Below are 55503 nucleotides of genomic sequence, written 5' to 3'. Positions count from 1 at the left end.
ATGCCGCCCCGGTGTCCGGCCAGCTCCTCCAGCAACGCCCGGGGCACCTGAGCGGGCGGCAGCAACCGGGTGTTCATGATCGCCCGGGCCAGAGCGTGCCGGCTGTAGGGATCGCCGGCCGGGGACAGCACGTCGTAGACGCCGTCGCTCAGGAAGAACAGCCGGTCCCCCGGCAGTACCTGGAAGCGCTGGACGGTGTAGACGGTGTCCTCGAACATGCCGAGCGGCAGCTGGGCTTCGAGTCCGATCTGCTGCACCCCTCCCTCGCGCAGACGCCACAGACGCGGTGAGCCGGCGTCGATGACCTCGACCTCGCCGGTGTCCAGGCTGAAGCGGAGCAGCAGCATCGCCAGGTGCAGCCGTCCCTGGTACTGGCCGTACAGGGCCTGGTCGGCCAGTGACGCCTGGTCGGCGAGGTCGAGGCCGGCCCGCCGGGCGTTGCGCAGGGCGCTGACGGCGAGGCTGGTCAGCAGGGCGGCGTCGATGCCGTCGCCCATGCCGTTGTTGACGGTGAGCGTGAGGTGGTCGGCGGAGGCCGACCAGTCGAAGCTGTCGCCGAAGATGGCGTACGCGGGCTCCAACTGAGCGCCGAGGTCGTACTCGGGTCGGGAGCAGGCGCGTCCCGGCAGCAGCTGCCACTGCATCTCGGCCGCCAGGGTGAGCCGTCTGGCCCGCCGGGCCATGAGGAAGACGTCGGTATCCCGGTCGGCGACGAGGATCTCGTGGGCCAGGGCGTCCGCCACGTCCTGCAACGCGCCGAGGAGTCCGGGGTCGTACGCGCCCGCCGCGTAGTCGACGCTCAGGACGCCCAGGCGGTCACCGCGCACGCTCACCGGAAGGTGGACGGTGATCCCGTCCGCCTCGGAGACCACGAACGGCTCCTGCGAACCGAAGGCCCGGCCCTCGGGACTGTTGTACGCCGACACGGACTCCACGGTGAAGGGCTGCGCCGTGACGGGTTGGAGCCGGGCCGAGGCGTAGTCCGCCATCAGCAGCTCGGTGCTCCGTGCCCCGTGCTCCCGGGACAGCACCTCGCGGACCGTCTCGAACAGTCCGTGCGGGGCCGCGTCCCGCAGTGCGCGCTCCACTGCGTTGCCTTCACTCACCGGTCCGGTACCTGCCTCTTTCGTCGACTGCCAAAATAGGGGCCCAGAAGCCGGCGGTTCGCCGGGGAAGGGCAGCCCGTGGGCCCGGTAGGGAGTGTCACATGAGCGAGCGGGACATCGGCTCCAGGCGGCCCGTACGGTCGGCGGTGGCGGAAATGAGTGAGCTGATCGAGCTGTTGGAAGTGGTCTGGGAGCGGGGCCGCGACACGGTCAGCACCCCTCCCGTCTCCTCGGCCCAGGCCAGGGTGCTGTTCCTGGTCGACGGCAACGGGGGGATGAACCTGCGGGAACTCGGCAGGCTGCTGGAGGCGGCCCCGCCGTCGGTCACCCGGCTCTGCGACCGTCTGCAGGCCGTCGGCTTCCTGGAACGGCACCCCGGCTCCGACGACCGGCGCGAGGTGCTGCTCCAGCTGACGCCGGCCGGGCGGACGTACCTCGAACGACTGCGTGCGCGCAGGCAGGAGGCTCTGGCCGTGGCGATGGCCGCGATGCAGCCGGCCTCCCGCGCCGCCCTGGCGGCGGGGCTGGCCGACTTCTGCTCGGCCGTCGCCACCCCCCTCAGGCTGCCGGCCCAGCAGTCCGCCGCACCCCGGAGCGCCTGACGCCGGGCGGATCCGGCCGCGGCCGGGGGGGCGTCCCGGGCCTCGTCACCACGAGCGTGATCAAGCCATGATTCCGTCACCCGACCGGCCCATCAGGACCTAGAGTGTGCGCGTGACCGAGCAGAATCCCGAACTCATCGCCGGCCGCTACCAGCTGGTCGAACGCATCGGCCAGGGCGGCATGGGCCGGGTCTGGCGCGGCCTTGACCAGCAGCTCTTCGGACGCGAGGTCGCGGTCAAGGAGATCCTCTTCCCGCCCGGCACAGAAGACGACGACCGCGCCGCGCTGCTCCGGCGGTTCACGGGCGAGGCCCGCGCGGCAGTCACTCTCAGCCACCCGGGGATCATCACCATCCATGATGTGGTGGAGCATCACGGAGCCCCCGTCATCGTCATGGAGTTGGTCCGCGGGGAGTCCCTCGCCGCAGCCATCCGCAGCCGGGGCCGGTTGCCCGTGCAGCGGGTGGCCGAGATCGGCGCGGCCATGCTCGACGCGCTGGCCGAGGCACACGCGGCCCGGATCATCCATCGGGACATCAAGCCGGACAACGTGCTCCTGACCAAGGACCGCGTCGTCATCACCGACTTCGGCATCGCGCACCTGGCGGACGCCACGACCAAGCTGAGCCGCAGCGGGATCGTCATCGGCACGCCGCACTACATGCCGCCGGAGCAGCTCGAAGGCAAGCGCCCGACCCCCGCCAACGACCTGTGGGCGCTCGGCGCCACCCTCTACCACGCCGTCGAGGGACAGCCGCCGTTCGACGTGGAGGGCCTGCACGCCCTCGCCGTGGCCGTCTTCACCCGCCCGCACCGGCCGCCGGTCCACGCGGGACCGCTGGCGCCCGTACTGGACGCGCTCCTCGCGAAGGATCCGGCGCAGCGCGTGGACGCGGCGGAGGCGGCCCGCATGCTGGCCGCGGTGCTGCGCCCCTCGGCGCCGACACCGACGCCGGCACCGGAGGCGCCGGCACCGGAGGCGTCGGCGGAGCGGGCGCCCGAGCAGGAACCCCCGACGAGGCCGACTCCCCACTCCCCCACGGTCCTGGACTCCGGTGTCGGCGCCGGTGTCGACACCGGCGCCGACACCGAGCGGCGTCCCGTTCCGGACCGCCCGACGGACCCGCCCGTACCCGTACCCGTACCCGTACCCGCGCCCGTGCCCGCGCCCGGGGAGAGCGGCACGCTCGGAACTCCGGCCACGACGGAGCACGGCGAGCGCGTGTCCACCCGTCCGCGCACCCTCCCCCGGCGAGCCGTGGTGCTGAGCGCGGCACTGGCCGTACTGGTCACGGGCTCCGTCCTGACCTGGAGCCTCGCCCATGACGACGACACGCCCCGGGGCGGTGGGACGGCCGGCAACGGCTCGGCGGGGGCCTCCGTCACGGTGGTGATCGGCGTGGACGCACCGCTCAGCGGCGGATTGTCCTCGATGGGCGTCGGTATCAAGAACTCCGCCGACCTGGCGGCCAGGACCGCCAACGAAAGCGGACACGTACCCGGCGTGCACTTCGAGATCAAGGCCCTGGACGACGGGGCCGATCCCGCCAAGGGCGAGGCCAACGCCGCCCGGTTCGTGTCCGACGAGAAGGTGCTGGGGGTCGTCGGCCCCCTCAACTCCGGTGTCGCCAAGACCCTGGTGGCACCGCTCGCGCGGGCGAACCTGGCCGTCGTGTCCCCGAGCAACACCGACCCCGTGCTGACGTTGGGCCCGGACTGGGCGGCGGGTACCAAGTCCCGCCCCTACTCCACCTACTTCCGCACCATCGCCACGGACGTCGTCCAAGGGCCGTTCGGCGCGCGATACCTGCACGACAGCGCGAAGAAGACCAAGGTCTACGTGGTCGACGACGCGAGCGCCCACGGCACCGCCGTCACCTCCGGCTTCACGCCCGAGTTCGCGAAGCTCGGCGGAACCGTCGTCGGTACCGAGCAGGTCGATCCCGCGGAACGCGCTTTCGCGGGCCTCGCCACGAGGGTGCGGTCCTCGGGAGCCGACGCCGTCTACTTCGGTGGCTACTACGACACCGCGGCCACCCTCTCCCAGCAGCTGAAGCAGGCCGGGGTCGGCGTCCCCCTGATGGGCGGCGACGGCATCTTCGACGAGCAGTACCTCACGACGAACCCGAAGGCCGAGGGTGACCTCGCGACCAACATCGGCGTCGCCGCGGCGGAGTCGGCGGCCGGCCAGGACTTCCTCGACCGGTATCAGAAGGCGGGCTACCCGGAGGCCGCCGGCTGGTACGGCCCTTACGCCTACGACGCGACGTGGAGCCTGATCGAAGCGGTGAAGGCCGTCGTGAAAGCCAACGGCGGCGCCCTTCCCCCCGCCCCCGACACCCGGGCGAAGGTTCCGCAGGCCCTGGCAGGGACCACCTTCGACGGTGTCACGGGCCGCGTCGCGTTCGACGGGGCCGGCGACACGGTCGACCGCCGGCTCACGGTGTACACGGTGAAGGACGGCAAGTGGGCCATGGTGACGAGCGGCCCCGCCGCACGCTGACGCCGGTCGGCCGCGAATCTCGGCGACGAGACACCGCGACGAGACACCGCCGCGCCCGGGGGCGGTCAGGAAAGCCGGCACGTGTGGAACCGGTTGGAGTGGATGTTTCCGAACGACGCGGGGATGTGGGCGATGCCCTCGCCCGGGCGGACGGTTCGGCTCCGCCCCTGGTACTCGGTGCTGTTGTACACGGTGACGCATCGGCCCCATACCTGGCCGTTCCGGCGCCACGTCCCGGCACCGTTCCGGACCGACCCGCCGTCGTTGAATCCGACGTACGCGGTCGTTTCCGGGTAGCGCGGCATGTCCTGCGAGACGAAACTCGCCACGCCCGTGTAGTCGGGGCCCGTCCAGCCGCACACCCAGCCGGGCGTGCAGACCTCGGACGGGGCCGGGAGGGCCGCTTGCGCCGGCATGGTGACAGGGGCGAGGGCGAAGGCGGCGCAGGCCGCACCGCCCGCGAGTACCGCGGCCAAGGCGTGGACGGTCACGGAGATCACCACCGCTCCCGAAGGGCGGCAGGCCGCGCGACGGCCTGCGGGGCTTCTTCCATCGCACCCCCGTTCCGCCGTGATCGCACCCGGTGCTTCGGCCGTCAGGGCCGCCCGTGGAGTGCGTGGGGTGCCTGGGCGGGGTACCGGGTGACCTCCTCCAGGACCACGCGTCCGCCCTGACGCCGCCCCCCTCCCGGATCGTCATGGAGGTGGGCTTCGCCGGGCAAAGTCCGCGAGCCGTTCGGCGAAGGCCGCGACGAGGCCGCGTAGTTCCTCGGGGCGTTCGATGACGAAAGGTCGGTCCATCGAGGCGAGTACGGCAGGCAGCCAGTCGAGCCGCTCCGCCCGCAGTTCGACTCGGCACCAGCCCTCCGTCGCCGGATCCGGGCCGTCGGGCGAGGGCAGTTCCGCCACGATCGCGATGCCGGCGGGCAGTCGGGTGTGGATCTGCTCGGCGGTCCCCCGGATCCGCAGCGTCACCTCGTGCCGGTACGGCGCCGTGGCGAGCCCGGTCAGGACCCGACTCGCCGCATCGATGCCCGGTGGTGGTTCGAACGATCCGGACAGGGTCCGCACAGCGGTGATGCGGTCCAGTCTGAAGTTCCGATCCTCGCCCGTCGAAAGATCCGCCGCCGTCACGTACCACTTGCCCGAGTGGGCGACGACCCCGTACGGGTGCAGGGTTCGCTCGCTGCGTCGACCGTCGCCGGCGGTGTACCGGATCGAGATCGGCCGGTGATGGTGCACCGCGTCGGCGATCGGGAGGAGGATCGCGGGTTCCGGGGCGACGGCCGCCGTACCGGGGGGATCCGTGAAGGCGAGGGAGCCGAGCACGGCTTCGAGCCGTCGGCGCAGCCGCTCGGGCAGCACGCGCCGGATCTTGGCCGCCGCCGTCTCGCTCGCCGTGTCCGTGGCCACCGTCAGGCCCGATCGCCGGCCGGCCAGCAGGCCGAGCAGTACGGCCAGTGCTTCGTCGTCGCTCAGCATGAGTGGGGGCATACGGAAACCGGGGGCGAGCCGGTAGCCACCGTAGCGACCGCGCACCGACTCGACGGGCACGTCGAGATCGAGGAGCTGCTGTGCGTAGCGCCGTACGGTGCGTTCGTCGACGTTCAGCCGATCGGCGAGTTCGGACACGGTCCGGATGCCACCCGACTGCAGAAGCTCCAGCAGGGTGAGGACGCGAGCGAGGGGGCGGGGCATGACCGGAAGTCTCCCGCACATACCGGGCGGGTTCCGCCCGGTATTGGTCGTAGCGTGCGGGAACAAGCACCGATCGACCTTGGAGAAGACCCATGCAGTTCGTATCCACCCGCGTCATCACGGGCGATGTCGCCCGCCTCGTCGACTTCTACGAGCGTGCCACCGCAGTGTCCGCCACCTGGGCCAACGAGGACTTCGCCGAGCTCAGGACCGGCTCGGCCACCCTCGCGATCGGCAGCACCCGCACCGTCCCCCTGTTCGCGCCCGGCTCCGCCCGCCCGGCCGACAACCACAGCGTCATCCTCGAATTCCTCGTCGACGACGTGGACGGCGTTTACGAGAACCTGAGCGGCTTCGTCGAGGACTTCGTCAACGAACCGACCACCATGCCCTGGGGGAACCGCACGCTCCTGCTCCGCGACCCCGACGGCAACCTCGTCAATTTCTTCACCCCGGTCACACCGGCCGCCATCGCGAGGTCCGCTCGCCCGACCGGCCCGGCTCGCTAGTGCCGTGGCCGGAAAGGTTTGCCGGGTTGCGCGTCCGGTGCGGTGCATCGCAAGGCGGAGGGCCGCGACTCGTACCGGACGTACTTGCGTGGTCCGACAACGCGGCGAGGTGCCGTGCCGGGCGTCGCGACCCGGTGAACCTTGCCGGTCACGGCACTAGCATGCGAGGCATGGCCATCAAACTTGAGAACGTCGGCATCGCCGTCCGTGACCTCGAAGCAACGGTCTCCTTCTTCACCGACCTCGGCCTCACGGTCATCGGCCGTGACACGGTCAGTGGCGAGTGGACCGACACCGCCGTCGGCCTTGATGGCAATCACGCCAAGATCGCGATGCTCCAGACCCCGGACGGTCAGGGTCGCCTCGAGCTCTTCGAGTACATCCACCCCGAGGCGATCGAGACGCAGCCCACCCTGCCCCACGAGATCGGCATGCATCGCGTCGCCTTCTCGGTCGACGACATCGACAAAGCCCTCGAAACGGCCGCACGGCACGGATGTCATCCGCTGCGTGGTGTGGCGACCTATCAGGACGTCTACAAGCTGACGTACCTCCGTGGCCCCAGCGGCATCCTCGTGATGCTCGCCCAGGAGCTGAAGAAGAACACCTCCTCGGGCCGGACTTCCGCCGACGAGGACTGAACGGGTGCGCCGGCGCGATCGGCGGATCGGCGCGGGGGTCGGCCGGGCCGCCGAGCGGCCCGGCCCCTCGGCGGATCAGGCGTGGACCGAGACCCAGCCGGTGCACTTGCGCTCGCTGCCCTTCGCGATGCACCCGCGCAGCTTGTACGGGTGTCCCTCGGGCAGGTTGCCGGGCACGACCTTCATGTAGATCGCCTTGTGGCCGCGCGTGGAGGCGATGCGGCCGGTGCTCAATTCGGCCTCGACGGCCCAGCCGTCGGGGCTGATGTCTTTGGCGATCAGGGAGTCGCCCGGAATGTCGGGCGCGGGCTGCGGGTCGGCGTTCCAACGCGCGAAGCCCATGTCGTGGCCGTCCGTGGGGCTGACCAGGTTCATCGTGAACGACCCGTCCGGCTCCATCGCGGCAACGCCCGAGACGCCGGTCCTGGAGACGGAGAAGTCGATGTCGGACGAGAGGTCGCCCACCTCGTCCGCGCCGGCCGTCGCGGCCCCGGCCGTGAAGGCCACGCCGACGAAAAGGGCGGCCGAACCGAGCACCGCGCCGACGCGCTTGTGTATCGAACCCATGATTTCCTTATGTTCCCGCGCACGACGGCGCACCGCCGCGCGCACGCTCTCCCGCCGGCCTCGTACATCGCCGACGGTCGGTCAACACCACTGTAAACAGGCCCTGTTGAAGGGCTACTGGCGGGTATCGATCGAACCGCCACGCCTGCCGGGCGAGTTCGGCGGTTTCCCGGAGCGGCGAGGTCGGTGCGCCTGACGGTGCGCGGGGTGAACGGTTCGGGGAACATCGGCCGGCGCTCGACGCCGGCCCCGACAGGGGGCGGCCCCACGACGCCGAGGCGCCGGGGGCCGGTCCTGCTCCACCCATGAGCCACCGGATGGCTCGTGGGGGCTGGGTCAGGTCTTGTCGCGCTTGTCGCGCAGCGAGTCCTGGATTCCGCGAGCGCGCTCCTCGGCCTCGCTCATGGCTTCCTTCGTCTTGCCCTTGGCCTGGTCCATCTTGCCCTCGGTCTTCATCCGGTCGTTGCCGGTGACCTTGCCGACGGCCTCCTTGGCCTTGCCCTTGGCCTGATCCATCTTGCCCTTGTCCGCCATGGTGAACTCCTTGAGGTAGGAAATCCCGACGGGGCCCAAACTAGGCTGAAACAGACAAACGTGCGCGGCGAGACCATCTCTCGCCGTAGGTATGCGCGCCTCGGGCTCTGGGCCGTAGGCGTGAACATCGACGGGTGCCGTCACAGCGGTGCCTGGGCCACGGATCGGGCTGTTCGCCCCCGGTCCGCGACACCATCGGTTCCGACAGGGCGTCTGCCCCGTCGTCCTTCCGGCATGCGCCGGAGTTCACCGGATGGCCCGTGCCTCCTACAGGAACTGCCTCTCCTCGGGGTCCTCGATGAGATGCATGGCGGCTTCCTCCGCCGAGGCCGCCCCCGCGTCGATCCCCACGTCGCGCGCGAGGACGGAGTTCTGGTGGGGTGAGGCGGTGGCCGCGGCCAGCCGTCCGGCGCGTGGGCCGCCCGCCTGCGCGTCCATGGGCTCGCCCTCGCCGTCCACCAGGTCCCCGATACCGTCTCCCCCCGTGGGTTCCCGATCGGGCTCTTCCCGGGCGAGGCGTTCGTCGAGGGTCTCCCCCCGCCGCTGCGCCTCGCCCGTGGTGTCGTCCCGCTGCCTCGTATAGGGCCGCTCGGGCGGCGAGTAGCCCTGGTCGAGCAGGGCGTCCATGCCGAGCTCACCGAGGCTGTCGTCCATGTCGGGCTGCAGCTCGGAGGGCTCGTCCTCCGGCTGGGGCTGGTAGACGTCGTCGCCGCGGGCACTGGTCTCGCTCATGATCCGTCCTCCTGCTCGTCCCTCTCGTGGCGGTGGCCGGTGAAAGCACCGTCTGAACTCCTCCCCCACCCCAAAGTACGACGATCACGCGGATCGGTGGGATTCCGTCCTCGGAAACCCTCCAGCGTCAGGCCGGCTGCGCCAAGGCGCGGATCAGTCGGCTTCGCTCGCGAGTCGCAGGGCGAGGTCCTGCAGGATCTCCTGCGCGGACGCCTCCGCCCCCGTTCGGTCGAACGCGTCCGCGACCGCCTCGAAGGCCAGCACGAATCCGCTGATCAGGGCGCTGAGCGGACCGGACAGCTGATCCAGCATGGCGGACCCGACCTCCGCCGCATCGGCGTCGGCGGGCACGAGGAACTCCGCTGGCGTCACCTCACCGAGCAGCGACGAGACGTAGTCCGCGTCGATCCCGCTCCGCACACCCGTCAGTGCCCCGATGGCCTTCAGCTTGATCTCGTTGTCGGTCATCCCGCGAGCGTACGGCGGAGCTCCCCGCGGGGGCCGCCGGCATACCGCGCGCCCGAGGTGACTCGACTGTGCGTGGCCGGGTAGGCGTACGGGAGAGGGGGAGCGGGCACGGAGGAGGTGCGTACATGAGCGCGGCGGGCGAGAACGGGGAGCGGCCGCTGGCCCGACGACCTCGGATGCAGCACGAAGGCGGCACCGCGGACGAGCACGGGCGACGGCCGGGAGCCCCTACCCGTACGGGCACCGGGGCACAGCCGGCGGCGGACGCCGAGCGGGTCGGCCGGGCGAACGAAAGCAGGACGAGGACCGCGCGGGTACTCCACCGGAAGAAGGGCGAGCGACCCGACGAGGAGGACGACCGGCCGAGGTAGCCGACGACGCTCCGCCGGCCGGCCCGGCGGGCGGCTTTCACACGGTCGGCAGGAGGCCGGCACCAGGTCGGCACCAGGTCGGCTTTCACATGATCGGTCGTTCGCGCGCATGCAACCGTCCGGTCAGGGCACGTGGCCGGTACACAAACAGTTGCGGCTTGCCCAGCGAAGGAGTGTCCGTGCTGCCCATCAAGGTGACCGACAGCGGAGTACTGATAGTCCGGCTGCAAGCCGACCTCGACATCGGCCGTCGGGCAGCGACGACGTCGACGATCGATGGGCTGTTGACCGCCCACCGGTCCACGCCCGTCGTGCTCGAACTGTCCGACGCCGTGCTCAGTCCCGCGGCCGTGAGCATCGTCGTCAGGGCCGACCGCATGTGCCGCGAGGCGGGCACGGCGGCCGCAGTGGTCACCTCCAGCGCGGAGGCACGTCGCACCCTCGGGGTGGGTGCCGGAGCGCAGGCACCGGACGTCCACGCCACCGTCCCCTCGGCCGTCGCCGCCCTCGCCGCCGGGGTCGGTTCGGTGGCGTAGCCGTGGAAGTCGCCGTCCGGACGGCGCCCCCTACCCCGTCACGCCGACGCCGACGCCGGCAACGACCCGCGCAGCGCGCTGCGGCCGTGGTCCCGGCTCTCGCGGATGTGGGGTGCGAGGCGGTCCTCCAGGACGAGACCGCCCGCACAGGCGAAGCGCCTCCTCGACCGACCGTGGCAACCGTGGTGGGCCCGCAGGCCTCCTCCAGGTTCGAAAGCGGCTCACGTCGGCGGGCCGCGCCGTGCTCGAAACGGTGCGGCTGCCCCCGGCGGAGCGCGGCATACGGCGCGCGACAGCGCTCTTCGGAGGAACGAAACGGAAGGTGTTTTCCCGCGGCCAGTGGTCGTCGGGCTCAGCTGCGCGAGACGGTGATCTACGACGGTACCGACCGGGCCGCTCGTCATGAGTGACGGCGATCTCCATCAGGCCGACTGTGAGGGGCGAGGGGAGTCCCTCCCGCCACTCTCAAGCTATAGCGCACCGGGGGGCTTGCCACAAGACCCGGGGTACGGCGGAGAATCCTCGACCGAGGCCACAACCTGCGGAAACGGGGCTACGACGTGCGTGTCGAACCAAGGATGAATACGTGCTCGACGAGAGGTTCGACGAAGCGAGAGGGGCCGGTGGTGCGATCGGCCGCCACAGGACGACGGAACACGGCCGCCTCGGAGGTGGCGCAGTGATCGAGCAGTACGTGAGGGGTCTACGGCAGGTCGACCCGGCGCAGGTCGCGCTCGTCGGTGGGAAGGGTGCGCACCTAGGCGGACTGTCGCGGATCGAAGACGTCCATGTGCCGGATGGCTTCTGCGTGACCACGGACGCCTTCCGCCGGATCATGGCGCAGGCACCGTCGATCGACGATCAGCTCGATGCGTTGTCGCGCGTGAACCCCGACGACCGGGAGGCGGTCCGGACGCTCAGCGCGCGGATCCGTCGAACCATCGAGGAGGTCGTCGTCCCGGACGATCTCGCCGCGGCGATCACCGGCGCGCTCGCCCGGTTCGGCGAGCAGGCCGCCTACGCCGTCCGATCCAGCGCGACGGCCGAGGACCTGCCGACGGCCTCCTTCGCCGGTCAGCAGGACACGTACCTGAACATCGTGGGGCCGGCGGCGATCCTTCGGCACGTCAGCCGGTGTTGGGCATCGCTGTTCACCGAGCGGGCCGTGACCTATCGCCGGCGCGGCGGCATCGACCACCGTACGGTTCTCATGGCCGTGGTCGTGCAGCGGATGGTGGTCCCGCACGCGTCCGGCATCCTGTTCACGGCCGACCCGGTCACGGGCAACCGGAAGGTCGCCACCGTGGACGCGGGCTTCGGCCTCGGCGAGGCCTTGGTCTCCGGCCTGGTGAACCCGGACGTCTTCAGGGTGTGCGACGGCGAGGTCGTCGCCAAGTCGATCTCTGTCAAGGAGCGTGCCGTTCACGCGCTGCCCGCCGGCGGCACGCGGGAAGTGACGGTCGACGCCCGGCGGCAGGAGCAGCCGGCGCTGACGGACGCTCAGGCCGTGAGCCTCGTGCAGCTCGGGCGACGGATCGAAGCGCGTTTCGGCCGCCCGCAGGACATCGAGTGGTGTCTGGTCGACGACGGCTTCCGGATCGTCCAGAGCCGGCCGATCACGACGCTGTTCCCTGTCCCGGAGGCCGGCGACGAGGAGAACCACGTCTACGTCTCCGTCGGCCATGGGCAGATGATGACCGATCCCATGAGGCCCCTGGGGTACTCCATGTGGCAGCTGACGGCCATGGTGGCGATGCACGAGGCCGGCGGGAGGCTGTTCGTCGACGTCACCGGGCGCCTTGCCTCGCCGGCGAGCCGCGCCGGTCTCCTCGACGCCCTGGGTAAGGGTGATCCGCTGGTCAGGGACGCGTTGGAGACCGTTCTCGAGCGCGACGGCTTCGTCCCTTCGCTCCCGGACGCGGGTCCCGGCGGGCCGCCGGCCGGCGGCGCGCCCGCCCCGATCCGGACCGATCCGGCCGTCGTCACCGAACTGATCGAGCGCAGCCGGGCGTCCATCGCCGCCCTGGAGCGCGACATCCGGACGAAGACCGGGCCGGAGCTCTTCGACTTCCTGCTGGAGGCCTTCGAGGAGCACAAGCGGGTGCTCAGCGATCCGCTGAGCATTCAGGCGATCATGGCGGGGATGGAGGCCACGTGGTGGCTCAACGACAAGCTGCAGGAGTGGCTGGGCGAGAAGAACGCGGCTGACACGCTGACGCTGTCCGCTCCTGACAACGTCACGTCGGAGATGGGGCTGGCACTGCTCGACGTCGCGGACGTCGTCCGGCCGCTGCCGGAGGTGGTGGCGTTCCTGCGGGAGGTCGAGGACGAGGACTTCCTGGACGCGTTGGCGAAGCTCGCGGGCGGGGCCGAGGCGCGCGCCGCCATCGAGGCCTACCTGGACCTGTACGGCATGCGCTGCGTCGGGGAGATCGACATCACGAGGCCGCGTTGGCGGGAACGCCCCACCACGCTGGTGCCCGTACTCCTGGACAACGTGCGGAACTTCGAGCCGGGCGCTGCCGAGCGGCGCTTCGAGCAGGGGCGGCAGAAGGCACGGCTTAAGGAACAGGACGTACTGGCCCGCTTGCGGGCCCAGCCGGACGGGGACCGGAAGGCGGACGAGGTCCGGCGGATGATCGAGCGGGTCAGAACCTTCATCGGGTACCGGGAGTACCCGAAGTACGGGATCATCAGCCGCTACTTCGTCTACAAGCAGGCCCTGTTGCGGGAGGCCGAACGCCTCGTGCAGGCGGGTGTGCTTCCTGAGCGGGAGGACGCCTTCTACCTGACGTTCCAGGAACTCCATGACGTCGTGCGCTCGAACGGGGTCGACGACCGGCTGATCCAGGAACGCAAGGAGGCGTTCCGCTCGTACCACGAGCTCTCGCCGCCGCGGGTGCTCACCTCCGACGGTGAGGCCCTCAACGGAGCGTACCGCCGCGAGGACGCGCCGGTCGGAGCCCTGATCGGCCTGCCGGTCTCCGCCGGGACCGTGGAGGGGAGGGCCCGCGTCGTCCTCGACATGGCGGAGGCCGATCTCGAAGCGGGCGACATCCTGGTCACGACCTTCACGGACCCCAGTTGGTCCCCGCTGTTCGTCGGGATCGCCGGCCTGGTCACGGAGGTGGGCGGCCTGATGACCCATGGCGCGGTGATCGCCCGGGAGTACGGCTTGCCGGCCGTGGTGGGCGTGGAGCGGGCCACCTCGCTGATCCGCGACGGGCAGCGGATCCGGGTGCACGGAACCGACGGGTACATCGAGATCCTGTCCTGAGCACGCAGGTCGCGTAGGCGCTGACCGGGGTTCCGTCGCCGTCGGCGCCCTGTGCCATGATGCGAACGCGCGTCCAAGGGGTGGGCCGCTGACGGACGATGGCCAGGGGGTTGGGGATGGGAGCGGGTACGGAGCCGGACGGTTCGTCCAGGTCCGACGAGGAGTGGGAGCGGTTTCTGCGCGAGTCGGTGGCGGGTGCCGCCGACGCTCCCACGGAGCCGTCGGCACGAGCCCGCGAAGTGACAGGCCGGCTGCGTACCGAACCGCCCAACGGCTCGGAGGCCTGGCGCGGTTACACGCCCGCGCGGCCCGCGCGGCGCACCGGCTGGTACCTGGTCGGACTGCTGGTCTCGTTGGCGCTGCTGGTGGTGGCGTTCGTGCCCGGGCGTGTGGTGGACCTGTTCGCCGGTGACGACCACGCCGCCCCGGCGAAAGCGGGCCGAAACCCCACCATGGACGAGCCGTTCCGCGGCTCTCCGGCGGCCGACTGGGCGAGCGGGGCGGCGGGGATCACCGTGCCGGAGGCCCGGGCGGTCGGCTGGATGAGCGCGGCCCAGGTCGAGCAGGCCCTCGCCCGTAGCCGGGACTTCATCGTCACGTCCGGCCTGGACCGAGGGGTGCTGCGGGGCGAGCGCCCCGAGCAGGCCATCGCACTGATCAACCCGCACCAGAAGGACGTCCAGGACCTTCTGAAGACCGCTTTCCAGACCCCGACCGAGAAGAACGACCCGCTTCTCCTCTTCAGTCGCTTCCAGCCCTCCCGCAGCCAGTTGGTCGGCGACGTCGTGAAGACCAAGGGCCAACTCACCTACCGGGAGGGCGAGCGCGGCGCGCTGCAGGTGACGGCCGACGTCACCTTCGTCTACCCGGTCACCCGCGCGGACGCGGGCGCGGGCGGGGACGGCGAGATCGTCCGCACGATCGTCCGGCGTGAGCTGGTCCTGAGCTGGGACGACCCCGACAAGGTGACCACGCAGCCGGGCACGTTCTCGATCGTCTCGTACAAGTACGACATGACCAACGGCGGTTGCGGCGCCCCGACGGGCTATCTCACGCCGCCGTTCGGTGACGAGCGCCGGGCGGACGAAGCCGGCGAGGAGGTCGACCCGTACGACCGCGACGCACCGGTCGCGCAGGGCGGCTTCGGCGCGGACGAGTGCGGGAGGGCCACGCGGTCCTAGAGATGCCCTGGGCGTGCCGATCGGGCCGGATCATCCGTGGTCGCGCAGGAAGGCAGCTATCTCGTCCCGGGTCGGATGGTTCGGCAGGGGCGCCGGCCGGTCCTGAAGGAACGCGGTGATGACGGCGGCGGCCCGGTCGTTGTTGTCGTCCAGGCCGTTCCACATGTGGTGTCCGACGCCGGGCATGTACTGCGTGCGCCGGACGGCTGGGTCGTCGGCGAGGACGGCGGTCGCCCATTGACGGACCTGGGAGGAGCACTCGGCGATCATCAGCATCGCGGGGGTCCGGGACTGCCGTAGCAGCGGTGCGATGGCGGGCGAGTCCTTGACCGTCTGCTGGACGCGGAGACTGGCAGCGGCGCTGAAGGTGAAGTTGTGTGCGGTGTCCTCGGCGGGGATGCGGTGCGCGTCGCGCGCGCAGTAGGCGGATGCGGTGTCGCTGCCTAGGTCGGCGGCCGTGAACGCGTTGGCCCCCTCGGCCTGTCCGATCAGGCCGGTGTCGGGGGTGAGGAGTCCGAGCCGCATGAGGCCGAACGCCACTGCGTACCGGGGAACGTGCGTGGATCGCGGTCCGCTCATGGCCGGCGCCAGGCCCCGTGCGGATTCTCGGCCCTTGTGCCCGGCGATGTGCGCGGTGGGACCGTCCATGGGGCCGGGCTCGGCGATGATCGCCCGGTGCACGCGTGCGGCGACGCTCGGGGCGGCCAGGGCCCGGGTGAGCACGACGCCGCCTGAGGAGAACCCGAGGACGTCCACCGCGCCCCGGTCCAGGTGGTCGACGAAGGCGGCCAGGTCGCGGACCGACCTGTCGATCGTGTACCGGCCCATGGGGAGCAGGTCACTCCGTCCGCCGCCGGCCTGTTCGTAGGCGTAGACGTCATGTCCCTGGCCTGCCAGGAGTTGCAGGAAGCGGTGGTCGAGCACCGAGATGCCGCGGACCGGGCCGCCGGCGAGGTACACGAGCGGGACGGGGTGCGGGGCGCCCTGGTTCGCGGGCGGGTAGTGGTACACCGCGACCCGACTGCCCGTGGCCAGGCTCCAGTGCTGGGTGGCCACGAACGGCAGGGCGGGCGGGAACCGTCGGTCCGTCGGCACGGTCGGGATGCAGACCGTCGCCGTCAACGCCGCCGCGACGACCACCGGCAGGAACGGCACGAGCCGCGCCGGCCCCGTGCGGCGCCGCCCCCGCCCTATCGCGAGGACGGCCCCGATCCCCAGGGTCGTCAGCCATGCGGCGAGCCCGGAGCCCGCCCCATCCGTGAGCGCGATCAGTGCGATGAAGACGACGACCAGCGCCCCGACGGCGGCCAGGGCGAGCAGTGAGCGTCCGATCGAGCGGACGAGGCGTACGGCGGATGTGGGCACGGCGATCCTCCAGCAATTTCAGAACGCTGTTTCAAAACGACGTTATCAAAGGCCGGTAGGCTGCTGGTCGTGGGTAGGCCGAGAACGAACGACGAAGCCGTCAGAGAGCGACTCGTGTTGTGCGCAACGGAGATGCTCGCCACCCGTCCGCGGGAGTCGGTGACGCTCCGCGCCGTGGCCGCGGCCGCCGAGGCGTCGACGACGGCGGTGTACTCGCTGTTCGGCGGCAAGGACGGCCTGTTCGGCGCGGTGCGCGACAGGGCCGTCACCGGCCTGTTCGAGGGCCTGTCGGCGGTGTCGACCTCCGCGGAGCCTCTCGCGGACCTCTACGCGCTGGCCGTCGCCTATCGCGGTTGGGCGCGCGGACACAGCCACCTGTACGCGGTGCTGTTCGGCGGTGTGCAGTCCTTCGACCCGTCAGGACCGGTCGGTGCCGGTGACCCGATCCGCCCGCTCCTCGCGGCGATCGATCGCGGCTTGGCGGCGTCCGTCCTGGCCGGCGAGGCACGGTCGATCGCCCTGTCGATCTGGGGGACGCTGCACGGGCTCGTGACGCTCGAACTGGCCGGGGCCCTCGACACCGACACGGCCGAAGCGGCGTTCCGCTCGACGATCCACGCCACGTTGCGCGGCTGGACGACCCCTGAGGTGTTCCGCAGCCTCCGGCAAGCCGAACCCGCTCCTTGACGGATCGGGGAACGGGATCAGAGGACGGGATCAGGGGACGGCTTCCGGGGGCCGCGGTCCCGACCGGGGGTGATGCGCGGTCGGTCGGCCCCGGCCCGCCGCCGACGGGCAAGGGGCCGGGGCCGGTCGGGCGCGCGGGCTCCTGCCGCAGTCGGGGCGGCGACGCTCAGGTCGAGGGCGGCGTCTCCCCCACGGCTGCCGGTGGCGTCGGGTCCGTGACGGTGACCCGGTCCGGGCCGAAGTCGCTCGCCGTGGCGGGCAACGGAGCGGCGGCGCGGATACCTTGCCGCCGGAACGCCGGGACAGCCAGCAACCCGAAGCCGAGCAGCGCCGCCAGGACATGGCCGATCGTGGTGAAGTCCGGCAGTGGCGCGGACCAGTCGGCGCCGCCGAGCGGCCATGCGAGGACGAAGACGGCCCAAGGGAGCCGGCCACGGCGCGGCAGGGCGAGCGTACCGATCGCCAGCACGGTCTGGGCGCCGTAACTGACCCCGTAGTCCAAGGACTGCCGCACGGCCGTCGGATACCAACCCTGCCGCAGCGCGACGACGATGACGACAGCGGTGAGCAGGGTGGCCACGACATGCCCGCCGAGGAAGACGGCTATAGCGCGCCGCTTCCCCCATCGGTGCTCCACCCAGGCCAGGAAGCAGCAGACGCCGAGGCCCAAGGTGATGAAGGTACCCACGAAGTCGGTCGACGCGATGTCCGTGAGCGTGCCGTCGAAGAACAGCACGCTGCCGAGCAGTGCGGACAGTGGGTGGTCCTGCAGGTTGTCCAGGTTGGTGCTGAGGTGGTCCAGTACGCCGGCCGCCCGATCGGCGGACAGCCCCTGGCCGATCCAGACATGGCCGACCAGGAGCAGGCAGACATAGGCGAGGGTCAACGGCGCGCGGCGCGGGTACGCCCGCACGGCGCGGAGCGATCTGCCCCAAGGACCCGACGGTGACGGAGAGTTCATACCGTGGCATTCTCCAGGTCGAGCCGGGGGCCGAGATCGGCGGGTACCGGGGGGGGGCCGGCCGTGCTCCCCCGCCTCAGTCCTCCAGCCGGGAGAGCCAGGCGGTGAGCAGCGTTTCCAGTGCCGCGGCCTCCTCGGGCGTGACGAGGTCCAGCAGACGGCGTTCGTTGCGCATGTGGTCGGTGAACGCCCGGTCGACGAGGTCGCGCCCGGCCGAGGTGAGGGCGACGATCCGGCCGCGCTGGTCGTCGCCGGAGCGCCGGCGGGTGACGAGCCCGGACCGTTCCAGGCGGTCGATCCGCTTCGTCATCGCGCCGGTGGTGACCATGGTGTGTGCGGCGAGTTCACCCGGCGCCCGCTCGAAGGGCTCACCGGCGCGGCGTAGTGCGCACAGGACGTCGAACTCGCCTTCGCCGAGGCCGTAGCGGTCGTAGACGAGGCGGAGTTCCGCGCCGAGCCGGTCGGCGAGGCGGTGCAGTCGGCCGATCACGCCCTGTGGGCCGACATCGAGGTCAGGCCGTTCGCGGCGCCAGTCGGCCTGGATCCGGGCCACCCGGTCCAGCGACGGTCCGTGCTCCTGTCCGTCCTGTCCGCGCTGCCCGTGCTCCCCCGACGATGCATTTGCTTCCATGGAAGCTACAATACCTTCCATGGAAGCAAATACGCGCTGGGTGGCACTGACCGCTGTGGCGCCGATCGTTTGGGGGGCCAACTACTTCGTCACCCACGCGTTCCTACCGGCGGACCACCCGCTGTACGGGGCCGCCCTACGAGCGCTGCCGGCCGGCCTGGTCCTGTTGGCGCTGTGCCGCCGCCGGCCGCACGGCGTGTGGTGGGGGCGGTCCGCCGTCCTCGGGCTGCTCAATGTGAGCGTGTTCTTCGTCCTCGTCTTCGTCGCCTCCCAGCTGCTGGCGACGAGCGTGGCCTCGACCGTCATGGCCGTCTCCCCCTTGATCATGATGCTCGCCGCCTGGCTCCTGGTGGCCGAGCGTCCGGGCGTCGCCCACCTGGCGGGTGCCGCGATCGGGCTGGGCGGAGTGTGCCTCATGCTGCTCGGGGGCACGGGCGGGATCAGCGTGCCGGGCGTCCTGGCCTCGGCCGCGGCGGTACTGGTTTCTTCCTTCGGCCACATCCTGGCGAAGCGGTGGGGCACCTCTGCCGCCGACGCCGGTGTGCTCGCCTCGACCGCCTGGCAGCTCACCGCCGGCGGCCTGCTCCTGCTGCCGGTCGCCGTGGCCGTCGAGGGCCCGCCGCCGCCGATGTCCCCGTCGGCCTTCCTCGCGTACTGCTACGTCGGCCTGGTCGCCACCGCGCTGGCCTTCGTCGTGTGGTTCGCCGGTCTTCGCCGTCTGCCCGCCGGGACGGTGGGCCTGATAGGGCTGCTCAACCCGGTCACGGGGGTGCTGCTCGGGACGGCGGTCGCCGGGGAGGTACTGACGGGCCGACAACTGTGCGGCCTGGCGCTGGCATTGAGCGGAGTCGCCCTGGGCCGCCCCTCGGGCAAGGTGCGGCAGCCCGGCTTCCCGGACCGGGCGGCCACCGGCCGGGCCCGACCTCCCACGGCGAACGGCCGGCCGCTCCTGACGGCCGTCGGGTCCCCGACCCGGCCGTTCTATGGTGGGGGCTCCGAACGGAGAGGGTGACCATGACGAACCGTCACGCGGTGGTGGTAGGAGCCGGGATCGGCGGCCTCACGATCGCCGTCGCGTTGCACCGCCGGGGTTGGGACGTCACCGTCTGCGAACGCGCCCCGGAAGCACCCTTCACCGGCGCCGGCATCGGCCTCGCCCCCAACGCCCTGCGCGCGCTCGGCGCCATCGGCGTCGACGTCTCCCGCGCGATCGGCGGCGCCGTACCCGCGACGATGGGTGTGCGCCGCCCCGACGGCCGGTGGCTCACCCGGGCGGGCACCGAGGACATGAAGGCCCGATACGGGATGGCGCCCCTCGCCGTTCCGCGCCCGGCCCTCACCGCCACCCTCTCCGCCGCTCTGCCGCCATCGGCCCTTCGTTACGGCACCGAGGTGACCGGCGTCGACGACGCCGAGGGCCGCCCGACCGTACGCACGGCGGCAGGGCCGGGCCTGCCCGCCGATCTCGTCGTCGCCGCCGACGGCATCCACAGCCCGTTGCGCCGCGCGTACTTTCCCGCCCACCCCGGACTGCACTACATCGGTGAGACGGCCTGGCGGACCCTCGTGGAGGCGCCGGACCTGCGTATACGGGCCATGAGCGAGACATGGGGCCGGGGGAAGCGGTTCGGGGTCACCCCACTCGCGGACGGCCGCCACTACCTCTACGCCACCGCGGTCGTCCCGCCGAACACCCCCTTCACCGACCCGCGCACCGAACTGCGGCAGCGCTTCGGTTCATGGCACGCACCCATTCCGGCCCTGCTGGACCGGGTCGGGCTTCTCGACCCCGCCGATGTCCTGCGGAACGATCTCTACGACCTGGCCGCGCCGCTCCCGCGCCTGCACCACGGCCGCATCGCCTGGCTGGGTGATGCGGCGCACGCCATGGCGCCCAACCTCGGCCAGGGCGGTTGCCAGGCCATCGAGGACGCGGTGGTCCTCGCCCACCTGCTGCCCGCCGGAGAGCGCGGAGACGGTGGGGGCGGGGACGGGTACGGGGACCAAGGCGGCCGGGACGGCCGGGAGAGCCGGGAGAGCTGGGAGGGCCGGGACACTGCCGATCCGGCTGTTCCGGCCGCCCTCGCCGCGTACACCGCCGCTCGTCTCGTCCGCACCGACGCCGTGCGCCTTCGCGCCCGCCGCGTCGGACGTCTGGGCGTCCTGCGCAATCCGGTCGCGGCGGCCGTCCGTGATCTCGCGCTCGGTGCCACCCCGGACCGCCTGGCCCTGCGCGGCATGGACGACCTCTTCAACGGATTCCGCCTCCCCGCCCGGTGAGGCGGGGGGCGGCCCGGGGCCGGGACTACGGGGTCGTGCGGGCCGGGAAGGAGAAGCTGTAGCCCTGCTCGGTGAGCCAGGGCAGGTACTCCTTCAGCGCGGCGACGGTCTCGCTGCGGTCGCCGCCCCCGTCGTGGAAGAGGACCGTCGGCTGCTGCGGAAGCTTGCCCTGCACGGTGGAGAGGATGGCCTTCAGGCCCGGCCGGCTCCAGTCCTTGGGATCGACGCTCCAGCCCAGCGGCCGCATCCCGCTCGCGGCGGCGATAGCGCGGCTGTCGGGGGTGAAGGCTCCGCCCGGCGCGCGGTAGTACGTGACGGGGACCCCGGGAACGGCCTTCTCGATCATGGCCTTGCCGTCGAGGATCTGCTGCCGCTGGTAGGCGACGGGCTTGTGGTCCATCGTGACGTCGTGGTCGACGGAGTGGTCGCACAGCTGATGCCCGTCGGCAGCGACCGCGCGCGCCAGCTCCGGGTATTTCTGGGCCTTGGTGCCGATCATGCAGAAGGTGGCCTTGACGTGGTTCTTTCGCAGCGTCTCCAGCACCTGGGGCGTCCAACGGGGGTCCGGGCCGTCGTCGATGGTGATCGCGACCTGCCGGCCCGCGCCCTGCGCCAGCCGGGATATCCCCAGCGGGACCCCGGTGCTGGTGCTGGTGCTGCCGAGAGCGGCGCCCTGGGCCGCCCCGTGAGCGGCAGCACCCTGGGGTGTCCCCTGGGCTGCCCCGTGAGCGGCACCGCGGGCTGCCCCCTGAGCGGCGCCTTGCGCGGCGCCCGTCGTTCCGGCCTGCGTGGAGTGGCCGCCGGGGGGCGCGTCCGGGGTGCGGTCCACCGAGCCGTCCGTAGCGGCGTAAGCAGGGCTGCCGACTGCCGCCAGGAGGCCGAGAAGGGCGGCCGCGGCCCCGTACCCCGCCCGTCGACGACGTGCGGAACTGGTGGTGATGCGCATGGACGTGCTCTTCCTTTGCCCTCAGCCCCCGGATCACGCTGGTCGGTCCAGGCTAGGTCATCCGTTCGGAGCACCACCTCGACCGAATGGCCCGTTTTGTGTGGCTCAGTGCACACGGGCCTCTCCGGTCGAGGGCGACAACCTCGGAGCGCCAACGCCTGTGGCCACCCGCGTGGTGCCGCGTCGCCTGTGAGCAGTGTCACGAGCACCTGCGCGGCGGGGCCGACTGCGGCAGCGATGGCGGCGGCGACCGCGCCTACGCCGGCGTCGCGGCTCCCCGGTGCTTTGCGATGAGCGCGTACGAGGCGATGCGGTCGCCGAGGTCATGGACGGGCGTGGTCAGCATCAGCTCGTCCGCCCCGGTCTCGGTGGCGAGGTGCGCGAGCCGCTTCACGACGGTCTCCGGCGTGCCGACGGCCTGCTGCGCGCGGAAGCCCGCCAAGGCGTGCCGTTCCTGTTCCGTGAAGGGGTGGGTGGCCGCCTGCTCGGGGGTGGGGAAGGGCAGCCGACTCTCGCCCTTCAGGAGGCCGGCCTTCACGACGTTCATCGGCCCCGCGCGCCGTACGGCCTCCTCCTCCGTCTCCGCGCACACGGCCTCCACGCACAGCAGTACGCGGGGCCGCTCGCACCAGCGGGACGGGGAGAAGGCCGACCGGTAGCGCTCCAGAACGGCGAGGGTGTTGTCCGGCCGGATGTGGTGGGCGACCGCGACCGGCAGGCCGAGTTCCGCGGCGAGGGCCGCCCCCGCGGGGCTGGAGGCCAGCAGCCACGGCTCCGGCAGCGGGCCCAGTGCCACCTCGTCCACCAGGAACGACAGGATCGCGGCCACGTCGTCCCGGTACTCGGCGTCCGTCGCCGGGTCGGCGCCGCGGCGCAGCGCCCGCGCGATGCCGTCGTCGAACGTACCGGGACCACGACCGATACCCAGGTCGATACGGTCCTCGTGCAGGGCGGCCAGCGTGCCGAACTGCTCCGCCAGGCTGAGGGGGGCGTGGTTGGGGGCGAGCACGCCCCCCGAACCGAGCCGGATGGCCGAGGTCGACGCGGCCGCGTGCGCCGTCAGGACGACCGGTGGGAAGGCGCCGATCGCGGGAGAGTGGTGATGCTCCGCGTACCAGAGTCGGTGGTAACCGAGGTTCTCCAGTCCTTGGGCGAAGGCCGTGGTGTCCCGCAGGGTGTCCACGGCTCGGGTGCCCGTTTGCACCATCGCGACTTCCAGCGCTGAAAGAGGTATGTCGAGCATGGCGTCAGCATAGGGATCGCGGGTGGCGGCGCGGGCGAGCGTGATCGTTTTCGCGCCACACCCGGCGCACCGCCACACCCGCCATCCCGCCGCCCCGTCACTCCGTCACTTCGTCATGTCGCGGCGCCTCAGGGCTTCTTGAGCAGGGCGCAGACGAAATCCTCCTGCACGGTGCGCAGTCGGGCCAGCAGCGCGGGCTTGTTGCCCTTACTGGTCTGCGTGTTGATCGAGAAGGTCAACGACCGGGTGCCGTCGGGGGTGGTGGCGGCGAGCTGGGTGTAGCCGGGGAAGTTCCCGGTGTGGCCGTAGACCACACCGCAGCGGGTGGTGTACTGGTAGATCGCCAGCCCGGCGGCGTTGGTGCCGGGGCCGGCCGGCTCCGAGGAGTCGCCGGGACGGAAGGTCAGTTGCTCCTTGCGGGTCTGCGCCGACAGCATCGAGGGGCCGCCGTAGGCCCGGATGAAGGTGCCCAGTTCCTTCGGGGTGGAGACGATGCCACCGGAGGCCCAGACACCGGACGCGCCCAAGGCCTCGCTGATGTCCTCCGGTTCGGCCGGCGGCTGGACGTCGTAGCCGTGCAGGTACGGGCGCGGGAGCCGGTACCCCAGGGGCAGGCTCGTCCGGTGCAGCCCCAGCGGGCGGTACACGAGCTCCTTGAGGAGGTCCTCGTAGCGGCGCCCGGAGACGGCCTCGGCCATCAGCGCGATCGCGATGTTGTCCGAGTTGGAGTACTCGTACAGGGAGCCGGGTTCGAAGAGCAGCGGCTTGTCGGCCACGAAGTCGAGGAGGGTGCGGGGGTCGAACACGTGGCGCGGGTCGGCGGTGAGGATCTCCAGGAACCGGGGGGCGGTCGAGAAGTCCGGCAGGCCGCTGGTGTGCTGGAGGAGCTGGCGCAGCGTCACCGCGTGCCAGGCCTCGGGCTGGTCGGGCAGGCGCTCGCCGATGGTGTCGTCGAGGGAGAGCCTGCCTTGGTCGACGAGTTGGAGGGCGACCGCTCCACTGAACGCCTTGGCGATGCTGGCGATGCGCATGTGGTCGTCGGGGTGCGGTGGGCGACCGGTCGCGATGTCGCCGACGCCGGCCGTGTACACCTGCGTACGGTCGCCCCGGGTGAGCAGGGCGATCACCCCGGGCGGGCCGTCCTCCTGGGCGACCAGTCGGTCGAGCTGCCGCTGGAGGGCCTTGTCGTGGCGCCCCGGTCCGTCGGCCGGGCCGGGGTCACCGGCCGCCACCGCGGGCTGCAGCAGTCCGCCGAGCGCGGCGGCGGTCAGGACGGTGGCGGACAGTCCGGTGCGGAGGCGGCTCCGGCGGGCGGGGGCACGGGTCGGCATGTACGTGGCTCCTGGTGTGCGCGGCGACGGCCGGGGCGGGCGGCGCCCGGCCCGGCCCAGCAGTAGCAGCCCGAGCGACACTCCGGGGCGGCGGCGCGCGCCGCGACCCCCCGGTTGGCTGCGTAAGTCGCCGTGGATCCGCCGTCACCGCGGCACCGGAGTTCGATACGACCAGGGTGGGCCGCGCGGTGCAGGTGGGGCGCCCCGACCGTCCCGAGGTCGGACGGTCTTCCGGCGGAACGCGACCTTCCCGGTCGGCATGCACGATCATGATCGTATGAACGCTCGTTTCCTCGGCATCGCCGATCTGGTCGAAACCCCTTCCGTGGCGGTCGTGGTCGACGTCATGCGGGCTTTCACGGTGGCTGCCTGGGCCTTTGCCCAGGGCGCGGAAAGGATCGTGCTCGCCGAGTCGTTGGACGAGGCCCTGGCGCTCAAGGCCCGCCATCCGCACTGGGTGGCGATCAAGGACGGTCCGCCCGCACCCGGGTTCGACACCGTCAACTCGCCGGGCATGCTGCGGTCCATGGACCTCGGCGGACGGACCGTCGTGCAGAAGACCACGGCCGGGACGGTCGGCGCCCTGGCGGTCAAGGAGGCTTCGCTGGTGTTGTGTGCCGGCTTCGTGGTGGCGGAGGCGACGGCTCGACTCCTGCGGACACGCGCGTCCGACAGTGTCACGTTCGTGGTCACCGGCGAGGACGGGCGGGCGGAAGAGGATCTGGCGTGTGCTCAGTACATCGCGCGGAGGGTCACCGAGGCCGAGACGGACGCGGCCGAGTTCCTCCGCCGCGCCGGCGAATCGCGCGCCGCCGCCGAGCTGGTGGAACGGGTGCGTCAAGGAGTCCATCCCGATGACGTCGCACTCTGTCTCGCGCTCGACCGGTTCCCCTTCGCCATGGTGGCGGCCTCGGAGGCCTCGCTGATGGTCCTCCGGCCGTACGCCGTGCCCCCGCTGACCGACGAAGCCTCGTTCTGATCGCCGGCGCGGGACGGCGGGCGAGGTCGGCTGCTGCTCTCCACGGGTGAGGCGGGGCGTCGCCGGAGTGCACTCCGGCGACGCCCCGTGCGTCCGGCCGGGTCGGGACCGGTTCGCGCCCTAGCGTGGGTCGGGAAGAATCCGGGCGTACCGCCGCCGGGATCCCGCGCTACGGAGGAACGTCAACCATGACCGCCACCATCCAGGAGCTCACCGGGGACTACGTCCTCGACCCCGCCCACACCCGGATCGGCTTCGTCGCCCGCCACGCCATGGTCACCAAGGTCCGCGGCGCGTTCCACCGGTTCGAGGGCACCGCCCACCTCGACGGGGGCGATCCGGCCCGCTCCAGCGCCCAGGTGGTGGTCAAGACCGAGAGCATCGACACCGGCGTCGAGCAGCGGGACCAGCACCTGCGCACCAACGACTTCCTGGACGCTCCCGCCTTTCCCGACATCACCTTCCGCACCACTTCGGTCGAACCGCGCTCCGACTCCGAATACCGCGTCACCGGCGACCTGACCGTCAAGGACACCACGCGGCCCGTCACGATCGACTTCGAGTACACCGGCAACGCCGTCGACCCCTACGGCAACCTGCGGGTCGGTCTGGAGGGGGCGGTGACCATCTCCCGCAAGGAGTTCGGCGTGACCTGGAACGCGGCTCTGGAAGGCGGCGGTGTGCTGGTCGGCGACAAGATCGTTCTGGAGTTCGACATCTCCGCGATCAAGCAGAAGCAGGACTGACAGGGGCGGCCGGGCCGGTGACGCCGGCCCGGCCGCATCACCGTCGGTGGTCCGGCCGGGCCGTGCCGGGTCCGCCGCCGACCCTCAGCCGGACCGGCGCGGTCGCCGGTGGCCGCGGCAGGCGCAGGCCCGGACCGCCGGGCGTGATCGAGCCGAGGACGCTCGCGTGCCGGGCGCCGGTGCACGAGGGAACGGTGCCCGGCAGGCCGTGCGCGGTGAGCCAGCCCAGTACGGCGAAGGCGTACGCCTCCTTCGCCCCCGCGGGCAGCCCGAGTTCGTCCGAGGACCGCACCACGCAGCCGCCGGCCCCGGGGGCTCCGAGGGCCCCTGCTCCGCCCAGTTCCTCCCGCAGCCGGTCCATCAGCACGGGGTTGCGGGTCCCGCCGCCCGACACGATCACCTCGGTCGCCCCGAAGGGCCGGATCGCGTCGGCGACGGTCCGGGCCGTGAGCCGGGTCAGTGTGGCGACGACGTCCTCGACGGACAGCGGCTCGCACGAGTCCAGAGCCGCGCGCAGATAGGGCAGGTGGAAGAGTTCCTTGCCCGTCGTCTTGGGTGCGGGACGGGCGTAGTACGGGTCGGCCAGCAGCCTTCGCAGCAGCGGCGGGTGGACCGTGCCCCGCGCGGCGAGGGCTCCGTCCGCGTCCATCGTCCGCGCCTCGCCTCCGGCGTGCCGCTGCGCCAGCGCGGTCACCGCCGCGTCGATCAGCGCGTTGGCGGGGCCGGTGTCGAAGGCCAGCGGGGCGCCCCCGGTTCCGGCGGCTCCACCCGGCACGACCGTGACGTTCCCGATCCCGCCCAGGTTGAGTGCGACCGGTACGCCGGGCCGTCCCCGTAGCCACATCACGTCGACGATGCTGACCAGCGGCGCTCCCTGTCCGCCGGCGGCGACATCGCGGGTCCGGAAGCCGGAGACCACGGGCCGGCCGGTCGCCTCGGCGATCCAGGCCGCCTCACCGATCTGGAGGGTGCCGTGCACCCGGCCGTCCTCGGCCCAGTGGAAGACGGTCTGCCCGTGCGATGCCACCAGGTCGGCCCGTCCGTCGCACAGTTCCTCGTCCGCCCGCACCGCCGCCGCGGCGAAGGCCCGTCCGATGCGGGTGTCGAGCCGGCACACCGTGGCCAGGTCCGCCCCGGCGGGCGGCAGGGCCCCGGCCAGGTCCGCCCGCAGGTCGTCGTCGTACGCCGTGCTGATCATTCCCAAGGGCGTGAGCACCAGCGTGTCGCCGTCCAGGGAGAGGTCGGCGGCCGCCGCGTCGATCGCGTCGTACGAGGTGCCGGACATCAGCCCGACCACGCGCAGGGCGCTCACCGCAGCGCCCGCGCGTGGTCGTCGCCGCGCAGGGTGAGCAGCGCGACGGCGCTCACCGCGCAGGTGGTCGCGGCGTAGTACCCGGGGACGTCGACGTTCCCGGTCCGCCCGACCACCTCTGTGATGATCAGCCCCGCAGATCCGGAGAACACGGCGTTGGACAGCGCGTACGCCAGCCCGAGCCCGGTGCAGCGCACCCTGGTCGGGAACATCTCGGCCAGCATCGCGGGGCCCGGACCCGCCATCAGGCCGACGCAGGCCCCCGCGGCGAAGAGCGCCGCCCCCTTCACGTACGCCGGCCCGTCGGGGTCCTGCACCAGGTGCAGCAGCGGGAGGGCGAGCACGGCCACCAGCAGGGCACCCGCCACCATCACCGTGCGCCGCCCGATCCGGTCGCTCAGCCTGCCGGCGGGGAGGATCGACGCGGCGAACCCCAGGTTCGCGAGGACGGTGCCGAGCAGGGCTCGCTGGAAGGTGGTGCCGAGCGTGCTCTGCAGGTAGGAGGGCAGGACCACCAGGAAGGTGTACCCGGCCGCCGACCAGCCCATGACCCGCCCGACACCCAGCACCACGGCCCGCGCCGTCTCCCCGGAACGCGGCCGGGGCCGCCCCGGGGCGGGCGGCCCGGCCAGGACGCGGGCGGACGGTTCTTCGGCGGGCAGCCGCAAGCGCAGCCGCAGCGCGAGGAGCCCCAGCGGCAGGGTCAGCAGGAAGGGCACCCGCCAGCCCCACGCGTGCAGCTGCGAGGTGGTCAGTACGCTCGCCAGGACCACCGCGACGGCGGCGCCCGCGAGCAGGCCGAGCGCGACCGTGAACGACTGCCAGGCCCCGTACCGGCCCCGGCGGCCCGGTGGCGCGCATTCCGTCATGACCGAGACCGCCCCGCCGAACTCCCCGCCCGCCGAAAGCCCTTGCAGGATCCGCAGCAGTGTCAGGAGCCACGGCGCGGCCGCGCCGATCGACGCGTACGTCGGCAGCAGGCCGATCGTCGCGGTGGCACCGGTCATCAGGCAGACGACCAGGACGAGCGCGGGTCGCCGGCCCACCCGGTCGCCGAACCGCCCGAACACCGCGGCCCCGACCGGCCGGAAGAAGAACGCCAGGGCGAACGACGCGTACGCCTTGACGAGCCCCTCCACCTCGCTGCCGCCCGCGGGAGTGAAGAACTGCGCCGCGATGACCGTGGCGAAGTAGCCGTAGATCCCGAACTCGTACCACTCGATGAAGTTGCCGACCGATCCCGCCACCAGCGCCCGGCGGGCGTCGTCCGGCCGGACCGTCGCAGAAGGCCGGACCGGACCGGGGACGGGTGTGCTCATGGATCAAGCGTGCTGACCGTGGGGCAGCTCCACAAGCACCGTCCGCCATCCGACGTACACCGCCCCCGTCGGGGGGTCAGCCGCGCCGGGCGCCCACCAGCCGGAACGCGGCGAACAGGGTGACGCAGGCCAGGGCAAGGACCAGCGAGCTCTCGATGAGCTGCGTCGGCCAGTGGTGCGAGGCCGGGTGGAACTCCACGTACCAACTCGTCACGTTCATGTCCGGCGGGCAGACGCGCATGTCGTGGGTCCGCTCGAAGCAGGCGTACCGGGGCAGGCGCTCCCCGGAGGACGTGAGCAGCCCGCTTCTCATCATCAAGGCGGAGCCCGGCATCACGTCGTAGGGGTTCCCGTCCAGCGGCATCGTGCGGGTCACCGCGGGGAGGAGCGACCAGCGCAGCGCACCGAAGCCCAGCATGACCAGGCCGGTGAGCATTCCGGTGAGGGCCATGGAGACCAGGGTCCGCCGGACCAGCTGGCCGATGAGCACGCCGAGGGCCACGCCGAGCAGGCAGTAGGCGGCGAGCACGGGACCGGAGGCCTCGTACGTACCGCGGTCCGCCCAGTGGAGCTGGTAGGTGTGACTCACCCGTACCCAACCGAGTCGGTACACGCCGACGATCGCGGCGGAGCCGAGCAGCGACATCACCGCGGCCACCACGGCCTTCGAGCCGAGCCAGCCCTTCGGGGTGGTCGACTGGGTGAGGGCGAGCCGCCAGGTGCCGCTCTCCAGCTCGCGGGCCGTCATCGGGCCGGCCACGAAAGCCGCCACCAGCAACGGCATGAACAGCACGCCCGCGCCCGCGTACCGCATGAAGTAGTACAGCAGTTCGTAGCCGTGGTTCGGGGTCGATGCGCCCAGCCGCCCGGAGGGCAGGCTCTCGGCCCAGGAGCGCAGGACGATCACGACGGCGAGACCGACCACCATGACGGCGGGCACGGTCCACAGCGCGCGTCGGTGTTGGCGGACGGCGACCCGGTACGGGCCCTTCAGCGTCAGGCCGCTCATGCGCGTATCCCCGTCGTGGTGAGGGACTCGCCGGTGGAGTCCCCGGTGCAGTCCTCCGTGCGGAAGGACGGGGCGTCGGGGGAACGCAGATGGGCGAGCAACAGCTCCTCCAAGGTCGGTTGCTCGGCCTGCCAGACCCGGTGGTCGACGGGTCCCCGCGGCCGTACGAGGGCGGTGAGCTGACGGCCGGTCGTGCGGGACTCGACGACGGTGTGGGCGTCGAGTTGGGCACAGGCGGTGGCGGGGCCGGTGAGCAGCCGGTGGGCCGCGGCGACCTCGTCGATCGGGCCGCACAGGCGGATCCGGCCGCGGTCGACGAGCAGGAGGTGGTCGCAGGCGCCCTCCAGCTCGGTGAGGATGTGCGAGGACATCACCACGGACGTGCCGTTGTCGGCAGCGTCGGCCATCAGGGTGCCCATGAGCTCGCGCCGGGCGAGCGGGTCGAGGTCTGCCATCGGCTCGTCGAGGAGCAGCAGGTCGGGGCGCTTGCCGAGGGCCAGGGCCAGGGCGAGACGGGTGCGCTGCCCGCCGGAGAGCGTACGGACCCTGGTGCGCGGGTCGAGGTCCCCGGCCTCGACGATCCGCTCCGCGGTCGCCGCGTCCCAGCGTCCCGGGTTGAGCTCGTGGCCCATCCGCAAGGTCTCGCCGACGGTGAACTGCGGGTAGAGGGGCTTGTCCTGCCCGACGTACGCGAGCGTCTCGCGCGGCGCCGTACGCAGGGTGCCCTCCGTGGGGAGCGCGAGCCCTGCGGCAAGGCTCAACAGGGAGGACTTCCCGGCGCCGTTGGGCCCGACGAGCGCGCACACCCGGCCTTCGGGGATGTGGAAGGAGCAGTCGCGCAGCGCCCAGCCTCCCCGGCGTCCGTAGCGTAACCCGAGGCCCTTCGCCTCGATCACGGTTTCCGTCATGCTTCGCCGTCCCCCTCGAAGTGCTGTTCCAGTACGGATGTGAAGAGCGCGGCCACGTCGTCGCGCTCCAGGCCGGCGTCCCGGGCCCGGCGGGCCCAGTCGGCGAGTTCGTCGCGCAGCGGAGAGTCGGCCGGGGCGCTGCCCAGGGACTTCCGGATGAAGGTGCCCAGCCCCCGCTTCGCCTCGACGAGGCCTTCGCGTTCCAGTTCGCGGTAGGCCTTGAGGACGGTGTTCGGGTTGATGGCGGTGGCCTCCACGACCTCGCGCGCCGCCGGCAGTTTGTCGCCCGGCTCCAGCAGGCCCAGGCGCAGGGCCTGTTTGGTCTGCTGGACGATCTGCAGGTAGGTGGCGATGCCGCTGCGCCGGTCGATGCGGTATTCCAGCACTCAACACCACCCTTTCACTAGTTAAGTAGTGAAAGGGTGGTGCACGGGTGGGACATCTGTCAACTCACTCTGAAATCACCAGGGATGACACCGGACGGAAAACCGACGGAAGGAGCAGTTCTCGCCGACCGGTCGTCGACTCATCCGGTGTCTACGCCGTTCGACGGCCCTTCCGGGCTTTCGTCCTTCGGTTCGTCCGCGAGCCACAGCGGATGCTCCCGCTTCGCCCAGGGGCGGTCGACGGACCCGGTACGCATGCCGCTGCGCGCCTCCGGGTCTGCGAGGGCCATCCTGATGTGCCCGGCCAGCACCACCCCGATGGCCAGGGCCAGCCAGTCGTGCACGAAGGTGGCACTGGTGCGCCACACCAGGGGTGTCAGATGCGTGAACCACATCAGCAGGCCGGTCGCCAGCATCACCAGGACGGCTCCCGCGATCCACGACGCGTAGATCTTCTGGCCGGCGTTGAACTTCCCCGCGGGCCGGGATCCGCGCCGGCGGTCGCGTCGACGCACCGCGCGCAGCCACTCCCTGTCGTGCGGAGCGAAGCGGTTCAACCTGCGCAGATCGGCCCGGAAGGCGGGAGAGGCGAGGCCGAGCAGGAACGGCGCGGGCAGCAGGATCCCGGCCCATTCGTGGACCGTCACCACGAGGTACCTGCGACCGACCAGTTCGGCGAGCTGCGGTACGTACAGCGCGGCCGCCGTCGCCACGCACAGCAGCATCAGTGCGGCGGTCGCGCGGTGGACCCAGCGCTCGGCCCGGGTGAAGCGGGCGACGCGTCGGGTCGGCTCAGACGGTGGGGGTGTCACTGCGCCCGTTGGACCCGCCGACCCAGGCGTCGACGTCATAGCCGCGCTCCTCCCAGTAGCCGGGGCGCACCTCGGAGGTGACGGTGATCCCGGAGAGCCATTTCGCCGACTTGTAGAAGTACATCGGCGCGACGTAGAGCCGGACCGGGCCGCCGTGCGAGTGGCTGACCGGCTGGTCCTGCATCTGCAGACAGACCAGCACGTCGTCGCGCCGGGCCTGCGGGAGCGTGAGGCTCTCGCTGTACGCGCCGTCGAAGCAGGTGAAACGGATCGCCTTGGCCGTGGGATCGACACCGGCGGCGTCCAGCAACCGGGACAGTCGGACGCCGGCGAAAGCGGTCTCGGGGACCCGCCAGCCGGTGACGCACTGCACGTCCCTGACGACACGGGTCTGCGGCAGCGCGCGCAGGGCGTCGAGGGTGTAGGTCGTCGGGCGCTCGACCAGGCCGTCGACGGTGAGCCGATAGTTCTGCTCGTTCTTCCGCGGTACGGAGGTCGCGACGGAGTAGTACCGGAAGCCGCCCCCGTTGGGGAGCAGCCCGGTGAGCCCGGTCGGGTCCTTGTCCGAGGCGGCCCCGAGGAAGGCTTCGATCCCGCGCTGTACATACGGTGCGGCAACGAGGCCCCCGGCGCCGAGCCCGAGCATGCCGAGCACCAGACGGCGACCGACGGGGGTTCCCTCGAAGTCGGGGTGGTCTGTCGTCACCCCTCGATTCCAGCACCCCGGGGTGCTGGACACCAGAAGGACCGGCCCGACGTCAGACTTCCGTCACAGTTCCGCCCGCCACGTGAGACCTGCCCGCGCGGACGGCAGGGGCGTGGCGCAGGCCGGCTGCCACCCGGCCTGCGCCACGCCCCTCGGCCCGTGACTGCTCAGGCGCTCTCGGCGGCGAACATCCAGTGGTGCTTCTCGAGGTCGCCGGTCAGGGCGATCAGGAGGTCCTGGGTGACCGGGTCGGGCTCGTCCGTGGCCCGGATGCGGTCGCGCATGCGGGCGATCACCGTGCTGAGGGCGTCGACGAGGATGCGGACGGCGTCCGCGTCCTTGATCCATCCCTCCGGCACACCGGTGATCGCGGTGGACGACGCCACCGTCGAGGCCCGGCCGTCCGGGGTGATCCCGAGGGCGGAGGCGCGCTCGGCGACCACGTCCGAGTGGGTACGCGCCGTGGTGACGACCTCGTCCAGTTGGAGGTGCACGGACCGGAAGCGGGGGCCCACCACGTTCCAGTGCACCTGCTTGGCCACGAGCGAGAGGTCCACCAGGTCCACCAGAGCGCCCTGCAGCGCTTCACCGACGACCTTCAGGTCCGCTTCCGGGAGGGCGTTCTTGACGACGGACACAACGTCTCCATTCATATGGGGGCACGTATCAATGAACCTCGGCTACCCGCTATGAGCAGCACAAAACGGTTCCGCGTCGCAGGCTGGGCCGTTCGGCCGTAGCCGGGCGGCCACCGCACGAGGGGCCTGTGCCGTCGGCGCTCGGCCTTGACTCGCACCCCCGCCGGCAGCAGACTCGACGCAGTTACTGATCTTCACCGGGGGGCTGAGGAACTTGATCACTTTCTATGCGTGCGCGGGAATACCCATCGCCGCGTTGGTGACGTACCTGCTCTGGAGCGACCGAGCCACTCGAACCAAGAACCTCGACGGGTGGCAGCTGGAGGAGAAGGTTCGAAAGGAGGCCCGCTTCGACAAACTGTCGCCCGCGCGCCGGTTCTACACCCCGCCGAACGAACTCGACCGTCGAGGCCGCCGCTGACCTCGACCGTCGGCCGATTCGGTCAGGACGGGTCGGTCAGGCCAGGCCAGGCCGGGTCAGGTGCCCGAGCAGCAGCTCGACGAGTCGGTCCGGGCTGCGGCGCCCGTACCGACGCCGGTCGCCCAGGCGCAGCCCGGGCGACCGGATCAGCGGTGGTTCAGTCCTCGTGGACGTCGCAGTCGGTGTAGACGGTGGGCCTCGTCATCAGCTCCGACAGCCGCCCGGCCAGTTCGCCGGTCTCGGGCGCTTTGCTGTTGGCCATGGCCTCCTCGTACGACGCGAACTCGACGACGGCGAGATAGCGGCGGGGATTCGCCCGGTCCTGGAGCAAGGTGCGGGTGGTCGGGGCGCCGGCGCGGGCCTGCGAGCGGGCCTGCTCCTCGTAGGCGCGCAGCAGGTCGCGCACCTCGTCGATGCGCTCCGTCTCGAAGTCGATGATCTGGGCGAACTTCATTCTTCGTTCCTCCTGGCGTACGGCGGTCCCCGCGGACGCGGTTCTTCCCTCCCCCCGCGCCCGGACAAACACCGTGGGAGTGCCGCAGGCCCACTTCACACACGCGATGCCCCCTACGGCCGAACCGTCCGGGCCACCCGGGTGACCTTCGGCACCGGTTGGCCCATGCCGGACCGGCGTGGCGACCGCGCAGCGGCGCGCGCCGGTCGAATGTGGGCGGATCGTCCGCAACTCGCTGTAGGACGCCTCCGCCGGGAGCATCAGTCATGCATCGCTTCATCCCCGTACTGCCCGCCGTCGTCGCCCTGACCGGGGCCCTCGTCGCCCCCGCGGCCGCCGCCCCCGCGGCCGACCCGAGGCCGATCACCTCGCCCTACGTCCAGGCCGCCGCGGACGTCACGGCCTCCGGCGCGCTCAGGCGGTCGAAGAACATCGACTGGGTACGTCACGTCAACACCGGCCGGTACTGCGTGAATGTCAGTGAAGAGGTCAACCTGGCGTTCAGCGTGGTCTCCGTCGAGCTGCCCAATTCCAACCGCCGCAGCTTCAGCACCACCCCCAACCGCGTCTGCGGCCCGGACGCCGTGACCGTCAACACCTATGACCTCCGCGGCAACTACGCGGACAACCCGTTCACGGTCATCGTGTTCTGACCGGCTCCGGGCTCCCGGATGCCGGATCCACGTCCGGAGACGGCGCCGGCGGCGCGCCGCGGACCGCCCCCCCGGCCGGTCCGCGCCCGCCCGCCCCGGCCTCCCCGAACCGACCTGCCGGCCGGTTCGGGGATCGCGCCGAGATCGTCGGATCAGATGACACCCTGCGCCAGCATGGCGTCCGCGACCCGCTCGAAGCCGGCGATGTTCGCGCCGGTGACGTAGTCGCCCGGGGCCCCGTACCGCTCGGCGGTCTCGTACGCTACGGCGTGGATCGAGCGCATGATGCCCGCGAGCTCGTCCTCGACCCGCTGCGCGCTCCAGGCCACGCGGCCGGCGTTCTGGCTCATCTCCAGGGCGCTGACCGCCACTCCGCCCGCGTTGGCGGCCTTGCCGGGCCCGAACGCGACCCCGGCCTCCTGCAGGATCCGTACGGCCTCGGGGGTGGTCGGCATGTTGGCGCCCTCGGAGACGGCCTTGACCCCGCTCGCGACGAGCGTACGGGCGTCCTGCGCGTCCAGTTCGTTCTGGGTGGCGGAGGGGAAGGCGACGTCCGCCGGCACCTCCCAGACCCGCCCGCCGGGCACGAACCGGGCCGAGGATCCGCGTCGCGCCACGTACTCGCTCACCCGGCCCCGCTCGACCTCCTTGACCTGCTTGAGCAACGCGAGGTCGATGCCCTTGTCGTCGACGACGTAGCCCTGGGAGTCCGAGCAGGTCAGCGGGTTCGCACCGAGCTGCTGGAGCTTCTCGATCGTGTACAGGGCGACGTTGCCGGAGCCGGAGACCACCGCGGTCAGCCCGTCCAGCGACTCACCGCGGACCGCCAGCATCTCGGCGGCGAACAGCACACTGCCGTAGCCGGTCGCCTGCGGCCGGATCGCCGAGCCGCCCCAGCCCTGCCCCTTACCGGTCAGGACCCCGGCCTCCCAGCGGTTGGTGATGCGCCGGTACTGACCGAAGAGGTAGCCGATCTCGCGACCGCCGACACCGATGTCCCCGGCGGGCACGTCGGTGTGCTCCCCGATGTGCCGGTGCAGCTCGGTCATGAAGGACTGACAGAACCGCATGACCTCGGCGTCCGACCTGCCGTGCGGGTCGAAGTCGCTGCCGCCCTTGCCACCGCCGATTCCGAGGCCGGTCAGAGCGTTCTTGAAGATCTGCTCGAAGCCGAGGAACTTCACCACGCCGATGTCCACGGACGGGTGGAAGCGCAGGCCACCCTTGTACGGGCCGAGCGCGCTGTTGAACTCGACACGGTAGCCGCGGTTGACGTGGACCCGGCCCCGGTCGTCCTGCCACGGGACGCGGAAGAGGATCTGCCGCTCGGGCTCGGTGAGCCGCTCCACGAGGGCCACGGCCGGGTCGGCGTACTCGGGCCGGGCGGTGAAGACGGGGGCCAGGGTCTCGAGGACCTCCCGTACCGCCTGGTGGAACTCGGGCTGCGCGGGGTTGCGGCGCTCGATCTCGGCTCGCAGTGCTTCCAGCCTGTCCTTCGAGTCCTTCACGTGTGTCCCTCCAGGGAGTGCGCGGTGCGCAGACGACGGCAGGTCCATGGTGTCCGCGGGGCCGTGCGTACCGGTCGATTCCGGGTGCGACGCGCTCCGAACGCGCGCTTTCGGAAAAGTTTTTCCGGAGCCCGACCCCTCTGTGGAGGCTACCGCCCACGGCGCTGATCTGGACAAGGCTTCTACCCTGCGGACAAAAAAGCGTGCGCCGGGCCGGGGGCGCGCCGCACGCCGGGCAAGGTTCCTTTCGACAGGCGCCCTACCGGGCCGGGAGGGTTTCGGGCAGGATGATCCGGCGCACCGGAGGTCACCCGTGGCGGTGAACCCCGCCCGGTCCCGACCGTGATCCGGAGGTCCCAGTGACGTGGCACGACGACCAGGCGCGGCGTGACGAGCTGTACCGCGACCCCTATCCGCTCTACGACCGCGCGCGCCGGGCCGAGGGGCTGATGTACGTACCCGAGTTCGACGCGTGGCTGGTGGCGCGCGACCGGGACGTACGCGAGGTGCTGCTGCGCGCGGAGGACTTCTCCTCGGCCAACTCCCTGCGGCCGGACATCCCGCTCTCGGAGGCGGCGCTCGGCGTCCTGCCCCGGGGGTTCGGGCCCCGGCCCACCGTCGTGTCCAGCGACGGGTCCGCCCACCGGCGGCACCGGGCCCCGCTGAACCGGGGGCTGTCCGCCGGCCAGGTGGCGGCGCTGGTGCCGTACGCCCGCACGTGCGCGAGCGAGTTGCTGGACGGCTTCGCCTCGGACGGGTCGGCGGATCTGGTGGCGGCGTACGCCCGACACCTGCCCGGGATGGTGGTCGGCCGGCTGATCGGGCTGGACCCCGCCGACGTGCCCGCCGCCGTGCACGGCGGCTACCGCGCCGAGGAGCTGCTGTTCCGCCCGCTGTCTCCGGCGGGGCAGGTGGCGGCCGCCGAGGACGTGGTCGCGCTCCAGCACCTGTTGGACGGGTACGTCCGCGAGCGGCGCGCCCACCCGCGGGACGACATGTGCTCGGTCATGGTGGCGGCCTTGGCCCCCGGTGACGACGAGCTCACCCTCGAACAGCGCCACGAACTGGTGACGAGCCTGCAGAACCTGCTGATCGCCGGATTCCTCACCACGAGCGCGCTCATCGCCACCATGCTGCTGCACCTGCTCGGCGACCGGCGGCAGTGGCTGGCGCTCCGCGCCGATCCGTCCCTGGTACCGGCGGTGGTGGAGGAGGCCCTCCGCCACGACACCGCCATCCAGGCCTTCCGACGGATCACCACCCGGCCGGTGACGCTCGCCGGGACGAAGCTGCCCGCGGGGGCCGCCGTGCTGGTGGCGTACGGCTCGGGCAACCGCGACGAGGAACGGTACGAGCGGGCCGGGGAGTTCGACATCACCCGGCCCGGGAACCGACAGCACCTCGCCTTCGGGTACGGGTCCCACGGCTGCCCCGGCTCCCAACTGGCCCGCGAGCAACTGCGGCTGACACTCGAACTCTTCGTCCGGCGCATGCCGGAGCTGCGACTGGACGCCGACCGTCCGCGTCCGCGGATGCGCCCCACGCTGATCCACCGCTCACCGCAGGACCTGTACGTCACCTGGTGACACGGCGGCCGATCCCGCCTCCGCCCCGTCCTCGCGCCGTCCTCGCGCTGCTGTCCGCTCCGCGAATCCGATGCCCGGCGGGGCAACCCCGCCGGGCCCTACGACGTCCTCCCGTGCAGGACGCGCCGCCCGGGAGGCGGCGCGTGTACCGCTGAGAGGACCATGTGATGAGCGAGAAGGCCCGGCGCCTGTTCGACGCCCTCGACCTCGACCAGGACGGCACCCTGACCCGCGCCGAGGTCATCGGCGCCCTGCGCTCCAAGGGTCCGACCCTCGCTGCGCAGGGAGCGATCCCCTTCTGGGGTGTCGGGGGCACCGACGACTCCTCGGCCCTCTTCGACGCGGCCGACCAGAACGGCGACCGCGTGCTGACGTTCGAGGAGTTCGCGGCCGTGGTCGACCGCCGCTTCGGCTGGTAGCGGCGGAGCCACCGCGCCCTCCTCGGCCGTCCGGGCCGCCAACTCCCGGGGACGGCGCGGCGGTCCGACGGTCCGGCGTGGGGACCGTCCGGGCATTGGGTACGCTCTCGGTTGACTTCGGGGCGCCGGCAGGTGCTGGACAGCCGCAATCAGAGATGGGTCCCCCATGGGTAGCGCACCTTCCGCCGACTTCTTCCAGCCGCTCAAGGCGGACGACCCTGCCGTCGTGGGCGGCTACCGCCTGGCGGCCGTGCTGGGCGCCGGCGGCATGGGCAAGGTCTACCTCTCCTACACTCCCGGCGGCCGGCCCATCGCCATCAAGGTGATCCGGCCCGAGTTCGGCGAGGACCCGGAGTTCCGGCGGCGCTTCCAGCAGGAGGTGCGGTCGGCGGAGCGGGTCCAGGGGCTCTACACCGCACCCGTCATCGACTCGGACACCGAGGGCGCCCAGCCCTGGCTGGCCACGGCCTACGTGCCCGGCCCCTCCCTCGCCCACGCCGTGGCCCGGCACGGCGCGCTGCCGGTGCGCAGCGTGCTGCTGCTGACCGTCGGAGTCGCCGAGGCGCTGCACGTCATCCACGGCGCGGGCATCGTCCACCGGGACCTGAAGCCGGCCAACGTGCTGCTCGCCGGAGACGGCCCGCGCGTCATCGACTTCGGCATCGCCCGGGCCGCCGACTCCACCGCCCTGACCAGTACCGGGGTCAGCGTCGGCACCCCGGCGTTCATGGCGCCCGAACAGGCCTCGGCCGGCACGGTCACCCCGGCGACCGACGTCTTCGCCCTCGGGCAGATCGCGGCCTTCAGTGCCATCGGAGCGTCCGTCTTCGGCGACGGGCCCTCGCACGCGGTGCTCTACCGGATCGTGCACGAGGACCCCGACCTCAGCGCCCTGCCGGAGGAACTGCGGCCGGTGGTGACCCGCTGTCTGAGCCGGGACCCGGCCGACCGGCCGACGCTGACCGAGGTCATCGAGCTGTGCAACGCGGCCTCCGAAACCCCCCTGCGCCAGGGCGAGGACTGGCTGCCGCGCGCCGTCGCCGGCTCCCTCACCGAACGGCTGCAGCTGCCCGCGCCGGCGCCCACCCCGCCGCCGCAGCCGCATCCGCCGACGGCCGCCTCGGCTCCGGCGCCGACTCCGACCGAGGTCTCGCCGCAGTCCCCGCCGGTGGTGCCCGCCGCTCCCGGGTACACCCCGACCGGCCCGGCCGCCGCCGCGCCGACGCAGACGGCCCCGGCGCAGGGGGCTCCGGGGGCCGTGCCGCCCGGTTACCCGACGCCTCCTCCGTACGCGCAGCCTTCGTACCCGCAACCGCAACCGCAGCCCAGCCGGCCGCAGTACAGCCACCCCCAGTACACGCAGCCCTCGTACGCCCCCGGGCACGGCACACCGCCGCCGTTCCACCCCCAGGGCTTCGCCCCCGGCCCGACCGCTCCGGCGCGCCCCAAGCGGACGGCGCTGATCGTCGTCGGGGCGGTCGCGGCGGCGGTCATCGGACTGGCGGTGATCGGATCCCTGCTGCCGGACGGCTCCGCCAAGGGCGGCGGCGACAAGGCGTCCGGCGGCGGCAGTACCTCGTCGGGCGGCGCCCAGAAGCAGCCCGACCCGCAGCCGGTCTCGTACCAGGGCATCGAAGTGCCCCAGAACCACCAGCTGATGTTCGCCGACAACCCGCCGCGACCGGCCGAGGAGCCGACCGGTGCGGGGGTGCTGTACGGGCACGCGGACCTCTTCTACTACCGGGACACCCTCTTCGGCGACGAGAAGTTCGGTACCACGAACGGCAAGATCGTCCTGCTGAACAACTCCGAGAAGGGTTCCCTGGAGACCTGCCGTGCCGTGACCCGCTTCACCGAGAAGATCGGACTCGACCAGCTCACGGACGGGTCCCAGGTCTGCGTGCTGAGCAAGGCCGGCCACATCGCGTTGGCGACCTACCGCGGCAAGTCGGGCGGTAAGAAGGACGAGACCGGCTTCATCACCGTCGATGTGACGGTGTGGCGCAACGCCGAGGCCGCGGCGAAGGACTAGGAACCAGCTCGGGACGTGTGTTGTCGGTGGGATCGGAGAGGATGGCTCCCTGAAGATCGGTGACGAGGGCGGCGGGATCGCTGCCGGCCTCGTCCTACGGGGAGGATGACAACCGTGCGGGAAGTGACGCGTCACGAGGTCGGCGAGGACCGGACGGGGCGAGCCCTGGAGGACATCAGGGGGCGGATCTTCGGCCGATGGCACGGACTGCGCTACAACAGTCTGTCCATCAAGGGAATTCAGGAGACGGGCGACGAGCTGCTGGACCACGTCGGCGCCCTCACCCTCCAGGATCCGCAGCTGGAGGGCGCGCCGGGGCGGCTGGCCCTGCGGACGGCGGCGGAGTGCGCGCTCGGTGTGCTGACGCTCGGCACCTGCCCCGGCGGGGACTTCGAGGTGTTCTTCCCCCTCGTCGACGAGGAACTCAGCAGCGAGGACTTCGCCTTCGGCGACGTGGTCGACCAAGCACCCACGGCGCGGGTCTGGGTGGACACCTTCGCCCTGAGCGTGATCACCGGGCTGCTGTGGGAGCCGGCCCGGGTGATCAGCCCGCTGCTGCGGAAGGACTACGCTCCGATGTTCCACGCGGGGCTGCCGTACTCGTCCTTGAGCTCGGTGTCCGACCCGGCCGAACTCGCCGAGATGGACGCCTTGTGCGCCTACCTCCACCTGGTGGAGACGCCCCGTTCGCCGTGGGTCGCGTCCGGGGTGCCGCCCCTGTGCAAGCCGGCGGCGCAGGAGCGCGCCGCGGCCGCCGCGCGCCTCGACGCGGCGGGCTCGCACACCCCCGACCAGCGCCTGCTGCGCGTGCTCCTCGACGACGACCGATCCGCGTTCGAGCAGGCCTTGACCAGCCGCCTCCTGGAACACCGTGACGGTGCCGGTCCGCATGCCGCGCCGCGGACGCTGCTGCCGGTCACCGTCGTCGCCCTGGCAGCCCTCGCCGTACACGCACACGGCTGGGAACTGGACGTGCGCTCCGGGTACCTGCCGGCGGGCCTGCTGCGCGCCCCGGGCCAGTAGGGGCGCGCGGCGGCGATTCGCCCTAGGCGGGCTGGACGACCGCCTCTGCGGTCGGGAGTACGGCGGGGCGGTCGAGGAACGCGAGCACGGCCCGCTTCTCCGGGAGGTACACCTCGGGCAGGTCGATCTCCGGGAGGGTGATCTCGCCCTGCCCGACGAAGCCGAGCCGGTTCATCAGGGCGACCGCCTTGGCGTTGGAGGCGTCGGGCTCGGCCACCGCGCGCAGGACGGCCGGGTCGCGGAAGGTGAACCGGATGAGCGACCCGATCAGGGTCCTGCTGAAGCCGGGCCGGGGCCGGCCGGTCACCGGGGCGAGCATCAGATGGACGCCGATGTCACCCTCGCGTGGCTCGTAGCAGTAGCTGACCCGGTCCTCGGTGGGCTCGTACGTCTGGAAGAGCGCCACGGGCTCGTCGTCCAGCCGGACCATGAACGCGTGGTGCGTGTCGCGGCGGTCCACGTCCTCGTAGATCTCCTGGACCAGTTCCCGGCTGGCGCCGTTCATGCCCCAGAACTGCGCGCGCTCCTCGACGACCCAGGAGTGCAGGACGGCGGAGTCCGCGGCCGGGTCGACCGGGGTGAAACGGACCGTGCCGAAGCCTTCGACGGTCTCGGTCAGCACATCCGCGCGCGGGGAGACGAGGGGGGTGGACTCGGGTCTCATACGGGTTCCGTTTCTGCTCGTTCGGCAAGGACCGACGCGCGGCGAGCACGCGCGCGCCACCTTGCTTAGGGTGACCTAACTATAGGCACGCCTAGAAGGAGCCGCCGAGGGGGTCCTCCCTCCCCACGACTCAGGGCCGCCCGACGGAGGTGTAGCGGAACCCGATCTCGCGCAGACGGGTGGGGTCGAGGAGGTTGCGGCCGTCGAACAGGATCGGTGTGCGCATCCCGGTGCACGCCTCGGTCCAGTCGAGCTCCGCGAGTTCGGGCCACTCCGTCACGATCACGGCCGCGTCCGCTCCGGCTAGGGCGTGCAGTGGGGTCGGGAAGCGGGTCACGGAGTCCCACGGCTCCCCGGCGGCCGGGCGGGCCAGGGGGTCCCAGGCGCGTACGTGCGCGCCTTCGGCGAGCAGCCGTCCGGCGAGCACGGTGGACGGCGCCTCGCGCATGTCGTCGGTGCCGGGCTTGAACGCCATGCCCAGCAGGGCGACGTGCCGGCCGGCGAGGTCGCCCAGTTCGTCCTTGAGGTGTTGGATCGCGCGGCGCTTCTGGATGTTGTTGACGTTGATCACGGCGGTGAGCAGCTGCGGGTGGAAGCCGGTGTTGGAGGCCATCTGGCGCAGGGCTTCGCTGTCCTTGGGGAAGCAGGAGCCACCCCAGCCGATGCCCGGGCGCAGGAAGTGGGCGCCGAGGCGGTGGTCCATGCCGACGGCTCCGAGGACCTCGGTGACGTTGGCGCCGGTGTTCTCGCACAGGGTGGCGATCTCGTTGGCGAAGCTGATCTTCGTGGCGAGGAGCGCGTTGGAGGCGAGTTTCACCATCTCGGCCGACTTGACGTCCATGGTGGCCACAGGGGCGTCGATACCGGTGTGCAGGGCGGCGACGAGGGCGCCGGCCGTGTCGTCGTCCTGTCCGATCACGATGCGGTCCGGAGCCAGGAAGTCGGTGATGGCTCGGCCTTCGGCGGTGAACTCGGGGTTGGAGACGTAGCCGACGTGGGAGAGCCCGATCTCGTCCAGCAGGACCCGGGCTCGGGCACCGGTGCCGACCGGGACCGTGGACTTCATGGCGACAGCACGCAGCTCGTGGTCGGGGGCCGCGGCCAGGGAGCGGATGACGGCCCACACGCGGGTGAGGTCGGCGTCGCCGGAGGCCGAGGGCGGGGTGTCCACGCAGACATAGGCGATCTCGGCGCCGGTGAGCGTCCGGTCGAGGTCCTGGGTGAAGGTGAGGCGTTCCTTGTTCCGGGCGATCATGTCGCCGAGTCCGGGTTCGTGGATGGGGACGTCGCCGGCGAGGAGGATCCGGACGCGTTCGGGGTCGATGTCCCGGACCGTCACGTGATGGCCCAGCTCGGCGAGGCACGCGCCGGTCACCAGGCCGATGTATCCGGCACCGAACACTGCGATGCGTCGCTCTGCCATGGTCTGCCCATTCTTTTCGCGGTCGGTCAGCGGATGGTTCCGATCGGCCCGGAATGAGCCCGGATCTCGGGCGACACCCTACTCGCGCCCCTGCGCCGGCCCGGCGGGGCGGCGGGACGGCGGGACGGCGGGCAGGCGGGGCGGCGGGACGGCGGGCAGGCGGGACGGCGGGCAGGCGGGCAGGCGGGACGGCGACGGAGCTCGGACCGCGGGAGGCTGATCATCACTTAAGATTCAAGGCGGCCGCCGGGCTGCGGCTCGTCGCTCTACGCGGCGACTGCGGAACGGTCGGGCCGACCGGTCGAGGAACGCAGCCTGAGTCAGGCGGCGCCTCGGTCCGGACGGCGACCAGATGACGCTGATCATGAAGATCCCGGGGAATCGCGAGACCGCCGGCGTGCGTCTCAGTGGTGTGGGGCCCGCAGCCCACCCGCCCACGAACAGATGACCCCCAGGGAGAAGTGAGGTATGCCAGTGATCTGCGTCGGAGGCATGATCGGCATCGGCAAGACGAGTGTGGCCGAGCTGCTCGCCAAGGAGCTGGGCAGCGAGGTCTTCTACGAGAGCGTGGACGACAACCCGATCCTGCCGCTCTTCTACACGGCGAGCCCCGAAGAGATCCAGGCGAAGCGCTACCCCTTCCTGCTGCAGCTCTACTTCCTGCAGACCCGGTTCGCCTCGATCAAGGAGGCGTACAAGCAGGGGGACAACGTCCTCGACCGGTCCATCTACGAGGACTGGTACTTCGCCAAGGTCAATCACGACCTGGGCCGGATCAGCACCCTCGAGATGCAGGTGTACGAGGGGCTGCTCAACGAGATGATGCGCGAGATCGACGGCCTGCCGTACCGCAAGGCGCCCGATCTCATGGTCTACCTGAAGGCGGACTTCGAGACGGTGCTGCACCGGATCGGTCTGCGGGGCCGCGGTTTCGAGCAGGACGAGAGCCTCGTCGAGTACTACCGGACGCTGTGGTCCGGCTACGACGACTGGGTGCACAAGCACTACTCGGCCAGCGAGGTCCTCGTCATCGACATGAACCACACGGATGTCGTGAACAACCCCGAGGACGCGGCCCGCGTGGTGCAGGAAGTCAAGGACACCCTGGCGGCGGTCGCGCACCGACGGGGCTGAGCCCGAGCCCGCCGGGTTCGTGCGCGCCCCGCTGCCGCCAAGTGCTTGCCGGGGCGCTCGAACTCGTCGACGATGCTCCCTAGCCACGGCCTTCCGGATCCCACCGGGCCCGGCCGGGGCAGGGGAGAACAGGGGAAACAGTGACAACGAACAGCATTCCGAAGAAGCGCTCGGCGGTCGCGGCGGCACTCGTCCCGCTCTTCGTGGTGGCCGGGCTGCTCCTGGGCCCTGCGGTCACCGCCTCGGCCGCCGCTCCGGCCGTCCGGCCGGCTTCGGCCGCCGCGGCGCTCCCGCAGAGCGGGGTCCTCGCCGGCGCCGGCGTGGCAACCGGTCTCCAGGCACCGGTGTCGTCCCAGGTCCGGGCCACCACCGGGACCAAGAAGGGAAAGAAGAGCAAGAAGAAGAAGGGCGGGCTGTTCAAGACGCTCCTGATCGTCCTGCTCGTCGTCGTCGTGCTGATCGTCGCCCTCTACCTGGTCCGCCGGGCTCTGCGCCGCAGGTCGTAGCCGGCTTCACGGCAGCGCGAGCACCCTGTCGATCCGGGCGCGGATCTCCTCGTCCTGGAGGACCGCCCGGTAATCGCCGTACTCCGAGAACCGGCGGTCCGCGGCCCCTGATGCCGTGAGGGTTTCCCGGACCGGCGGGGTGAGGTGTCCGTGGCGGATGAGCGCGTCGAACGTCGGGGCGAGTGCGGGATCGGTGAGGATCTCCAGCAGCATCAGGTGGGCACGCACCACCGCCCGCGGGTCGAGCGGGGCCGAGGCGACCACGGCGCCGCCACGGACCGAGGGGCCCGTCTCCTCGTGCCACCGTTCGAGCAGGGGCGCGGTCCGGTCGCTGATCAGCATCAGCGCGGCCCGCCGCACCACGGGGTCCCCGTCGTCGAGCAGCCTCCGGATGCGTGGCCACGGCCGCTGCCACGCTGCGGCCCGTTCGGAGTCGACCTTTGACCTCGGCGCCGCCGGCCCGACCGTCCGCGGCCTCTCCGTCTACGGCCTCTCCGTCTACGGCCATGCACGTCAGCAGATGGACCACAGCCTCCGGACGGGTGGTGGGGGCCGCCCGGGCGATCCGGCGCAGCACCTTCGGCACATCGGTGGCCGGCCGGTCCGGCCCCACCATCCCGAGCCCCCGCCGGTCCACCGGGAGCGGGCGCGGCGCGGCAATTCCTGGGCGGCCGGCGGCAGGGCCGGCGTCAGTCGTCCGCAGGGTCGGGCAGCCGCCGGAGTTCGAGCAGGGCCACCGCGATCTTCATTCCGGTGGAAATCGTCAGGGCTTGGAGGAAGGGCATACCCGTCAGCCACAGGGCCACCATCATGACCGTGAGCACCAGGAACGCCGGGACCAGATTGGTCCGTCTGATCGCGGTCCGCAGGTGACCGGTGCGGCTCCGCTGCTGATCGTCCGTGGCGATCGGGCGCGTGGCGACGCCCTCCTCCTTGGCATGCGTCATGGGCTGCCGGCCTTTCCTCGTGTGCTCGTCTGCGGAATCGAGCCTCGGATCCGCCGGGACGGACTGCCACTGCTGCCACCGGCCCCGCCGCCATCCGACGTACAGGTTCACCTCACCGGCCCAGATGCGCGACGCCTCGCCCTCCGATGCCCCGGATCACCACCGGGTACGTACGCGCTCCCCCGGAACCGGGGTCCGGTGCGGGCCGGGTAGCCTTGGGCCTCATGATCATGAACCAGTGCCGGGCGGCGACGAAGAAGGGCGAACGGTGCCAGGTCGACGCCCGACCGTCGGGCCTGTGCCACGTACATGATCCGGTGGTGCGATGCCGGGTACCGAACGCCAAGGGCAAGCCGTGCGTGATCTCGACCGGTGGCGGTCCGTGCGACCGGCACGAGGGGCAACAACAGGCGTCCGTCGAGGCGGCCATGGATCTGGTCAGGTTCTACGAACCGGCCGAAACCGGGTCCCTCTTCGCGGTCGAGGAACCCTCCGTCGATGGGCACTCCTCATCCTCCGGGCCCGCGACGGAGACGGAGGCCGAGACCGCCGAAGAGCTGGACGGGGCCCGGTTGTCGCAGGCGTTCGTGGCCCGCACGATCAATCTCGGTTGAGTGGCCGGCCGCTGCTCGGGCGGTCGCGCCCTGCTCGCCGCGATCCCCATGGTGCTGCCGTGAGCCGGCCGGTACGGCCGGACTGGGAGCTGATGCCCCTGGAGGGCGTCGGACCGCTGTGGTTCGGCATGCGCCTCGCGGAAGTCGCCGCCGCGCTGCCGGACTTGACCGCACTGCGCCGGTTCCAGGCCGACCCCGCCTCTCGCGGCACGCTCGGCGTGGAGTTCGCATCCGGCCGTGCGGAGCCCGCCGTCCGCAGCTACTTCGTCGACGACCGGCTGTCCTGCGTCGCGGCCGACGCGGCCCACGGGCCTCAGGTCACGCTCTGGGGGCGCCAGTTGACCGGCTGCGTCCCGGACGATCTGGAACGGTTCCTGGGGCACGCGCACGCCTGCGAGGTGGTCGACGTGTCCTACGGTCCGCGGGGAAACCCCGGAGTCGACGGGCTCGGGTTGGTGCTGCGACTGCAGGAGGTCGCCGACCGCGTGGTGACCCGGCCGGTCGTGGTGGGCCGAGCCTGGGCCGACCGGTGCACCGACGACTGGGAAGGCGCGATCCCGGAATGCGAATGGGTGGGCCGCATGTGGCCCGGTGCGGGTGCACCGCGTTCCTGGCCTCCGCCCGACCATGCGACGCACTGGGGCAGTTGGCGACCTCCCTTCTGAGCCGGGAAAGCACTGCTGGAAGTACGGGGAACTGCCGCCGAACGGGGTCGGGGCAGCTGCCCGTCGAGCCGTACGGCGGGATCGGCGGCGGCCGGGGGCACGGTCGCACGGCGGTGGCCGCCGACGCTCAGGTCCTCCGGTCGAACGGCTTCCCGCCCCTGCTGGTCGTCGCGACGCGCCGAGCGCGGACAGGGGTACTCACGGCCGAACGGAGCCCCGGACTCAGGGGGCGTCGTCCGGCGGCAGGTTGGGCACGTCGGCGCGGAAGAGACTGACCAGCAGTCCGTACGCCCGACCGTGCGCGGGGTCCGCCGGATGCGGCTCGGCGGTCAGCTCGCGCAGTCGGGTCGCCAGCGCGTGCGCCTCGGCATCGGTGAGCCAGAGGTGGCGCAGCATCGTGGGCGAGGCCTGGCCGGGCTGAGGCGGCAGCATCTCACCGAGCGCGGCGTTGATCAGGAACTCCGGCCCGACCTCCGCGTCCTGGTGCAGCTTGAAGCTGGGGCTGACCAGCGCGAAGTACTGCTCGGTACCGCCACGCACCTGGCGGGTCTCCGTCAGCCGGACCAGTCCCGCCTCGCGCAGCACGCGCACGTGGTACCCGATGGTGCCCTTGCTCATCTCCAGCGCTTGGGCGAGCTGGCGCAGCGTCGCGGGTCGCTGGCGCAACACGTTGACCATACGGTGACGCAGCGGGTGCCCCAGGGCCTTGAACTGCTCCGGCGAGCGCAGCACGAGGTGGCCCTCGTCGTCGCGAAGTTGCTCGTCCGGGTCCGTGTCGCTCCCGCGAGCGGGCGTGGGCATGGGCGAGGTCGTGGGCATGGGTTCGGGTGGCTGCGTATCTGCCATGACGGAAAGTGTCCGCGAAACTAAACACTTTTGACAACTCCGTCTCGCCGGCCCCAGAATCCCCTCATCAATGAAGTGGCGAGGATTCTCGCCACTTAGCCCGAGAGACCTCAGGAGTCCGATGCCCCTCGCCACAGCTCGTGTCGCCACCACCCGCCCCACCCGTTACATCAAGCAGCTCGTCTCGCACATGGGCCGCAAGGTGACCACCAGCCTCGCTCCCGACGGTCGCGGCGTGATCACCTTGACCGCCGGAACCTGCAGCCTCACACCCACACCCGACCGGCTGGTGCTGACCGCCACCGCGGTCGACGCCGAGTCGCTGGACCAGGTCCAGGACGTGATCACCCGCCATCTGGTGCGCTTCGCCACGCAGGAGGAACTCACCGTCGAGTGGAGCGCCGCGATCGACGGGGACGATCTGGAGCCCACGCACCCCGTGATCGGCGAGTACCTGCTCAGCCACCACTCTCCGGCCGACGACATTCTCGGCGAACTGGCCGTGGCCACCCGAGAGGCCACCGCCGGCGCCGCGCACATGCAGATCTCCCCCGACGAGGGCGCACTGCTCACGATGCTGACCCGGCTCACCGACGCCCGCTTCGCGGTCGAGGTCGGCGTCTTCACCGGCTACTCGGCCCTCTGCATCGCCCGCGGTCTGGCCGACGGCGGCCGTCTGCTCGCCTGCGACGTCAGCGAGGAGTGGACCGCGGTCGGACGGCCGTACTGGGAGCGTGCGGGCGTCGCCGACCGGATCGACCTGCGCATCGCGCCCGCGCTGGACACACTGCGCGCGCTCGACGCCGAGCCGGTGATCGACATCGCGTTCATCGACGCCGACAAGCACAACTACCCGCTGTACTACGAGGAGATCGTGCGCCGGCTGCGACCGGGAGGTCTGGTGGTGCTGGACAACGTCTTCCTCGGCGGCCGCGTCCTCGATCCCGCCTACCAGGACGAGCACCACCTGGCGATGCGCCACCTGAACGACCTGATCACGGCCGACGCTCGGGTGGACTCGGTGATGCTCCCGGTACGCGACGGGCTCACCATCGCCCGGCGCCGCTGACGTGCCGGCCGCCGCCCGCAGCGCCGACCGGTGGCGCGACACGATGAGGTGGAGTGCGCCGGTGCGGTCGACGCTCGCGCGGGCCTCCTCGTAGCCGTTCGACTGCCGCGCCGCGCCGCGCCCGTACGTAACGGTGGACATGGTGCGCTCGGTGGCGGCCGGGTGGCGTGGGTCGGGCATGAGCGTGACGGGCCCGGCGGCGGCCTGCCGGCGGGAGGGACCGGTGGGACGTGCTGCCGGACCCGACACAGGACGGACACGAGCCGGTGGTGGCCGTCGCGTGCCGCGGGTGAGGGAGTCGACCACGGCGCGGCCGCCGGAGATGAGGCGGACCAGGTCGCGGGCGTCCTGAGCGAGCCGCACGGTGAACGCGGGCGCGGGCCGGCCGCCCCCGCCGGGGATCCGCAGGCGGCGGGTGATCTCGAACCTGATCCGGGCTGCTTGACGTTGTGGACTCGAAGCGGGCTGTCCGACCGGTCCGCCGGCGCGAGGGCCCGAGGCGGAGTCCATCCGATCGTCCCACGGAGGACTGACAGCCGGTCAGATGCTCCGGACTGCTGGTGACCGGGTGCCCGGAGGCCCGGGTGCCCGGAGGCCCCGGGCAGCCGAAAGCGGGGCCTGTGGGCGGTTGCCGCGATCCGGAGCGAACCAACCCCTAAGACGCGGCGGGCCGACCCGCAGCCCCGGACCGACCCGTCCGCCGGGCGCCGCCTACCCTGACGGGGCTTCTACCGTTTTGAGCCAGGGTGGGGATCCGTATGGCGGCGCACACGACCGAGAGCAGCTCACCACCCGTGCCGGGGCGGCGGCTGCCCGCACTGTTGCTCCTGCTCGGCATACCGCTCGCTCTCGTAGGAGGTCTCGCCTCCTGCGTCGCCTCGGAAACGGGCCACATGCCGGGCGACTCGATGGAACGGGTCTGGGACACCCCGTACGACCGGCCCGCCGCCGAGTACGGCAACGCGGCATGGGCCACCGGCGACACCGTCGTCCGCAGCCGTTTCGACGCCGTCACCGCCTTCGACGCCGCCACGGGCAGACGCCGCTGGGAGTACGCCGTGTCCGGCCGGGCGGAGATCTGCGCCACCGGTACCGCCGCCTCCGACGGCATCGCGCTGATCGGCCTTACGGACGACAAGGGCTGTGCCACCGTCGCGGCACTCGACTTGAAGGACGGCCGTGAGCTGTGGCGCACAGGCCGAGGGCCGGATTCCGAAGACCCGAAGGACCACTTCGACGTCATCGCCACCGGGGCCGGTCTCGCCGTGCTCCGCGACGTGGAAGAGCGCCGGGGCGAGGACCCGGAGGCGGGCACGGCGCCCGTGCTCCCCACCGACCGGACCCTGCGCGCCCTCGACCTGCGGACCGGCGCCCCCCGCTGGGCGGCGGCCGTACCCCAGGGCTGCCTGCCGCGGCGGGTCGCCGTCGGGACACGGCAGGTGCTGGCCGCCTTGGAGTGCGGGACCGAGGCGAAGCTCGCCGCCTTCGACCCGTCCGACGGCACAGAACGCTGGACCGTTCCTCTGGGCGCCCGCCGGCTCGTCGCGGCGAACTCCTCCCTGTCCTTCGTCTCCGCCGAACCCACGGTGCTGAAGGTCCAGGAGCCGTCGCCGCACGGCATGCGGGCGTACGTCGCCTTCGGGCCGGACGGCGCCCGGCAAGGGCAGATCGACGACGTCCGCGACGACGCTGCCGTCGCCGACGGGAAGCTCTTCGTGGCCGGCAGCGGCGTCGCAGCCTATGACCTCACGAGTGGCGACAAGGTGTGGAGCACGCGGCTCGGTACCTGGCGGAACGTCACCGCGATGCACGTGGGAGGCGGCCGGGTGACGCTCTTCACGCGCTCCCGCAAGGGCCTCGACGAGCTGTACGTCCACGACTGGTCCACCGGCGAGGCGGTCGACGAACGCACCTTCGACCGCGACACGGACGACGGCAACACCGACCTCGCGGGCCTGTTCCGGCACGACGGCCTACTCATAGCCGTCCGCCGGGACGACGGAGCGCACCGGCCCTTCTCGGCCTACCGGACCTGGTGAAGCGAGAAGGCCGTCCTGGCCCCGCTCCTCGGCCTTCACGTCGTGACCGCCACACAATGGCGCCGCCGCGCCGCCACCGACCGAACCGCCTCTCTCCAGGCACGCCAACAGGCCATCGTCAGACCTCGTCAAGACAAGTACTGACGGCCCCTTCCGTCGGGCCGGGGAACGTTGCTCCATATGATTGACCCGCCAAGTCAATTCACATGTTCGGAGGCTTCGTGCGGGTCGGGGACCATGCCACGTGAACTCCTGACCCTGCGCGGCTGCACGCCTGCAGGGCCATGGCACGATGTGCTCGCCTTTCCCGACGAGGCCACGCGGTCTTTGGGCAATCTGGACGTTGACATCTCAGATGAGATGGGCTGCCCCCAGTTCGCGTGGACCCTGGTGGACACGGTGGTCATCTCGCACTCGCCCAACGCGACCGATCCGGGACTCGTCGATGTCGTCGTCGGCACCGGCGTGATCGAACACAACGAGGTCTGGCCCGGCGCCGACCTGGGCACCATGCCTGCCGTTCCGCGCTTCGCACTAGCAGAAGAGGACTACAGGGGCGGGCCTGTCGGCGAATGCCGCAGCGTCGACGGTCTCCTCGCCCCGCGCAAAGTCCGCCCGGACATCCCCTTGCAGCTCATTGGTTGCGAGCCCGGCGAGCGGCTGCTCGCTGCCCTGGGCAACCCGCAGGCTCGGGCCCAGGAGTGGGGGGTACTGGTGGCACTGGACCGGTTCGGGCGGGAGATGAGGTCCCACTGGGTCCGCATGGAGATCGCCAAGGTCAGTGCATCCGCGCTGGGCGGGTCTCTGGTCGACATCACACTCGCCGACGGCGGGGACGACGATCGACCCTCACTGGGTGCCCGACGCATCTGGGAGACCTGGTACCAGGGCTTCCCAACGATGCCCAACCAGTGGGCCTCACTGGACACGCGGGGCCGAGCTGAGTGGCTCGACCTGACACGCCCCCATCCAGGCGACGAGCCGGACCGGACTGGGGGAACCCATCACCTTGAGGGACAATTCGTCACCGACAAGCCCGGCCTCTATTGCGCGTTGGGCGAAGCACTCATCGGTCCCGGCCGCTGGTTCGAACGAGGGCTCGAGGACCTCAATGACTGCCTGGGCGGCCGACGCGGCGTCCTTGGGCCCTTCACCTTGATCTGGCACGACGCCGACGTCGCTCGCGACGCATTGAACTTCACCCTCGAACCTGGCGGAAAGCTCACCTACTTCGAGGAATCCGTGCGACTCCTCGAGAGCCGCGGCGTCACCGTTGTTCTCCGGTGAATCCACCGACCACCCGGTGAAGCCAACCCGCACCATTCTGATGGGGTGGCTGACCCAGCCGTACGAATGGCGGGGGGAATGCCGCTCCCCGCCGGCCGGCGCCAGTTCGTGGCCCCCGCGAAGGCGCGAGGCGTGCGCGAACGACCAGGCCCAGCCCGCCTCACTGGTGGCGGTGACGGCTCGTTCGAACACGAGCAAAGCGGACCAGGACCCTGCGGAGTGGCTGCCGCCGGCTCCGGACGCGCTGTACCGGTACGGCGCCGAATGGACCGCGACCAAGCTCCGCTGGGGCCTCACGGTCGACGAGGCGGAACAGGACCGGCTGCTGGACATCGCGGCCGGCTGCGGCGACACCGCCGTCGAGTTCACCCCCGCCCCGTAGGCCGGGCGTAGAGGCAGGGCCGACGCCAGATCACAGGTCACGGCCTCGCGCACGCTCCGACCTGGGCTCAACCGTGCCCGAGGGGTGTTGTCGGTGGTGACAGCGACCATGGGGAGATGAGCACCGGTACAGCGCCCGACGGCGCCCACTCGGGGATCGACGGGTTGTGCGAGCAGATCCGGGGCGCCCTCGAAGGATGGGCGCCCCGGCGGCTCGGCGTTCACGTCCACGGAACGGTGTCCGGTCCGGCGGAGCCGGCGCGGCTGGTCGGGGCGGTCGCGGACGGCGCAGAGCTCACAGTGCTCCCCGGTGACGGTGCGCTCGCGCGGGCCGAACTGCACGCGGCGGCCGCCAAGCGTCTGCGGCCGCCGACGAGCAGTCGGGGACTGATGCCCGGGCGGACCTTGTCGCCGTTCGGGCCGGGTGCCGGCGCGCGTCCGTCAGCGTCGGCCTGCGCGTTCCCGTCGCTTTCTGACCGGGGCCGGACGACCAGCCACGCCGCAGGCCGGGGGTGACGCCTGTGGGACCTTCGGCCGGTCTGGCCTTCTCGCGGGTGTCCTTGGTGCTGCGCGCCCACTCGGCTCCGGCGCGCAGGGCTTCCGTGAGGTCGACGGCGCCCGTCGACGGCTGCGCAGGAGCGGTCTTCTCCGCGCTCCTGCGGGTTTTCTTGGCCTCGCTCCGGGCGAAGATCTTCTCCTGGTAGGTGTCGTGTCGCTTGCAGCAGTCGCCCTCCTTGTCGCCGTGTGTGGTGCTGTTGTGTTGAGATCATCTGCCGGGACACCTTGGACGTGTTCGCGGTGCTGATGGCGAACCGGCTGATCAGTCCGGCCCGGCGGGCGTCGGACCGCGAGCGCCTGGCGATGCTGCCGTAGCTGGAGAAGTCGGCCCGCTTCCTGGCGAAGGCGTCGAAGGTCCTCACCGCGGAGCTGGACCTGGTCGCCGAGTACGAGGCGGACCTGGACGTCGCCGCGCTGTGGGCGGCGGTCGAGGAGGCCGCGCCGCGTTCAGCGGTGGCCGGGGCGGTCGCGACCGTAGAGGCCCTGGTGCCCGAGGACGACGGCCGGCGAACGGCGAACGGCGAACGGCACCCTACGGACGAAGGGGCTCACCCTCGCCGACAAGCCGGGCCCTCAGACGATCCGGACGGGGTACAGCGACGTGGTGTCGGTGCGGCCGATGATCCGTGAGGCGGCGGGGCTCGCCCCGGGCCGTCATGTGGCGCCCGCGGAGGTCGAGTTCTTCAGGAGGCACTGAGACTGCCCTCACGGCCGGTCGAGTCTGCCCTCGGGTACCTGGCGTCCGTGGGGTCGCCCGGCGTATTCAGGACAAGGACGTACGCGAGACGTACGCAGGACACAGGCATCACGTACGGCTCCGATTCTCCGACGAAGGAAGCACCAGTGCAGGACCACGCGAAGGTCAGGTCGAACGCCACCGAGGACGCCCGGTCGACGGTCCGCAGGCCGGTCACCGCACCACCCGCACAGGCCTCCGGGCTCCTCGGGCTGCAGGCGACGGTGGGGAACGCGGTGGTCGTCCAGCGTCTGAAGCAGCAGCCGCACCGGCACGGTGCGGGGTGCGGCCACGAGGCGGAGGAGGCGCCGGTCCAGCGCTCGGCCGTCCACGACGTGATGCGGGCCGGGGGCAGGCCGTTGGACGGCAGCACGCGTGCGGACATGGAGAGCCGGCTGGGCGCCGACTTCTCCGACGTCCGCATCCACGACGACAGCGCGGCAAAGGCGTCGGCGGCCGAGGTGGGCGCTCGGGCATACACCAGTGGGAACCATGTGGTGATCGGGGAAGGCGGCGCCGACAAGCTCACACTCGCCCACGAACTCACCCACGTGATCCAGCAGCGCCAAGGCCCCGTGGCGGGTACGGACAACGGCGCGGGCCTGCGGGTCTCCGACCCCTCCGACCGCTTCGAGCGGGAGGCGGAGAGCAACGCGCGCCGCGCCATGAGCGGGGCGGCGCCGAGGACCGAGCAGCACGCCCAGGAGTCGGGCCGGGCCGACCAGGGGGCGGCCCAGGAGTCGGTCCAGCGCTGGGTGGCACAGGCCGGCCCGAACCAGCAGCCCATGACGGTCTCGGCGAACGGCGTCTTCGCCGTCCCGAGCGACGACGCCACGTCGATCTGGATCCGCGTCAGCGGGTCCGCGGGGTCCTACTCCCCGGCCCTGCGCCCGACGAGCACGGCGCAGCAGGCCCTCTTCGGGGGCACGGAGCTGTACCAGGAGCACGAGCTGGCGCGGAACATCCTGGACGACTGCCTCCACACGGCGGAGGAGATCATGCACAACGCCGTCGGTGAGCTGGCCGACGGCGCGAACAGCAACGTCCGTACGAGCGCCGGGCTCAAGGCCTTCGGCATGTCCGACGAGCAGAACCGCGACCGCGCGGGCGACTTCCAGGGGGCGACGGACCGCGACGCCGGCCCGGTGGTGGGACAGTCCTACCTGATGCTCGCCATGAACCCCGGGGAGCAGATCATGTCGCAGTACCACGCCGCAGCGGTGGTGGGCATGGACGGCCAGGACACGGTGACGATGGAGGCCTTCGCCGGAAGCGGCCAGACGTCCGCGAACCCGATGACGTACACGATCGGCACGGTGGCCTCCTTCCACGACTACTGGACGGGTGCGTACTACACCCCGAACTACCCGGGGGTCACCATGAAGACAGTGGTCCTCGTCAAGCGCGGCAAGGGCCGCCGGGTGACGGCGGGCTCAGAACAGCCGGCCAACCCGAACGTCGCCTAAAGGTTGTTGCAGAAGGCTCAGTTTTGGGCATTTTGCCTGTATGGGTGGGGTGTTGAGGGCTGAGCCGGTGTGGGTGGAGACGTTCACGG

At 71.7% G+C, this 55503-nt stretch carries 56 protein-coding genes and 1 pseudogene (1 of these 57 only partly in view); 29 read left to right on the top strand and 28 right to left on the bottom strand.

Annotation, left to right across the window (positions count from 1 at the left end; genetic code table 11):
- Positions 1 to 1106, bottom strand: the 5' portion of a protein-coding gene (locus tag BCL76_RS34420) for a PP2C family protein-serine/threonine phosphatase (protein WP_109783311.1). 76 nt of this gene lie to the left of the window's left edge; 1106 of the gene's 1182 nt are visible here — the first part of the coding sequence; its start codon is at positions 1104 to 1106; the stop codon falls past the left edge of the window.
- Between the two features lie 101 nt (positions 1107 to 1207).
- Here BCL76_RS34420 and BCL76_RS34415 point away from each other — a divergent pair, with 101 nt between their 5' ends.
- Together BCL76_RS34415 and BCL76_RS34410 are read left to right on the top strand one after the other, a co-directional pair.
- Entirely contained in the window at positions 1208 to 1708 is a 501-nt protein-coding gene (locus tag BCL76_RS34415) for a MarR family winged helix-turn-helix transcriptional regulator (RefSeq protein ID WP_109783310.1), read from the top strand.
- A 112-nt stretch (positions 1709 to 1820) separates the two neighbouring features.
- Positions 1821 to 4211, top strand: coding sequence for a bifunctional serine/threonine-protein kinase/ABC transporter substrate-binding protein (locus BCL76_RS34410; protein ID WP_146228487.1), 2391 nt, complete (start codon positions 1821 to 1823; stop codon positions 4209 to 4211).
- Positions 4212 to 4276: 65 nt separating this feature from the next.
- Here BCL76_RS34410 and BCL76_RS34405 read toward each other — a convergent pair whose 3' ends face one another.
- Entirely contained in the window at positions 4277 to 4711 is a 435-nt protein-coding gene (locus BCL76_RS34405; protein ID WP_109783308.1) for a peptidase inhibitor family I36 protein, read from the bottom strand.
- 195 nt (positions 4712 to 4906) lie between these two features.
- Positions 4907 to 5908 carry a helix-turn-helix transcriptional regulator gene (locus tag BCL76_RS34400; RefSeq protein ID WP_109783307.1) on the bottom strand — a complete coding sequence of 334 codons (1002 nt, stop codon included), beginning with the start codon at positions 5906 to 5908 and terminating at the stop codon, positions 4907 to 4909.
- Positions 5909 to 6000: 92 nt separating this feature from the next.
- Here BCL76_RS34400 and BCL76_RS34395 point away from each other — a divergent pair, with 92 nt between their 5' ends.
- Both BCL76_RS34395 and BCL76_RS34390 read left to right on the top strand, forming a co-directional pair.
- The gene (locus tag BCL76_RS34395; RefSeq protein WP_109783306.1) at positions 6001 to 6417 is read left to right on the top strand and encodes a VOC family protein; all 417 of its coding nucleotides are present in this window, start codon (positions 6001 to 6003) and stop codon (positions 6415 to 6417) included.
- Positions 6418 to 6587: 170 nt separating this feature from the next.
- Positions 6588 to 7058, top strand: coding sequence for a VOC family protein (locus BCL76_RS34390; protein ID WP_109783305.1), 471 nt, complete (start codon positions 6588 to 6590; stop codon positions 7056 to 7058).
- Between the two features lie 75 nt (positions 7059 to 7133).
- Here the strand turns inward: BCL76_RS34390 and BCL76_RS34385 are convergent, their stop codons facing one another.
- From BCL76_RS34385 to BCL76_RS34370, 4 genes are all read right to left on the bottom strand, one after another.
- Positions 7134 to 7625 (bottom strand): hypothetical protein, encoded by a 492-nt coding sequence (locus BCL76_RS34385; RefSeq protein WP_109783304.1) that lies wholly within the window; start codon positions 7623 to 7625, stop codon positions 7134 to 7136.
- Between the two features lie 336 nt (positions 7626 to 7961).
- Entirely contained in the window at positions 7962 to 8159 is a 198-nt protein-coding gene (locus tag BCL76_RS34380) for a CsbD family protein (RefSeq protein WP_109783303.1), read from the bottom strand.
- A 267-nt stretch (positions 8160 to 8426) separates the two neighbouring features.
- Complete coding sequence (locus BCL76_RS34375; RefSeq protein WP_109783302.1) at positions 8427 to 8891, bottom strand: DUF5709 domain-containing protein; 465 nt, start codon at positions 8889 to 8891, stop codon at positions 8427 to 8429.
- Positions 8892 to 9044: 153 nt separating this feature from the next.
- Complete coding sequence (locus tag BCL76_RS34370; RefSeq protein ID WP_109783301.1) at positions 9045 to 9359, bottom strand: hypothetical protein; 315 nt, start codon at positions 9357 to 9359, stop codon at positions 9045 to 9047.
- A gap of 125 nt (positions 9360 to 9484) precedes the next feature.
- On the opposite strand from BCL76_RS34370, the gene BCL76_RS34365 reads away from it, so the two are divergent.
- The 4 genes from BCL76_RS34365 (at position 9485) to BCL76_RS34350 (ending at position 14724) form a co-directional block, all read left to right on the top strand.
- Complete coding sequence (locus BCL76_RS34365) at positions 9485 to 9730, top strand: hypothetical protein (RefSeq protein WP_109783300.1); 246 nt, start codon at positions 9485 to 9487, stop codon at positions 9728 to 9730.
- Between the two features lie 179 nt (positions 9731 to 9909).
- Complete coding sequence (locus BCL76_RS34360) at positions 9910 to 10266, top strand: STAS domain-containing protein (RefSeq protein ID WP_109783299.1); 357 nt, start codon at positions 9910 to 9912, stop codon at positions 10264 to 10266.
- Between the two features lie 679 nt (positions 10267 to 10945).
- Positions 10946 to 13543: a rifamycin-inactivating phosphotransferase gene (rph, locus tag BCL76_RS34355; RefSeq protein WP_109783298.1), complete on the top strand. Its 2598-nt coding sequence runs from the start codon at positions 10946 to 10948 to the stop codon at positions 13541 to 13543.
- 116 nt (positions 13544 to 13659) lie between these two features.
- Positions 13660 to 14724 (top strand): hypothetical protein, encoded by a 1065-nt coding sequence (locus tag BCL76_RS34350; RefSeq protein ID WP_109783297.1) that lies wholly within the window; start codon positions 13660 to 13662, stop codon positions 14722 to 14724.
- A gap of 30 nt (positions 14725 to 14754) precedes the next feature.
- On the opposite strand, the gene BCL76_RS34345 is transcribed toward BCL76_RS34350, so the two are convergent.
- A complete protein-coding gene (locus BCL76_RS34345; RefSeq protein ID WP_109783296.1) occupies positions 14755 to 16089 on the bottom strand; it encodes an alpha/beta fold hydrolase in 1335 nt (444 codons plus the stop codon).
- A gap of 69 nt (positions 16090 to 16158) precedes the next feature.
- Here BCL76_RS34345 and BCL76_RS34340 point away from each other — a divergent pair, with 69 nt between their 5' ends.
- Positions 16159 to 16776, top strand: a complete 618-nt coding sequence (locus BCL76_RS34340; protein WP_109783295.1) for a TetR/AcrR family transcriptional regulator — start codon at positions 16159 to 16161, stop codon at positions 16774 to 16776.
- Between the two features lie 166 nt (positions 16777 to 16942).
- Here the strand turns inward: BCL76_RS34340 and BCL76_RS34335 are convergent, their stop codons facing one another.
- Together BCL76_RS34335 and BCL76_RS34330 are read right to left on the bottom strand one after the other, a co-directional pair.
- Positions 16943 to 17737: a rhomboid-like protein gene (locus BCL76_RS34335; protein WP_181382860.1), complete on the bottom strand. Its 795-nt coding sequence runs from the start codon at positions 17735 to 17737 to the stop codon at positions 16943 to 16945.
- Between the two features lie 76 nt (positions 17738 to 17813).
- Positions 17814 to 18368: a MarR family winged helix-turn-helix transcriptional regulator gene (locus tag BCL76_RS34330; RefSeq protein ID WP_109783294.1), complete on the bottom strand. Its 555-nt coding sequence runs from the start codon at positions 18366 to 18368 to the stop codon at positions 17814 to 17816.
- 19 nt (positions 18369 to 18387) lie between these two features.
- On the opposite strand from BCL76_RS34330, the gene BCL76_RS34325 reads away from it, so the two are divergent.
- Both BCL76_RS34325 and BCL76_RS34320 read left to right on the top strand, forming a co-directional pair.
- Positions 18388 to 19380 carry an EamA family transporter gene (locus tag BCL76_RS34325; RefSeq protein WP_109783293.1) on the top strand — a complete coding sequence of 331 codons (993 nt, stop codon included), beginning with the start codon at positions 18388 to 18390 and terminating at the stop codon, positions 19378 to 19380.
- A gap of 2 nt (positions 19381 to 19382) precedes the next feature.
- A complete protein-coding gene (locus BCL76_RS34320) occupies positions 19383 to 20648 on the top strand; it encodes an FAD-dependent oxidoreductase (protein WP_109783292.1) in 1266 nt (421 codons plus the stop codon).
- Positions 20649 to 20673: 25 nt separating this feature from the next.
- Here BCL76_RS34320 and BCL76_RS34315 read toward each other — a convergent pair whose 3' ends face one another.
- The 3 genes from BCL76_RS34315 to BCL76_RS34305 form a co-directional block, all read right to left on the bottom strand.
- A complete protein-coding gene (locus BCL76_RS34315; RefSeq protein WP_109783291.1) occupies positions 20674 to 21594 on the bottom strand; it encodes a polysaccharide deacetylase family protein in 921 nt (306 codons plus the stop codon).
- Between the two features lie 256 nt (positions 21595 to 21850).
- Positions 21851 to 22837, bottom strand: a complete 987-nt coding sequence (locus tag BCL76_RS34310) for an MsnO8 family LLM class oxidoreductase (protein ID WP_109783290.1) — start codon at positions 22835 to 22837, stop codon at positions 21851 to 21853.
- Positions 22838 to 22965: 128 nt separating this feature from the next.
- Positions 22966 to 24168, bottom strand: coding sequence for a serine hydrolase domain-containing protein (locus tag BCL76_RS34305; protein ID WP_109783289.1), 1203 nt, complete (start codon positions 24166 to 24168; stop codon positions 22966 to 22968).
- 277 nt (positions 24169 to 24445) lie between these two features.
- On the opposite strand from BCL76_RS34305, the gene BCL76_RS34300 reads away from it, so the two are divergent.
- Positions 24446 to 25147: a 2-phosphosulfolactate phosphatase gene (locus BCL76_RS34300; RefSeq protein ID WP_109783288.1), complete on the top strand. Its 702-nt coding sequence runs from the start codon at positions 24446 to 24448 to the stop codon at positions 25145 to 25147.
- A 188-nt stretch (positions 25148 to 25335) separates the two neighbouring features.
- Complete coding sequence (locus BCL76_RS34295) at positions 25336 to 25893, top strand: YceI family protein (RefSeq protein ID WP_109783287.1); 558 nt, start codon at positions 25336 to 25338, stop codon at positions 25891 to 25893.
- Positions 25894 to 25930: 37 nt separating this feature from the next.
- Here BCL76_RS34295 and BCL76_RS34290 read toward each other — a convergent pair whose 3' ends face one another.
- The 8 genes from BCL76_RS34290 to BCL76_RS34255 all read right to left on the bottom strand — a co-directional run bounded on the left by BCL76_RS34290 (position 25931) and on the right by BCL76_RS34255 (position 32983).
- Positions 25931 to 27196 (bottom strand): anhydro-N-acetylmuramic acid kinase, encoded by a 1266-nt coding sequence (locus tag BCL76_RS34290; RefSeq protein WP_109783380.1) that lies wholly within the window; start codon positions 27194 to 27196, stop codon positions 25931 to 25933.
- A gap of 5 nt (positions 27197 to 27201) precedes the next feature.
- Positions 27202 to 28524, bottom strand: coding sequence for an MFS transporter (locus BCL76_RS34285; protein WP_109783286.1), 1323 nt, complete (start codon positions 28522 to 28524; stop codon positions 27202 to 27204).
- A 76-nt stretch (positions 28525 to 28600) separates the two neighbouring features.
- A complete protein-coding gene (locus BCL76_RS34280; protein ID WP_109783285.1) occupies positions 28601 to 29533 on the bottom strand; it encodes an ABC transporter permease in 933 nt (310 codons plus the stop codon).
- On the bottom strand, positions 29530 to 30441 hold the full coding sequence (locus BCL76_RS34275) for an ABC transporter ATP-binding protein (protein WP_109783284.1): 912 nt from the start codon (positions 30439 to 30441) through the stop codon (positions 29530 to 29532). Before BCL76_RS34275 ends, BCL76_RS34280 begins: the two co-directional genes overlap by 4 nt.
- On the bottom strand, positions 30438 to 30827 hold the full coding sequence (locus tag BCL76_RS34270) for a GntR family transcriptional regulator (protein ID WP_109783283.1): 390 nt from the start codon (positions 30825 to 30827) through the stop codon (positions 30438 to 30440). Before BCL76_RS34270 ends, BCL76_RS34275 begins: the two co-directional genes overlap by 4 nt.
- 140 nt (positions 30828 to 30967) lie before the next feature.
- Positions 30968 to 31678, bottom strand: coding sequence for a cytochrome b/b6 domain-containing protein (locus BCL76_RS34265; protein WP_109783282.1), 711 nt, complete (start codon positions 31676 to 31678; stop codon positions 30968 to 30970).
- The gene (locus BCL76_RS34260; RefSeq protein ID WP_109783379.1) at positions 31620 to 32285 is read right to left on the bottom strand and encodes a molybdopterin-dependent oxidoreductase; all 666 of its coding nucleotides are present in this window, start codon (positions 32283 to 32285) and stop codon (positions 31620 to 31622) included. The genes BCL76_RS34265 and BCL76_RS34260 overlap by 59 nt, the downstream gene beginning before the upstream one ends.
- 227 nt (positions 32286 to 32512) lie before the next feature.
- Positions 32513 to 32983, bottom strand: a complete 471-nt coding sequence (locus BCL76_RS34255; protein WP_109783281.1) for a Dps family protein — start codon at positions 32981 to 32983, stop codon at positions 32513 to 32515.
- Between the two features lie 214 nt (positions 32984 to 33197).
- Between BCL76_RS34255 and BCL76_RS38680 the strand changes: the two genes are divergently transcribed.
- Positions 33198 to 33404 carry a hypothetical protein gene (locus tag BCL76_RS38680; protein WP_146228486.1) on the top strand — a complete coding sequence of 69 codons (207 nt, stop codon included), beginning with the start codon at positions 33198 to 33200 and terminating at the stop codon, positions 33402 to 33404.
- Positions 33405 to 33561: 157 nt separating this feature from the next.
- On the opposite strand, the gene BCL76_RS34250 is transcribed toward BCL76_RS38680, so the two are convergent.
- Positions 33562 to 33858: a hypothetical protein gene (locus tag BCL76_RS34250; RefSeq protein WP_109783280.1), complete on the bottom strand. Its 297-nt coding sequence runs from the start codon at positions 33856 to 33858 to the stop codon at positions 33562 to 33564.
- 266 nt (positions 33859 to 34124) lie between these two features.
- Here BCL76_RS34250 and BCL76_RS34245 point away from each other — a divergent pair, with 266 nt between their 5' ends.
- Positions 34125 to 34511, top strand: coding sequence for a hypothetical protein (locus BCL76_RS34245; protein ID WP_109783279.1), 387 nt, complete (start codon positions 34125 to 34127; stop codon positions 34509 to 34511).
- A 152-nt stretch (positions 34512 to 34663) separates the two neighbouring features.
- Here the strand turns inward: BCL76_RS34245 and gdhA are convergent, their stop codons facing one another.
- Positions 34664 to 36067 carry an NADP-specific glutamate dehydrogenase gene (gene gdhA / locus BCL76_RS34240; RefSeq protein WP_109783278.1) on the bottom strand — a complete coding sequence of 468 codons (1404 nt, stop codon included), beginning with the start codon at positions 36065 to 36067 and terminating at the stop codon, positions 34664 to 34666.
- A 311-nt stretch (positions 36068 to 36378) separates the two neighbouring features.
- Between gdhA and BCL76_RS34235 the strand changes: the two genes are divergently transcribed.
- The 4 genes from BCL76_RS34235 to BCL76_RS34220 all read left to right on the top strand — a co-directional run bounded on the left by BCL76_RS34235 (position 36379) and on the right by BCL76_RS34220 (position 41079).
- On the top strand, positions 36379 to 37605 hold the full coding sequence (locus tag BCL76_RS34235) for a cytochrome P450 (RefSeq protein WP_258310075.1): 1227 nt from the start codon (positions 36379 to 36381) through the stop codon (positions 37603 to 37605).
- A gap of 167 nt (positions 37606 to 37772) precedes the next feature.
- On the top strand, positions 37773 to 38024 hold the full coding sequence (locus tag BCL76_RS34230; RefSeq protein ID WP_109783277.1) for an EF-hand domain-containing protein: 252 nt from the start codon (positions 37773 to 37775) through the stop codon (positions 38022 to 38024).
- Positions 38025 to 38190: 166 nt separating this feature from the next.
- Positions 38191 to 40056 carry a serine/threonine-protein kinase gene (locus BCL76_RS34225; protein WP_109783276.1) on the top strand — a complete coding sequence of 622 codons (1866 nt, stop codon included), beginning with the start codon at positions 38191 to 38193 and terminating at the stop codon, positions 40054 to 40056.
- Positions 40057 to 40179: 123 nt separating this feature from the next.
- A complete protein-coding gene (locus BCL76_RS34220) occupies positions 40180 to 41079 on the top strand; it encodes an immunity 49 family protein (protein ID WP_258310074.1) in 900 nt (299 codons plus the stop codon).
- A 22-nt stretch (positions 41080 to 41101) separates the two neighbouring features.
- On the opposite strand, the gene BCL76_RS34215 is transcribed toward BCL76_RS34220, so the two are convergent.
- Both BCL76_RS34215 and BCL76_RS34210 read right to left on the bottom strand, forming a co-directional pair.
- On the bottom strand, positions 41102 to 41743 hold the full coding sequence (locus BCL76_RS34215) for a GNAT family N-acetyltransferase (RefSeq protein WP_109783274.1): 642 nt from the start codon (positions 41741 to 41743) through the stop codon (positions 41102 to 41104).
- Positions 41744 to 41873: 130 nt separating this feature from the next.
- A complete protein-coding gene (locus BCL76_RS34210; protein ID WP_109783273.1) occupies positions 41874 to 43166 on the bottom strand; it encodes a UDP-glucose dehydrogenase family protein in 1293 nt (430 codons plus the stop codon).
- Between the two features lie 468 nt (positions 43167 to 43634).
- On the opposite strand from BCL76_RS34210, the gene BCL76_RS34200 reads away from it, so the two are divergent.
- Together BCL76_RS34200 and BCL76_RS34195 are read left to right on the top strand one after the other, a co-directional pair.
- Positions 43635 to 44300, top strand: coding sequence for a deoxynucleoside kinase (locus tag BCL76_RS34200; RefSeq protein ID WP_109783272.1), 666 nt, complete (start codon positions 43635 to 43637; stop codon positions 44298 to 44300).
- A 140-nt stretch (positions 44301 to 44440) separates the two neighbouring features.
- Positions 44441 to 44806 (top strand): hypothetical protein, encoded by a 366-nt coding sequence (locus tag BCL76_RS34195; RefSeq protein ID WP_109783271.1) that lies wholly within the window; start codon positions 44441 to 44443, stop codon positions 44804 to 44806.
- Between the two features lie 6 nt (positions 44807 to 44812).
- Here BCL76_RS34195 and BCL76_RS34190 read toward each other — a convergent pair whose 3' ends face one another.
- Positions 44813 to 45169 (bottom strand): hypothetical protein, encoded by a 357-nt coding sequence (locus BCL76_RS34190; RefSeq protein ID WP_109783270.1) that lies wholly within the window; start codon positions 45167 to 45169, stop codon positions 44813 to 44815.
- Positions 45170 to 45495: 326 nt separating this feature from the next.
- Entirely contained in the window at positions 45496 to 45753 is a 258-nt protein-coding gene (locus BCL76_RS34185) for a hypothetical protein (protein WP_109783269.1), read from the bottom strand.
- A gap of 224 nt (positions 45754 to 45977) precedes the next feature.
- On the opposite strand from BCL76_RS34185, the gene BCL76_RS34180 reads away from it, so the two are divergent.
- Both BCL76_RS34180 and BCL76_RS34175 read left to right on the top strand, forming a co-directional pair.
- Positions 45978 to 46367, top strand: a complete 390-nt coding sequence (locus BCL76_RS34180) for a hypothetical protein (protein ID WP_146228485.1) — start codon at positions 45978 to 45980, stop codon at positions 46365 to 46367.
- A 59-nt stretch (positions 46368 to 46426) separates the two neighbouring features.
- Positions 46427 to 47032 carry a hypothetical protein gene (locus BCL76_RS34175; RefSeq protein ID WP_109783267.1) on the top strand — a complete coding sequence of 202 codons (606 nt, stop codon included), beginning with the start codon at positions 46427 to 46429 and terminating at the stop codon, positions 47030 to 47032.
- A 222-nt stretch (positions 47033 to 47254) separates the two neighbouring features.
- Here the strand turns inward: BCL76_RS34175 and BCL76_RS34170 are convergent, their stop codons facing one another.
- Entirely contained in the window at positions 47255 to 47878 is a 624-nt protein-coding gene (locus BCL76_RS34170) for an ArsR/SmtB family transcription factor (protein ID WP_258310073.1), read from the bottom strand.
- A gap of 121 nt (positions 47879 to 47999) precedes the next feature.
- Between BCL76_RS34170 and BCL76_RS34165 the strand changes: the two genes are divergently transcribed.
- From BCL76_RS34165 to BCL76_RS34145, 6 genes and pseudogenes are all read left to right on the top strand, one after another.
- Positions 48000 to 48947 carry a DUF2218 domain-containing protein gene (locus BCL76_RS34165; protein ID WP_181382859.1) on the top strand — a complete coding sequence of 316 codons (948 nt, stop codon included), beginning with the start codon at positions 48000 to 48002 and terminating at the stop codon, positions 48945 to 48947.
- 758 nt (positions 48948 to 49705) lie between these two features.
- The gene (locus tag BCL76_RS34160; protein ID WP_109783264.1) at positions 49706 to 50986 is read left to right on the top strand and encodes an outer membrane protein assembly factor BamB family protein; all 1281 of its coding nucleotides are present in this window, start codon (positions 49706 to 49708) and stop codon (positions 50984 to 50986) included.
- A gap of 237 nt (positions 50987 to 51223) precedes the next feature.
- Positions 51224 to 52273, top strand: a complete 1050-nt coding sequence (locus tag BCL76_RS38675) for a barstar family protein (protein ID WP_146228484.1) — start codon at positions 51224 to 51226, stop codon at positions 52271 to 52273.
- 172 nt (positions 52274 to 52445) lie between these two features.
- Positions 52446 to 52655 (top strand): hypothetical protein, encoded by a 210-nt coding sequence (locus BCL76_RS38670; protein WP_146228483.1) that lies wholly within the window; start codon positions 52446 to 52448, stop codon positions 52653 to 52655.
- Positions 52656 to 53431: 776 nt separating this feature from the next.
- Positions 53432 to 53713: pseudogene (locus BCL76_RS40575) on the top strand (hypothetical protein); the annotation flags it as partial.
- A 342-nt stretch (positions 53714 to 54055) separates the two neighbouring features.
- Positions 54056 to 55414, top strand: coding sequence for an eCIS core domain-containing protein (locus tag BCL76_RS34145; RefSeq protein WP_109783261.1), 1359 nt, complete (start codon positions 54056 to 54058; stop codon positions 55412 to 55414).
- Positions 55415 to 55503 lie beyond the last annotated feature (89 nt).

Source organism: Streptomyces sp. CG 926 (assembly GCF_003148825.1).
Classification (GTDB): domain Bacteria; phylum Actinomycetota; class Actinomycetes; order Streptomycetales; family Streptomycetaceae; genus Streptomyces.
The sequence above is the reverse complement of the archived record's forward strand: the minus strand, read 5'-3'. Positions and strand labels throughout refer to the sequence as shown.

Excerpts from the sequence above, each read along its gene's own strand:
- BCL76_RS34415 (WP_109783310.1), top strand. The coding sequence starts at position 1,208 with ATGAGCGAGCGGGACATCGGCTCCAGGCGGCCCGTACGGTCGGCGGTG.
- BCL76_RS34400 (WP_109783307.1), bottom strand. The coding sequence starts at position 5,908 with ATGCCCCGCCCCCTCGCTCGCGTCCTCACCCTGCTGGAGCTTCTGCAG.
- BCL76_RS34395 (WP_109783306.1), top strand. The coding sequence starts at position 6,001 with ATGCAGTTCGTATCCACCCGCGTCATCACGGGCGATGTCGCCCGCCTC.
- BCL76_RS34390 (WP_109783305.1), top strand. The coding sequence starts at position 6,588 with ATGGCCATCAAACTTGAGAACGTCGGCATCGCCGTCCGTGACCTCGAA.
- BCL76_RS34385 (WP_109783304.1), bottom strand. The coding sequence starts at position 7,625 with ATGGGTTCGATACACAAGCGCGTCGGCGCGGTGCTCGGTTCGGCCGCC.
- BCL76_RS34380 (WP_109783303.1), bottom strand. The coding sequence starts at position 8,159 with ATGGCGGACAAGGGCAAGATGGATCAGGCCAAGGGCAAGGCCAAGGAG.
- BCL76_RS34375 (WP_109783302.1), bottom strand. The coding sequence starts at position 8,891 with ATGAGCGAGACCAGTGCCCGCGGCGACGACGTCTACCAGCCCCAGCCG.
- BCL76_RS34370 (WP_109783301.1), bottom strand. The coding sequence starts at position 9,359 with ATGACCGACAACGAGATCAAGCTGAAGGCCATCGGGGCACTGACGGGT.
- BCL76_RS34365 (WP_109783300.1), top strand. The coding sequence starts at position 9,485 with ATGAGCGCGGCGGGCGAGAACGGGGAGCGGCCGCTGGCCCGACGACCT.
- BCL76_RS34350 (WP_109783297.1), top strand. The coding sequence starts at position 13,660 with ATGGGAGCGGGTACGGAGCCGGACGGTTCGTCCAGGTCCGACGAGGAG.
- BCL76_RS34335 (WP_181382860.1), bottom strand. The coding sequence starts at position 17,737 with ATGAACTCTCCGTCACCGTCGGGTCCTTGGGGCAGATCGCTCCGCGCC.
- BCL76_RS34330 (WP_109783294.1), bottom strand. The coding sequence starts at position 18,368 with ATGGAAGCAAATGCATCGTCGGGGGAGCACGGGCAGCGCGGACAGGAC.
- BCL76_RS34325 (WP_109783293.1), top strand. The coding sequence starts at position 18,388 with ATGGAAGCAAATACGCGCTGGGTGGCACTGACCGCTGTGGCGCCGATC.
- BCL76_RS34320 (WP_109783292.1), top strand. The coding sequence starts at position 19,383 with ATGACGAACCGTCACGCGGTGGTGGTAGGAGCCGGGATCGGCGGCCTC.
- BCL76_RS34315 (WP_109783291.1), bottom strand. The coding sequence starts at position 21,594 with ATGCGCATCACCACCAGTTCCGCACGTCGTCGACGGGCGGGGTACGGG.
- BCL76_RS34310 (WP_109783290.1), bottom strand. The coding sequence starts at position 22,837 with ATGCTCGACATACCTCTTTCAGCGCTGGAAGTCGCGATGGTGCAAACG.
- BCL76_RS34305 (WP_109783289.1), bottom strand. The coding sequence starts at position 24,168 with ATGCCGACCCGTGCCCCCGCCCGCCGGAGCCGCCTCCGCACCGGACTG.
- BCL76_RS34300 (WP_109783288.1), top strand. The coding sequence starts at position 24,446 with ATGAACGCTCGTTTCCTCGGCATCGCCGATCTGGTCGAAACCCCTTCC.
- BCL76_RS34295 (WP_109783287.1), top strand. The coding sequence starts at position 25,336 with ATGACCGCCACCATCCAGGAGCTCACCGGGGACTACGTCCTCGACCCC.
- BCL76_RS34285 (WP_109783286.1), bottom strand. The coding sequence starts at position 28,524 with ATGAGCACACCCGTCCCCGGTCCGGTCCGGCCTTCTGCGACGGTCCGG.
- BCL76_RS34280 (WP_109783285.1), bottom strand. The coding sequence starts at position 29,533 with ATGAGCGGCCTGACGCTGAAGGGCCCGTACCGGGTCGCCGTCCGCCAA.
- BCL76_RS34275 (WP_109783284.1), bottom strand. The coding sequence starts at position 30,441 with ATGACGGAAACCGTGATCGAGGCGAAGGGCCTCGGGTTACGCTACGGA.
- BCL76_RS34265 (WP_109783282.1), bottom strand. The coding sequence starts at position 31,678 with ATGACGTCGACGCCTGGGTCGGCGGGTCCAACGGGCGCAGTGACACCC.
- BCL76_RS34260 (WP_109783379.1), bottom strand. The coding sequence starts at position 32,285 with ATGCTCGGGCTCGGCGCCGGGGGCCTCGTTGCCGCACCGTATGTACAG.
- BCL76_RS34250 (WP_109783280.1), bottom strand. The coding sequence starts at position 33,858 with ATGAAGTTCGCCCAGATCATCGACTTCGAGACGGAGCGCATCGACGAG.
- BCL76_RS34245 (WP_109783279.1), top strand. The coding sequence starts at position 34,125 with ATGCATCGCTTCATCCCCGTACTGCCCGCCGTCGTCGCCCTGACCGGG.
- gdhA (WP_109783278.1), bottom strand. The coding sequence starts at position 36,067 with ATGGACCTGCCGTCGTCTGCGCACCGCGCACTCCCTGGAGGGACACAC.
- BCL76_RS34230 (WP_109783277.1), top strand. The coding sequence starts at position 37,773 with ATGAGCGAGAAGGCCCGGCGCCTGTTCGACGCCCTCGACCTCGACCAG.
- BCL76_RS34225 (WP_109783276.1), top strand. The coding sequence starts at position 38,191 with ATGGGTAGCGCACCTTCCGCCGACTTCTTCCAGCCGCTCAAGGCGGAC.
- BCL76_RS34215 (WP_109783274.1), bottom strand. The coding sequence starts at position 41,743 with ATGAGACCCGAGTCCACCCCCCTCGTCTCCCCGCGCGCGGATGTGCTG.
- BCL76_RS34210 (WP_109783273.1), bottom strand. The coding sequence starts at position 43,166 with ATGGCAGAGCGACGCATCGCAGTGTTCGGTGCCGGATACATCGGCCTG.
- BCL76_RS34200 (WP_109783272.1), top strand. The coding sequence starts at position 43,635 with ATGCCAGTGATCTGCGTCGGAGGCATGATCGGCATCGGCAAGACGAGT.
- BCL76_RS34185 (WP_109783269.1), bottom strand. The coding sequence starts at position 45,753 with ATGACGCATGCCAAGGAGGAGGGCGTCGCCACGCGCCCGATCGCCACG.
- BCL76_RS34180 (WP_146228485.1), top strand. The coding sequence starts at position 45,978 with ATGATCATGAACCAGTGCCGGGCGGCGACGAAGAAGGGCGAACGGTGC.
- BCL76_RS34170 (WP_258310073.1), bottom strand. The coding sequence starts at position 47,878 with ATGGCAGATACGCAGCCACCCGAACCCATGCCCACGACCTCGCCCATG.
- BCL76_RS34165 (WP_181382859.1), top strand. The coding sequence starts at position 48,000 with ATGCCCCTCGCCACAGCTCGTGTCGCCACCACCCGCCCCACCCGTTAC.
- BCL76_RS34160 (WP_109783264.1), top strand. The coding sequence starts at position 49,706 with ATGGCGGCGCACACGACCGAGAGCAGCTCACCACCCGTGCCGGGGCGG.
- BCL76_RS38675 (WP_146228484.1), top strand. The coding sequence starts at position 51,224 with ATGCCACGTGAACTCCTGACCCTGCGCGGCTGCACGCCTGCAGGGCCA.